Genomic DNA, 57,671 nt, shown 5'->3' with positions numbered 1-57,671 from the left:
ATCGCAGTCGATGGTAATTTGACGTTCACCCAACGCGGAGCGATCCACGCCCGCCCGCAATGCGCGACCAATGAGACGCTGAATTTCCTGTGTGCGGCCCGATTGTTTGCCAACCGCAGCCTCACGCCGCCCCCGCGTATGCGTGGCGCGTGGTAGCATCCCATATTCAGCGGTGACCCATCCCAAACCAGAATTTTTCAAAAAAGGCGGCACGCGCTCTTCGATTGTGGCGGAACACAGAACATGGGTATCGCCGCATTTGATCAAACACGACCCTTCCGCATGGCGCATCACGGCAGTTTCAATAGAAATTTTCCGCATTTCATCTAGGTTTCTGCCTGAAGGACGCATAAATATCTCCTTGTGATCCACTTCTGTGGGATAGTCGCAGTAAAGGGGCAGTTGCAAGCAGGATTGATCATCTGCGGTCCATGCGGGGAAATTAGGTGATGATTTGGGGCTGAAGAATGAGTGAAACATCACAAATTCTCGCTGAGTTGAACGAGAGATCGCGCGAAGTTTTTCGCCGCGTGGTCGAGGGCTATCTTTCCAGTGGTGAGCCCGTTGGATCACGCAGCCTGACCCGCAACATGACCGAACAGATTTCAGCCGCCACTATCCGAAATGTGATGCAGGACTTGGAATATCTCGGCCTGCTCGACAGCCCGCATATTTCGGCGGGGCGTGTTCCCACCCATTTGGGACTGCGCATGTTTGTGGATGGGTTGCTTGAGGTTACCGAACTCGGCGAAGACGATAAAACCCACCTTGATGCGACAGTTCAAAGCAAGTCCGACACGGTTTCAACGGCTTTGGATCGGATTGGCAAGGCATTGTCGGGCATCACCCATGGCGCCAGTTTGGTGCTTGCCCCGAAACACGAGGCGCCGATCAAACATGTTGAGTTTGTATCCCTCTCAAACGAAAAAGCCCTTGTTGTTTTGGTGTTCGCCGATGGCCATGTTGAAAATCGGCTATTCACCCCACCGCCTGGATTGACGCCAAGTGCGATGCGCGAGGCTGCGAATTTTGTGAACGCATGGGCAGAAGGGCGCACCGTTACAGATTTGCGCGCGGTGATGGAGCAAGAGGTCAAAACACGCCGCCGCGAGATTGATGAAATTGCAAAATCGCTAATTGAACAGGGCTTGGCGATTTGGGAAAATTCTGGTCATCGGGGCGAGCGCCTTATTGTTCGTGGGCGGGCAAATCTATTGGACAATGCGCCTGAAATTGCAGATCTCGAACAGATCAAATCCTTGTTTGATGATCTCGAACGCAAGCGGGACATCGCGGAATTTCTTGATTTGACCGATCGCGGCGATGGTGTGCGCATTTTTATTGGGTCTGAGAACAAGTTATTCTCACTTACGGGTTCCTCTTTGGTTGTCTCTCCCTATATGAACTCGGAACGGAAAATTATCGGCGCTGTGGGCGTGATTGGGCCAACGCGCATCAATTACGGTCGGATCGTGCCGATTGTGGATTACACGGCACAGTTGGTTGGGAAATTAATCTCTGATCGTGCATAAGAGGTGAAAGATGGCAGAGCCACAGGAAGAGCAATTCCTTGATGATATTGACGCGCCTGAGGAAGATATCGACCTTGCTGAAGGCATTGGCGAAGATGTTGATACCAGCCCCGAAGGCGTTATTACTGCGCTGACTGAGGAGCGGGATCAGCTGCGCGATCGTTTGTTGCGCGTCATGGCGGATTCCGAAAATCTGCGCAAACGTGCCGAGCGGGATCGCCGCGAAGCCGAGCATTATGGCGGCACCCGTCTCGCCCGCGATTTGTTGCCTGTTTATGACAACCTCAACCGCGCTTTATCGGCTGTTGGCGATGAGCAACGTGATGTTGCGGGCAGCGTGATCGAAGGTATTGAGCTGACCTTGCGCGAGCTTCTGAATGTTTTCTCAAAACATGGCGTGACAGTCGTGAAACCCGAAGAGGGCGACCAATTCGATCCGCAAATGCATCAGGCGATGTTTGAGGCCCCCGTTCCAGGCACGACAGCGGGCCAGATCATTCAGGTTATGACCGAAGGATTCCTGTTGCATGATCGCCTCTTGCGCCCTGCGCAGGTGGGTGTGTCATCAACACCGAAATCCTAATCTTTTATCAACGCCTTTAGGTCATAAATCAAATTGAGCGCCTCGCGCGCCGTCATCTCATCTGGATGCACGGCGTGCAGGCGATCCTCAAGCGGGGATGATTTGGGGGCCTGTGGCGCAGGCTGTGCGGTAAAGAGCGGCAAATCATCAATCAGCGATTTCTGCGCGCCGCCCTCACGATCATTCTTTTCCAGTTTCTTCAAAACTTCTTCGGCGCGATGGATCACCGCAGGCGGCAATCCTGCAAGTTTCGCAACCTGAACCCCATAGGATCGATCCGCGGCGCCTTCGCGTAATTCGTGAAGAAAGACGATCTCACCTTCAAATTCTTTGACCGCAACGGTTGCATTGCGCGCGCCTGATAGGGTGCCCGCAAGCGCGGTTAATTCGTGGTAATGGGTCGCAAAAAGTGCGCGGCACTTATTAACATCATGTAGAAATTCGAACGTGGCCCATGCGATCGACAGCCCGTCATAGGTGGCTGTCCCGCGCCCTATCTCATCAAGGATAACCAAGGCGCGATGATCGGCTTGGTTCAAAATCGCGGCTGTTTCCACCATCTCGACCATGAAGGTCGACCTGCCGCGCGCTAGATCATCAGAGGCCCCCACGCGACTGAAAACTTGGCTGACCAATCCCAGTTTTGCCGATCTTGCAGGCACAAAACCGCCCATTTGCGCCAAAATCACAATCAATGCGTTTTGCCGCAAATAGGTTGATTTACCCGCCATATTGGGGCCAGTCAGCAATTGTATGGCGGCGGCATCACTCTGCGGGGATAGCGCGCAGTCATTTGGAACAAAGCGATCTTTGCTGCCGTGAAGCGCGTCCTCAACCACAGGATGGCGACCTGCGACAATATCAAAATCGCGATCTTTTGTTATCTCTGGCCGCACCCAATCTTGTGCCCGCGCGATATGCGCCAAGGCTAGATAAAAATCTGCTGATGCGAGGGCAAATGCGGCGCGCATGACGGGATCAAACTGCGCTAAAATCTCTTGGCGCAGCGTCTCAAAGATTTGTTTCTCAATCTCAATCGCCCGCGCGCCAGAATTAAGGATCTTCGTTTCGAGTTCTGACAAGTCGACTGTGGTAAAGCGCACCGCATTGGCCGTGGTTTGGCGATGGATAAACAGCTCGGACAGGGGGGCAGATAGCATCTTTTCCGCGTGGGTGGCGGTCGTTTCTATGAAATAGCCAAGCACATTGTTGTGTTTGATCTTAAGGGATGGAATGCCTGCCGTGCTAATATAGTCGGCTTGCATTTTTGCGACAATTCCCCGCCCCTCATCCCGAAGGGCGCGCATCTCATCCAGCTCAGGGTGATAGCCTGACGCAACAAATCCCCCATCGCGGGCGAGTAAAGGCGGCTCCTCAATCAGGGCATCTGTCAGCAGCCCAATCAGGGGTTCATGATCGACCAGATCAGTCACTAAATTGTGCCATAACGAGGAAAGTTCGATCCCACCAAGCTGTGCTGCCACCTCCTGCGCTTGGCGCAGACCAGAACGGATTGCGGCCAAATCCCGTGGACTGGCCCGATCCAAGGACAGGCGTGACAGCGCGCGTTCCATGTCAGGAACTTTCCGTAAAATCTCGCGCAGCCTTTCTGAAATCCAAGAATTCGTCAGCGCAAAGGTCGCCGCATCATGTCGGGCTGTGATTTCGTCAAAATCTGTGGACGGGGCGGAAAGGCGCCGCTCCAACAAACGCCCACCTGCACTGGTCACAGTTTTGTCGATCACCGCCAAAAGACTGCCTTTGCGCCCGCCCGACAGCGATTGTGTAATTTCCAAATTTTTCCGCGTTGCGGCATCAATCAACATCACCCGCGTCAAAGATTGCCGCTGTGGCCGTTGCAAGCGGGGCAGATTGCCTTTCTGCGTGATGTCCAAATAATCGACCACCGCCCCCATGGCGGAGAGATTAGGACGTTCAAACTGGCCAAAGGCCTCTAGGCTGTTGACTTTGAACAAATCGGTGAGCCGTGTTTCTGCGGATCTGCTGTCAAAACTTGACGGTGCAAGGCGTGTCACGCTTGCGCCCGTTTCTTCGATTAAGGCAATGCGGCTAGGATCAAGGTTTTCCGAGATAAGAATTTCGCGCGGTGCGAGGCGTGCCAATTCTGGGCCAAGCCGTGCGGGGGTTACGGGCATCACCCAAAACCCCCCAGTCGACATATCGCACCATGCAAGTGCGGCTGATCCGTCCCGTGATTCAAAATAAGCCGTTAGATAATTGTGGCGCCGCGCGTCAAGCAGGCTGTCCTCGGTCAAAGTGCCCGGGGTGACAACCCGCACGACATCGCGCTTAACAACCGATTTTGATCCGCGCTTTTTCGCCTCGGCGGGGTCTTCGAGCTGTTCACAGACGGCAACGCGAAATCCTTTGCGGATCAATGTCAGCAAATAGTTCTCAGCGGCATGAACGGGCACACCGCACATAGGAATGTCTTCGCCCAGATGTTGACCGCGCTTTGTTAGGGCGATGTCCAATGCCTCGGCGGCGGCGACAGCATCATCAAAAAACAGTTCATAGAAATCGCCCATGCGGTAAAATAATAACGCATCCGCGTGGCGGGCCTTCACCTCAAGATATTGCGCCATCATTGGCGTGATTTGGCCTGTCATTCCTGCCCCCTTATTTGGGCTTACCCTACTGTCTCTGCGGCATTGTTTGAAGGGACAAAAGAGATGCGTTGTCGCCACGGTCAAGGGATTGTAAACCGAATGAAAGAGGAGGCGAATTTATGGCAAATAAACCAAAGGTCACGCGTGAAGAGGCTTTGGCCTATCACTTGGAACCCCGCCCTGGGAAAATTGACATTTCCGCGTCAACGGCCATGTCGACCCAACGGGATCTCAGCCTTGCCTATTCGCCAGGTGTGGCCGTTCCCTGCGAGGTGATCGCGCAAAAGCCCGAAACCGCTTATGATTATACGACCAAGGGCAATCTGGTTGCCGTGATCTCAAACGGGACAGCCGTTCTAGGTCTTGGAAATCTAGGCGCACTCGCCTCAAAGCCCGTGATGGAAGGTAAAGCGGTTTTGTTCAAACGCTTTGCCGATATCAACTCGATTGATATCGAGCTTGCCACGGAAGATGTCGATGAATTTGTGAACGCCGTGCGCCTGATGGGGCCCACCTTTGGCGGTATTAATCTTGAGGATATCAAGGCCCCCGAATGTTTCATGATTGAACAGCGTCTCAAGGAAGAAATGGATATTCCCGTCTTTCATGATGACCAACACGGAACAGCGGTGATCTGTGCGGCGGGTTTGATCAATGCGCTGCATTTGACGGGCAAAAAAATCGAAGATGTCCGTATCGTTTTGAACGGTGCAGGCGCGGCAGGGATCGCCTGCCTTGAGCTGCTGAAATCCATGGGGGCGCAGCATCAGAATTGTATTATTTGCGACACGAAAGGTGTGGTTTACCAAGGCCGCACGGAAGGGATGAACCAGTGGAAATCGGCCCATGCGGTGAAAACCGATTTACGCAGTCTTGAAGACGCGATGCGCGGCGCTGATGTTTTTCTTGGTGTTTCGGCAAAAGGGGCGGTCACGCAAGACATGGTCAAATCCATGGCCGAAAACCCTGTGATTTTCGCCATGGCAAATCCTGATCCAGAAATCACGCCAGAAGAAGCCCACGAGGTGCGCCCGGATGCGATCGTGGCCACGGGGCGCAGTGATTACCCCAATCAGGTGAATAACGTTCTTGGTTTCCCGTATTTGTTCCGCGGTGCGTTGGATATTCACGCCCGCGCCATCAATGATGAAATGAAAATCGCCTGCGCGCGCGCCTTGGCCGAACTTGCGCGCGAAGATGTGCCTGATGAGGTCGCAATGGCCTATGGTGAAAAGCTGTCTTTTGGCCGCGATTATATCATCCCCACACCTTTTGACCCGCGATTGATCTATACGATTCCAACCGCTGTTGCGCGCGCGGGTATGGATACGGGCGCAGCGCGGCGGCCAATCTTGGATCTCGATGCCTACGCCAATGATTTGCAGGCGCGGATGGATCCGATCTCCTCCATTATGCAGGGCATTTATGCCCGTGCCCGTAATGCGCAGGCGCGTATGATTTTTGCCGAAGGGGACGATATTCGCGTCTTGCGCGCCGCGGTGGCCTATCAGCGCAATGGTTTGGGCAAGGCATTGGTCGTTGGGCGTGAGGCTGATGTCGCGGAAAAACTTTCAGCGGCGGGTTTGGCGGATGCCGTGCGCGAGCTTGAGATCGTGAATGCCGCAAAAACGCGTCACTTAGATGCTTATAAAGATTTTCTTTACAACCGCCTGCAACGCAAAGGCTTTGATCGGCATGACATCCATCGTCTGGCCGCGCGAGATCGTCATGTGTTCTCGGCTTTGATGCTTGCACATGGGCATGGGGATGGTCTGGTCACAGGGGCCACGCGAAAATCCGCGCATGTTTTGGGCTTGATCAACCATGTTTTTGACGCCTCCGCCAAGGATGGCGCGGTTGGTATCACGGTGCTGATGCATAAGGGCCGTGTTGTTTTGGTGGGCGACACGCTTGTCCATGAATGGCCCGAAGCCGAGGATCTGGCCCTGATTGCCAAGCGCGGGGCAATTGTTGCGCGTATCTTGGGCCTTGAGCCGCGTGTCGCTTTTGTCAGTTTTTCAACATTCGGCTACCCTGTCTCTGAGCGCGCGGTGAAAATGGGGGATGCCCCTGTGATTTTGGCGCGCGAGGGGGTTGATTTCGAATTTGATGGTGAAATGGCGGTGGATGTTGCGCTTAATCGGGACGCGATGCAGCAATATCCATTCTGTAAACTCTCTGGCCCTGCCAATGTTTTGGTTGTTCCTGCGCGTCACTCCGCCTCGATTTCCGTGAAATTGATGCAAGAAATGGCGGGGGCTACAGTCATTGGCCCGATTTTGACAGGGCCAGATCGGCCTGTGCAGATTTGTTCAACTGTGTCGACCGCGAATGACATTTTGAATATGGCAGTCATGGCGGCTTGCGAAATCGGAAAATAACAAAAACCCCCGCAACAGCGGGGGTTTACATTAGTTTTTCAGATCATCGAAAAAGCTTTTGACCTTGTCGAAAAAGCCTGACGCGTGGGGGTTATTCCCCTTATTCAGGCTTTCCTCGAACTTTCGAAGCAGGTCTTTTTGCTCAGAATTCAAGTTCACAGGCGTCTCAAGCGCCAATTCGATATACATATCACCTGTGCCATTGCCGCGAAGTGCGGGCATACCTTTGCCGCGCAAACGCATTTGGCGACCAGATTGCGCGCCTTCGGCCACCTTCACGCGGCTGCGTCCGCCATCAATGCAAGGCACCTCGACATCCCCACCCAAGGCAGCGGTGACCATCGACACGGGCACGCGGCAGTAAAGATCAATGCCATCGCGTTTGAAAATTGGGTGTTCGGCGACTTCGATGAAAATATAGAGATCGCCCGCTGGCCCGCCGCGTAGACCTGCTTCGCCCTCGCCCGAGCGGCGAATGCGTGTTCCTGTTTCGACACCAGGGGGCACTTTGATGGAAAGATGACGATCTTTTTGTTCGCGACCCGCGCCCCCGCAGGATCGACAGGGGTTTTTCACAATTTGACCCACGCCTGAACAGGTGGGGCAAGTGCGTTCCACAGTGAAAAAGCCTTGTTGCGCGCGGACTTTGCCCATGCCCGAACAAGTGGGGCAAGTGACGGGTTCAGATCCGCCCTCTGACCCGCTGCCCGAGCAGCTTGAACAAGTTACGGCAGTAGGAACGGTAATCTCGCGGCTGAAACCCGCATAGGCTTCCTCCAAGGTGATCCGCATATTATAGCGCAGATCAGAGCCGCGCGTGCTGCGCTGACGCCCACCGCGCCCACCGCCACCGCCCATGAAATCGCCAAAAAGGTCTTCGAAGACATCCGAAAAGGCGCTGGCGAAATCACCGCCTGCGTGAGGGCCGCCTGCACGGGGCCCACCTGCCATACCGCCATCAAACGCCGCATGACCAAAACGATCATAAGCCGCTTTTTTATCGGCATCTTTCAGAACTTCGTAGGCTTCATTCGCTTCTTTGAACTGCGCTTCCGCATTCGGATTGTCAGAATTGCGGTCGGGGTGCAGTTCTTTCGCCTTTTGACGATAGGCTTTCTTGATTTCTTCAGGCGAAGCGCCACGCGCCACACCCAAAACATCGTAATAATCGCGCTTCGACATCGGTAGACACCCTTTTCTTAACGCATAGACCAGCCAAGGCGCACCCCAGCTGGTCTATCGGGATCAAATTTCCCGATTAGGAGCGCTTTCTGTCGTCCAGATCTTCGAAATCGGCATCTACGATGTCATCATCGACACCAGATGGCTCATCACTGCCTTCGCCATCCTCGGCTTGGGCTTTGTAAATGGCCTCACCAAGTTTCATTGCAGCTTCGGTCACGTTTTGGATGCCAGATTTGATCTTGCCCGCATCATCGGTCGCGATCTGTTCTTCCAAGTTTTTGATAGCCAACTCGATTGCTTCGACTGTGGTCGGATCAACCTTGTCAGAGTGTTCTTCCAAGGATTTCTGGGTCGAGTGGATCAGGCTTTCCGCTTGGTTCTTGGTTTCCACCAATTCCTTGCGCTGCTTATCGGCATCAGAGTTTTCCTCAGCCTCTTTGATCATGCGATCAATGTCCTCATCGCTGAGGCCGCCTGATGCTTGGATGGTGATCTTTTGCTCTTTGCCCGTGCCTTTGTCTTTCGCAGAAACCGAGACAATCCCGTTCGCGTCAATGTCAAAGGTCACTTCGATCTGTGGCATGCCGCGCGGTGCAGGTGGGATATTTTCTAGATTGAATTGGCCCAACATTTTGTTGTCAGCGGCCATTTCCCGCTCGCCTTGGAAGACGCGGATTGTCACCGCGTTTTGATTGTCCTCAGCGGTCGAGAAAATCTGGCTTTTCTTGGTTGGGATGGTCGTGTTGCGGTCGATCAGACGGGTAAAGACACCGCCCAAGGTTTCAATCCCAAGGCTTAGCGGGGTGACGTCCAAAAGAACAACATCCTTCACATCGCCCTGCAATACGCCCGCTTGAATGGCCGCGCCCATGGCCACAACCTCATCAGGGTTCACGCCTTTATGGGGTTCCTTGCCAAAGAAGTTAGACACTTCTTCGATTACCTTAGGCATACGGGTCATGCCGCCGACCAAAACCACCTCGTCAATATCACCTTTTGAGAGGCCCGCATCTTTCAACGCGGCCTGACATGGTTTCAGCGAGCGTTTGATCAGATCACCTACAAGGCTTTCCAATTTCGCGCGGGTCAGTTTCAGCACAAGGTGCAAGGGCTGGCCGTTTGACCCCATCGAGATGAACGGTTGGTTGATCTCGGTCTGGGTCGAAGAGGAAAGTTCAATCTTTGCTTTCTCCGCCGCTTCCTTGAGACGCTGAAGCGCCATTTTGTCTTGCGTCAGATCGACATTGTTTTCCTTTTTGAATTCCTGCGCGAGGTAATTCACAATCGCCATGTCGAAATCTTCACCGCCAAGGAACGTGTCCCCATTGGTGGATTTTACCTCAAACAGGCCATCGTCAATCTCAAGGATTGTGATGTCGAATGTGCCGCCGCCAAGGTCATAAACCGCGATGGTCTTGGTGTCTTTTTTGTCCAACCCATAGGCCAAAGCGGCCGCTGTTGGCTCGTTAATGATGCGCAGCACCTCAAGGCCTGCGATTTTACCCGCATCTTTGGTCGCCTGACGCTGTGCATCGTTGAAATAGGCAGGCACAGTGATCACGGCCTGTGTCACATCTTCGCCCAGATAATTCTCGGCAGTTTCCTTCATCTTGGTCAGAATTTGTGCAGAAATTTGGCTGGGGCTGAATTTCTCGCCCTTTACTTCGACCCATGCGTCACCATTGCCGCCGTCAATGATATTGTAGGGAACAAGGTTCTTGTCCTTTTCCACTTCGGCATCGGTCAAACGACGCCCGATCAGGCGCTTTACAGCAAAAATTGTGTTTTCAGGATTGGTAACAGCTTGGCGCTTTGCCGATTGACCCACCAGACGTTCGTCATCGGTGTAGCCAACAATCGATGGTGTGGTGCGTGCGCCTTCAGCGTTTTCAATCACGCGCGGCTGCGCGCCGTCCATAATCGCAACACAAGAGTTTGTGGTGCCGAGGTCAATGCCAATTACTTTAGCCATCTTTTCTGGTCCCTTTTCTTCAAGCGAACATGCGGCAACGGCCCGATCTCGGCTCCGTCACTGCTTATGTATAGGCTGCTTAGAACAGCCTGTTTCGGTGGCTATATAGGCAGGCACATCGCCCCCTGCAAGCAGCGCAACGCTAGGAATTTTGGAAAGATCACAAGGAATTCTGCGAAATTCTTGGCTAGCGCCCCATATCCCACGACATTGAGGCCCGCTTGGTTGTGAAAAACTCAGCCATCAGGCCAATAATCAACAGGCCACAGGCAACATAAAGCGGGTATTTCCAATTCGTATGATGCGGAAAGTAATTCACGAACACGGCGCCGCGCATTTGGTCGACAATGTGAAACAAAGGGTTCCAATCAAACATCGAAATGATGAATCCCGGCACTATATTGGCGACAAACATCTTGCCTGACGCGACCATATTGATTCGCATATAGGCCTGTTGCACAAATCGGGTCACTTCGGGGGACCATGGGCGCATCGCGCGAAACACAAGCCCCACGCCAAAAGGTAAATCATCAAAGCGGCTTTCCAGTTGTGGAAGGTCACCGTGCTGCTGAACGTGTGCAGCGCGAATAAAATCACCAAGAGCGAAATGGTTTGCACGTAAAATGCCGAGATCAGCGAGGATGCAATCGCCACAATTGGATTCATGGGCCCATGTTGCATCAGGGATGAGGTGCCGCCTTTTGCGGCAGAGACAGCAGCCACCGCGCGGATATGGCAGGGGTATAAATAAATCCCTGACAAGAGATACATCATGAAATCGCCGCGCAGTTTCGCCTCGCGCGCGCCGATGAAATAGAACATCAGATAAAATCCGCCGACAAACATGCCCGTTTGTAAAATGCTGGTCATGATGGCCCAAACGGCATTGCGGTGCGATGAACGCACCTTTTGAACCGAGGCGTGATAGGTCACCTCAAGCATGGAAAAGAGGCTACGCCTCATCGTATTCGTTTGTCGCGCTTCAAACATGGATGCTGGCCTTGATCCATAGATGTCGGTTTGTTTGGCAAGATATATATGATCTACTTGCCCCATCCAACGAGATTAGGATAACCGCAAAAGGCCATTTAAGGCAATCTGGTCAAGGAAATTGTTACAAAATGGATTTTGACAAGATCGAGCGCGTGTTTCGAAGTCTGGCCTTGGGGGCCGGCGAAAAAATCATGGAGGTTTATGCCTCAGATGATTTTGGTGTTGAAAGCAAATCAGATGACAGTCCCGTAACCCGCGCTGATCAGGCGGCGGATGCCTATATCTCTGCGGGTCTGCGCGCAGCCTTTCCCGATCTTGCGCTTGTGACCGAAGAACAGGCCGAAACCCACCGGCAATCCTTGCGGGATTTCATCATTGTTGACCCGCTTGATGGCACAAAGGAATTTGTGCAGCGCCGTGGGGATTTTACAGTCAACATTGCCCTTGTTTTGGATGGTCGCCCTCAGCGTGGTGTTGTTTATGCGCCCGCGAAGCAGCGATTATTTTACACTCGTGCGGATGGCAAATCGGTTGAGGAACTCACGCCCTTTAACCACGATGAAATTGGCCCGCAGAAATTGCTTTCTGTGGCAGAGGCCGACAATAGTGCCTTGCGCGTTGTCGCCTCGAAATCACATCGCGATGCCGCCACGGATGCCTATATCAGTGCCTATGAAATTTCAGATTTGCGCAGCGCAGGCTCATCCTTGAAATTCTGTTTGGTTGCTTCGGGTGAGGCGGATTTTTATCCGCGCCTTGGCCGCACAATGGAATGGGATACGGCTGCGGGCGATGCAGTGTTGCGCGGTGCGGGCGGCCAGATGGTGGAGTTTTCAACCCATCAGGAATTTACCTATGGCAAGGCAGGTTTTGAGAATAGCTTCTTCATCGCCTATGCCCCAACCGTGGAGTTGATCGAGCCATGAGCGTCATTTGTGTAATACCCGCGCGGTATCAATCCTCACGCTATCCGGGCAAACCCTTGGTGCAGTTGCGCGGGGTTTCGGGCAAATCTATGAGCCTGATTGAGCGCAGTTGGCGCGCCGCTTGTGCCGTAAGCGGTTTTGACGCGGTCTATGTGGCCACGGATGATGATCGTATTCGAGACGCGGCCCAAGGTTTTGGCGCGCAGGTTGTGATGACCTCGTCCGATTGTGTGAATGGGACGGAGCGCTGCGCAGAGGCCCTCAATCATCTTGGACAAAATGTTGAGATGGTGGTGAACCTTCAGGGGGATGCGCCGCTGACACCTGCATGGTTCTTGGAGGACTTGATCACAGGCCTGCGCGCTGATCCATCTGCGGACATTGCTACGCCCGTTTTGCGCTGTGATGGTGAAACCTTGGCCGCATTCAAAGCGGATCGTAAGGCAGGCCGCGTTGGCGGGACCACGGCCGTTTTTGGCAACGCGCACCAAGCACTTTATTTTTCAAAGGAAGTGATCCCCTACACCACGGGTATTTCTGAGGACGCCGAAGAAACCCCCGTCTTTCATCATGTGGGTGTTTACGCTTATCGCCCCGAGGCGCTATTGGCCTATCCGACATGGCCGACAGGGCCGCTAGAGACACTTGAGGGGTTAGAACAATTGCGCTTCCTCGAGTCTGGTCGCCGTGTGTTATGTGTCGAGGTCGAAGCAAAAGGGCGCAAATTCTGGGAATTGAACAACCCTGAAGATGTGTCACGGATCGAAGTCATGCTTGCGGAGATGGGCAAAGAATGAGCCAGCCGCGCGTCAGCGTGATCGTGGTCAGCCACGGACGCCCTCATTTTGCAACGGCGCGGCGCGTTTTAAGCAAAACCTACGGGCTTGTTTTGCCAAGTCAAAGTGGGGCGCAAGATTGGTCACTTGAGGCGCAGCGCGCAGGATTCTTGCAATTTCTAAAATTTCTACGGGGCAATCTGGCGGGGCAAACGGGCCTTCCTGTTGATCCTGCTTGGGCCAGCCAGACTGCAATTTTGCAAGGTATGGCGCAGGTGAAATTGCTTGATCTCTTGTTGCGGGCCGAAGAATTGCCAAATGCCCTTCCTGCTTTGGCGGGACAAGATCAGGCCTTCGTTCTGCCCAATCCCTGCGATCCAATTTCGCTTTCTGAGGTATACACGACCGAAATTGAGGATGTCTGCGCCGAGGCCTATCGGCGCGACTATGTCAGTTTTGGATTTGGGTCTTGGGCCTAGGCCGCTTGGCTTTCTGCGCCGCCTGTCAACAAGGTGTGCAGTGTCATTGGGTCAGAATTTGCCCGCAATTTTTCGCAAAGTTCCGCATCTCGCAATGTGCGCGACACGCGCGCCAGCGCCTTGAGGTGATCCACGCCCGTATCGGCAGGCGCAAATAGCGCAAAAACCAGATCAACAGGCTGTCTGTCTGCGGAATTAAAGTTGACGGGACGTTCGAGACGGAAAAATACGCCTGTGATTTTCGTGAGCGCCGACAAACGCGCATGGGGCAAGGCCACGCCATGCCCCACGCCTGTTGGCCCTAGGCTTTCACGCTCCTGCAGAGCTTCGAAAATTTCCGAGGCGCTGACGTCAAGCAAACCCTCAGCCACATCTGCAAGAGACTGCAGAAGCCGCTTTTTGCTTGTCACATCAGAAACAACCTTCACGCCTTGCGGCTCAAGGAGCATCGAAAGTTCCATTCGCGTGTATTCCTTACCCGTCAGGGTCTTTATTTCAGTCTAGCGGGGATCAATCCAGCCGATATTTCCGTCTTCGCGGCGATAGACGATGTTTACGCCTGCGCTCGCTTCGTTTCGGAATACCAAGACAGGGGCGCCCGCCAATTCCATCTGCATTACCGCCTCACCCACAGAGAGCGAAGGGATTTTAGTTTCGGTTTCTGCGATGATGATGGGCTGCAAGGTGTCATCCGCATCATCTTCGTCTTTGTCTGTTGACGCGAGGATATACGAGGCCGCAGCGAAATGTTCAACGGGTTCTGCGCGTTCGCGGTGATGATCTTTCAATCTGCGCTTGTATCTGCGCAGTTGCTTTTCCATTTTCTCACAGCACTTATCAAAGGCCGCGTAGATTTCTGTATCGCTGCCCTTGGCAGATGCGCTGAGTCCAGTGGAAAGGTGAACATTGGATTCGCATACGAACTCATGCCCACTTTTTGAGAAAACGACATGTGAATCCGTTGGTCTTTCAGCATATTTTGCAACTGCCCCGCCAAGCCCGTCTTTCACATATGTTTGGAGTGCTTCGCCAATATCGATTTGTTTCCCACTGATTTGATAGCGCATGTTACCTCCATTATGTAAAGATAGCGTTGGAGCGAGGCTGCAACGCTACACTATAAAAGAAGATGTCAGGGATACCGCCTGCCCAAATCTATTTCTGCCTGCGGTCGGCAGCGCGACAGGAAAGAAGAGGGTGTTGGCTCTGTCAAACATCACCCCTATTTGGCGACGAATCCCCGCCATCTGTCAACGTAAAGCAGAAGACGATCAGCCGATTTTGAAATTTTGGCCCAAATAGACTCGGCGCACATTCTCGTCTTGCACGACATCTTTGGAGGTGCCGCTCATTAAGATTTTGCCGTCATGCAGGATATAGGCGCGATCCACAATTTGCAGCGTCTCACGCACATTATGGTCGGTGATCAAAACGCCAATGCCGCGCGTTTTGAGATCGGCAACAAGGCTGCGGATATCGTTCACGGCAATCGGATCAACGCCCGCGAAGGGCTCATCCAGCAACACATAGCGCGGATTTGATGCTAAGCAGCGCGCGATCTCCACCCGCCGCCGTTCCCCACCTGACAAGGATAGGGCGGGCGCGCGGCGCAAATGTTCAATCGAGAAATCGCTCAGCAAATCTTCAAGCCGTTTGCGCCGTGTTACGGCGTCTTTCTCGGATATCTCCAAGATTGATAGAATGTTTGCCTCAACTGATAGGCCGCGGAAAATCGACATTTCCTGTGGCAAATATCCGATGCCCGCCCGTGCGCGGCGATACATTGGCAACCTCGTCACATCGTGGCCATCCAACATTACCCTGCCACCATCAGGCGTGACTAAGCCCGCGATCGCATAGAAACTGGTGGTTTTGCCCGACCCGTTTGGGCCAAGCAGGGCCACGACCTCGCCTCTGCGCAATTCCATGGAAACATCACGAATGACGGGTCTGCGGCGATAGCTTTTGCGGAGGTTTGAAACGATCAAACCCGCTGCGCCCTCTTCGACCTTTAATGTCACCCGCTTTGCCATGACTTACTAGTTTGCCCCCTGCAAAGTTGTGCGCACACGCCCATCCACCGTGCCCTGCCCCGTGGCAATATCCAGTAGCATCCGCTCACCCGCAATAACACCACTTTGTTGACTGACCAAAACATTGCCAATCATTTCCATTTCGTTGCGAGCTACGAAATAGGTGGCGGTTTCAGCCTCGGCTGCGTCCACACCGCGGGTAATCAAAACCCCACCCAGAGCTTGCACTTGGTCGATATCGTTTTGACCGCCGGTTTCGGCATTGGTTTGATAGAGGACGTGGATTTCAGCAGCCGAGATGCGCAAATCGCCCTGCACAGCGATCACATTGCCGCGAAATATTGCATTTCCGCTGGTGTCATCGACCTCAAGACTGTCGGAGACAACTTCGATTGGGGCGCTGCTGTCATGCGGGGTGCCGCCAAAGCCCACTTGCGTCTGCGACTGCGCAGGTTGGCCTATGGCCATCAAGAAAATAGCGATGAAGAATTGCCGCATATGCCCCCCTATTTCCCCTCGTATAGCAGCCGCACGCCACCCTGAAAATGCACAACCTGATGATCTGACGGGCCAGTGATTGCCATTTGCCCCGCTTCAAGGCGAATCCCGTCCGATGTGATCAAAACCGCCACGGGCGCGATAATGTCACCAGATGCGGCATTTATAGATAATTCCTCAGTATCTAGCCTATATCCTTCGGGTGATGTTGCAACAATATTTCCAGTTAAACGCGTGTCAGTGGTTTGGCTATTCCATAAGGCTTGATCGGCCGTGATTTGATCGCGCCCGCCCGCTAACCGCGTTATTTCTGCCGTTACATTGGTGGCAAGAATTTGATTGGCATCTCCATCACTTGGCTCTGCGGAAGATGCGATCAATTCCACCGCATCGCCAGATCCTGTAACCATCGCAAAGCGGGGGTTGGTCATCCCTTGCTGGCCCAATTGGCCATCGGCGCTTCGCGTGGCAAGAGGTAACGCTTGGTTCGGATCAGGGCGCCCCGAAAACAGAAACATCAGAGACAACACCACCAAAGCAGCAAGCGGAAGAACCAACTTGCTGAATGTTATGATCCGAGAATAGGTGGCACCTTGGGGCATTGGGTTGGATCAATGCGCAAAGATGTCAATCTCTGGCCATCCCGCCAAATCAAGCTTGGCACGGGTTGGCAGGAAATCAAAACACGACTGCGCCATCTCTTGGCGGTTCTCACGGGCGAGCATGGCGTCAAGTTTATCCTTGATCTGGTGCAGATACAGCACATCCGAGGCCGCGTAATCCTTTTGGGCATCGGTTAAATGGCTTGCCCCCCAATCAGAGGATTGTTGATATTTTGACATATCCACGCCAATCAATTCTTGAGCGAGGTTCTTCAGCCCGTGCCGATCTGTGAAGGTGCGCACCAGTTTTGAGGCGATCTTTGTGCAATAGACAGGGGCGGCCAAAGCACCAAAGCGATGAAACATTGCCGCGATATCGAAACGCCCGAAATGAAATAATTTCAGCGTGTTCGGATCCGTCAAAAGCGCGCAAAGATTTGGGGCTGCTGTTTGATCCTGGGTGATCTGCACCAGATGCGCGTTTCCATCCCCGTCAGACAATTGCACCAAACACAGGCGGTCACGATGTGGGTTTAACCCCATTGTCTCGCAATCAATCGCCACAATCGGCCCCAGTTTCAGACCGTCAGGAAGGTCGCCAAGATAAGTATGGATGGTCACGTGTCTAGCCTTTCACGGGCGGATATGGTGATGCCCTCTTGCGGCCATCTTTGCCCATTTCCCATCTGATTACGAATAAAAATTGGGTATAGGCGGTGCTCATTGGGGTCAAGACAATGATCTGTGAATTTATGCTCAGTGATGCAGAGGTTACAGGCTGAGCGATCGGATCAAAGCCCTATGTCCATTCCCGCCTCACACTCTGTATCTGATGGCTTGCCTCGTAAACGGCGTATCATTACCGCGAGGCGAAAGCGGTCTGGAGTTTTTAAGGGCAATCAAAACGGAAATGCCTGATCTAAAATGCATCATCGTTGATACAGTAGCCTCTATCCGCCGCGCCAGTTTGTCAGAAAAAACTATGAGGAGACAGAGGCTGAATTTGCTCCTATGCGGCGGCTAGCACACGATCTCGACCTCGCGCTCATGGTTGTTCACCACACACGCAAAGATAGCGGCAATCCGTCAACACCGATCGAACGCATAATGGGCTCGCAAGGGATTGGTGCCACGATTGAAACCGCTATTGTTTTAGAACAGCGGCCTGGGTCCAAAGATATAATCGCCCATGTTTTAGGCAAGGAAGTTGAAGGCGGTGAGTTTGCATACCGCTGGGACAGCCCTGGCTTCAGTTTCCAAGGCACTCCAGAGGTTGCAACGCTCGGGTCGTTTCAAGAGAAATGCTACGCCTTCATCAAGCAGCATCCAAGATGCATGCAAAAGGCAATCGTTGACGCCCTGGACACAGATAAAGGATCGGTCTCTCGGGTGGTCGCCAAGCTCATCGAACGAGGATTGGTGGAGAAAGATCAGCGTGACGCGTCGATGGCAACGTCTTGAAGATACCTGCCAACTATTGGTTGGCAGAGTTGGTAAGGTTGGCAGGGTGGGCGGTTTACAAACATAGTAACGTCGCCAACTAAATTTCACAACGTATGAACTGAAGTTATAAATTTGAATATTTGATCAAAACATAACCACAGTCCAATAGCCAAATTCACTCTCAATCGTCAAATCAACACGAGGCAACTCAACCGATGAGTTTTTCGGCCAAATGGAGGCCATCTCGTGAATTCACTTTTGATTGAACAAAATAATATCCGCACTGCACCGCTTTATGAATCCGGGCTCGTGCATATGCGTGACAGCTATCGCGCGGCATTTGGCGCAGAGATATCCTTTCGACCGCCGCGCTTGGTTTTAACCATGGCCGACGCCGACCAAATCACCTGTGCAGCGGGCATTCGCACCCATGACGAAGGGTTCTTTTCACAGCATTATCTTGACCAACCCATTCATGAACGCCTGAGCCTGCAAACGGGATGCAATGTTCAACCGCACGATGTCCTAGAGGTCGGGGGGCTTGCCTGTCGGTCACCTTTTGCCATTTATCCAACCTTGCGCACAGTGTTCCAATGGGGTCAGTCACAGCAGATTGGATGGGGTATATTCACGGCCACCCGCCAGATTAGGCGGCTTTTGTCGCGCGCTAAAATCACCCCAATCCTGCTCAGCAAAGCTGAAGCTACCTGCGTGCCGCATGCGTCCCAATGGGGCAGCTATTACGAGCAAGACCCTTGGGTCTGTGCGTTCCGTGATCCTGCCCAAGTCGCGGGTCACGACCTGACCACGGCGAGGGCTGTGTAATGGTCGCGTCCGTCTTTGCAGCCATCGCCACCACGGCCAGACAAAGGCCTGAGGCCATCGCACTTGGCCAAGGGGCGCGAACAATTACTTATGGCGCTTTGCAGGGTTTCCTTGCCGCCTGCCGCCCCTATTTGCAGGGGCCACAACAGGTGATTGGCATTGCCACATATGATCCAATAGAGGCTGCATTAGCAGATCTGGCGCTAACCGCGTGCGGTCACATCAGCGTGCATCTGCCCCCGTTTTTCTCCACCACGCAAAAAGCGCATATCATCCAAGCCGCAGGCCTGACCGCGGTTATTGGGCAAGACCAGCCTGACCTTCCGCAGGTTACCCTACCCGCGCCACCTGCCGCGCATGATTATCTGGAGGATTTTCAGCCAATCGAGGGCGCGAAGCGGATCATCTTCACCTCAGGCTCTTCAGGGACGCCTAAAGGTGTGGTTATCGGCGAAACACAAATGCAAACCGTGATCACAGGGCTACGCGATGCGATCGCGCCTGATGCGCGGGATGTGCATCTTTCACTTTTGCCAATGGCCCAGCTTTTGGAGCAAATCGCGGGTCTTTATTTGCCGCTCTTATGTGGCGCGCGCATTGAATTTTGCGCAGCGGCGCTCGGAGCCCTGTCGGGCGGCGATCCACAGCCCGTGATCACGGCGATGACAACCAGCAAACCCAGCACAACCATTCTCGTGCCTGCTCTGCTATCAGTCCTCGTGGCATATCTAAAATCCAAAGGCATCAAAGCGCCCGACAGCTTTCGCTTTGTCGCAGTCGGGGGCGCGCATACTGCCCCCACATTGCTCGAACAGGCTGCCGATCTCGGACTTCCCGTCTACGAAGGTTACGGCCTGTCGGAATGCGGCTCGGTCGTGGCGATGAACCGTGTGGGCGCTTTGCGTCACGGCACAGTTGGAAAAATCCTATCAGGTGTGAACGCTTGGATTGATAACGGTGAAATCGTTGTGTCTGGCCCAAGCGTGATGGAGGGCTATCTTGGCGCCCCTGCCCCTGAAACCCCATGGCGCACAGGCGATTTGGGGCGCATTGAAGATAGGCATCTTATCATCGAGGGCCGCAAGGACTGGCTGATCGTCACCCCGGCGGGCCGCAATATAAACCCCGAATGGGTCGAAGCCTGCCTTGCTGCAGATCCGCGCATTGTTGCAGCAGGTTTATGGCAGACCCCACAAGGCGAGTTGGAAATTCTTGCTGCTTTGCGCGGGGACATCACCCCAGAGCATATCGCAACCCATCTCGCAGCATTGCCAAGCTACGCCCGCCCAACTTCGGTGATCATAGTTCCTGCCAATCTACCAAATCTATTGAAAGCAGGCGGTGGCATTGCCCGTAATATGCTGTCGGACTTGTCGAAAACCGCCCCGAAATTTCCCCTCACCTACCCAGCAAAGGAATATGCTTAATGTCGTCCCATCCACCCTTAGCTGTCATCACAGGCGCAGGTTCTGGCATTGGCCGCGCACTTGCCCTCGAAGCGGGGCGAGCAGGCTACGATCTGGTTTTGGTTGGTCGCCGTCTTTATGCACTTGAGGAAACAGCGGCACAGATCCGAGGCGTTTCTGTGGCTGTGATCGATGCTGACATCACCCGCCCCGAAGATCGCCTTCGTCTCTGTGATGCAATCGGGGATGGGTTGGATCTACTGATCAACAATGCCGGTTGCCTGAGCGTAGGACGGATCACCGATCAACAAGATGAAGACATTATGCGCCTGATGAATACAAACCTAATCGCGCCCATCTTGCTCACGCGTGACCTGATCCCCACCTTGGCGCGCCGTAAAGGGCATATCGCCAATATTGGCTCAATGTTTGGGATGATCGCGTTTCCTTATTTTACCAGCTATTCCGCGAGCAAATTTGCCTTGCGCGGCCTGTCCGATGCACTTCGCCGCGAATTAGAGGAATATTCCATCACCGTCAGCTATATCGCGCCGCGCGCCACACGGACACCGGCACAATCGCAATTTGACCACCTCATCGCACCCTTTGAGATGAAATTAGATAGTCCCGAACACGTCGCGCGCAAAGCATGGCGCGGCATCACCAAACGGCGCAGCACTGTTTACCCAGGCATGGCTGAACGGATTTTTGCAGGGCTCAATGCGCTCATTCCCGCGGTGGTGGATAACGCCCTCATCAAGCAGTCCAAACGGATCCCCACGCATCCCTTGCCCTATGTGCCGTCAGAAAACGAAAAGGTCTGATCCATGAGCTATAATATCATCCGCCCCACAGCCGAGGCGCAAACCCTCACCGACCCAGCTGTTCTGACACAGCTGCGCGAAGACCTCACCCGTGACGGGTGGGTCATTCTCCGCGGGTTTGACGCTGATATGTCCAAATTCAGTGCCCTCACGACCGCCTTGTGCAAGAAGATCACGTTTGACCCCGCCCGCGAATATGGCGACAAAAACACGCAAAAGGTTGATGCAGGCACGGGGCCTATCGGTCTGCATACGGAAAACGGCAACACACCTGTTTGCCCTGATATTGTTGCCTTCTACAGCCCAATCGCCGCCTTTGAAGGCTCGCAAACAACAATTTGTGACGGGCGTGCCGTGTTTGAAGACATGACCGAGGATCAAAAAGCCCGTTGGCAACAACCGATGGTGGTTGAACGCTATTTGCCTGAGGCTCTTTGGAAACGCTATCTTGCTAACGAGCATCCCGCAATTTCTAGCCCTGACGAAGTGACCGAACGTCATATTGAGGAATTCCGCGCCTTTATTCCAAACCAAGATTTTGACCTCTTGAAAGATGGCGGTATGAATTACCGCCTGACCGTATCGCCCGTGCGCCCCTCAAACCTGTCCGGGGGTCAGGGATTTGCCAATGCAGTGCTTGGCCCATCTCATAACTATGCCCCCCCACGCTACTACTTCGCAGCAGATGACGTGGTCAGCGCAGAGGAAATTGGCCAATTGGCTGAGCTGGCTGAGACGCATACCCACGAGATTAACTGGCAAGATGGCGATATTGCCATCTTGGACAACACCCGCGTGATGCATGGGCGGCGCGCGATCGTGGATACAAACCGCCAACTCTTTATTGGAATGGGTAGCGTTTGACACGCGCAGAGCTCGACCTTTAGCCTTAGGAGACTTCCCAACATGAAATACCTTAAACACGCGACAATGATCTTTCTTTTGGCCACAGGTGTGGCCGCCGCTGACCCGATCGAAGGGCTATGGCGCACCGCTCCCGATGATCATGGGGATGTTGGCTATATCAGAATTAGTGCCTGCGATGCGGCCTATTGCGGCAGGTTGGAGCGGGCCGAAAACAGCGCAGGCCAAGCCATTACGCCCGACACGATCGGCACGATGATAGTATGGGATCTAACCCCTGCGGCCAATGGCACCTATGAGGGACGCATCTACGCACCTGATCGCGGTAAAGAATATAAATCGCGGCTTGTATTGGCGACGAACCAGATCACTGTAAACGGCTGCGTCCTTGGTGGCTTGATCTGCCGTAATGGCGGAGAATGGGAGCGGGTCGAGTAGCTAAATGTGCAAGAAAAGAGGCTACTTTCTTGGACTTACGCCAACCTCAATAAACTCGTCTACGAAAAGTGATAAAAGCTCAACCCGTGACTTTACACCCGCCTTACCCATCAAGGAGTGGGTCTGTGACTTGATAGTCCCCAATTTCACACCGCGGGCTTCAGCAATCTCGTCATTATTCATACCACGCACTATCAAGAGACCGATATCAGCCTCTGTTTTAGAAAGGCCCCAATTATCAAATTTCTGGCGGATTAACGCATCAAAATCTTCACGCAAATGGTGAAGGGAATTAGCTTGGTCACGGTTTATGCGCTGCAAGCTTCGAAGATGCATTGCCATTTGGACTAACCCAAGCACAAGTGCCAAAACGGCTGTGAGCTCAAATATTAGATGCACTAACTCAGCGTCAGAGTAAGGCAAGTTGGCACCTAAACGCGAATTAAAATCTTCTACCACATCGGTAATGAAAAATATGCTGCTAATCGCCATCAAAGCACCAGAGGCCAGGATCAGGATTTTGTTATTTTTCATATTCATTACCTTTACTTGCATTCTCGCGCCGATTGCTAAGGCTCATAGCTCAATCAAACTCTAGTTAGACGCCATTAAACTAAAGTTTAATGACAAAATTCAATGTGGGTTCTAACTCAATACCTATCAATTTGCCGCGAGGCACGTAATTTACGAGGTATCAAAATGATCAGACGCACAGCTTTACAACTTCTCTTGGGCGGCGCGGCAGCCTTGCCTATAACAGCAATGTTGGCAGGCCAAGCCCGCGCAAGTTCCGATGGCGGCGGCAGTTCTGGTGGAACTGACAGCAGCTCGTCAGGCAGCTTTGGTGGCAATGATGATGGCACCTCTGGTAGTTTCTCAAGTGACAGTAGCAATGGAACCTCTGGTAGCTTTGGCGGCTCTGCACCTAATAGCCCCTCTGGCCCTGATGACACGCTTAGCGGCAGTTCGTCCAATGACGATCTTTTGCGCCTTCGACAAACACAAAATATTGACCAGTCCCTGAATGATGACGGGCTTGAACCTGTTTCGATGGATAATCTGGCCAATGTCTTAGCGGATTTCCAATGAGGGCGGCTGTCCTGATCCTAAGCGTGGCGCTTTTGTCGGCATGTGTCGCAACGACATTTAATCGCAGCGCCACGCCCAACCTCTACACCGCATTGGACAGCCAACTTGATGGCTATAGCGGGGCCCTCGCATCAGGCGCGGGCCGCTTTGAAATTGTGTCTACGCGAACAGATGGGCGCCGCCTCTGCCGTGTTGTCAATGTCGAAACGGAAGGTCGTTTTCACACAGAAAGTTTCTGCAAGATCCGCGGCGGCGAGTGGAGATAATCTGCCGTGACACTAGACTGGGGCACTATAAGGACAGCGAAGATCAAAGGCGGGGATTTTTGCCTTTACTTGCGCTGCCCTGCCCCCTTCTTACAGTTAATTGAAACCTGCCTTACGGGTTGGCAGATCGTGGAGGCAACAAACCCACCACGATTGGACATCATTGTGACCAAGAGTGATGCGGTGCTTAAGATTTCTGGTCGCACCCAGACGATTATCAATCACCGCTCAGACCCGATTGATGCGCTGAATTATCTTTGTTTGGATCTTGCCTATTGTTGTGCCGCACAATCCCCAAATGCCACGCTTTTGCATTGCGCCGCATTTGGGACAAAGGGGGCAACACAAATCGCATTCGGCAAAAAGGGCGTTGGTAAATCCACCCTATCCTTTCACCACGCCTATTGCGGGGATCGCATATTCGCGGATGACCTCCTGCTCTGGGATCGCAGCAAAAATCGCTTCATTTGTCTTGGTCTGCCGCTCAGGATGCGCCGCCCCCTGCCCAAACTTGACACTAATCTTGGGCGGCGCTTCATCGCCGGCAAATCCATCGCCTATTCGCGGCGGGATGCTTTTGACATCGCGCCTGCAGGCTTCGCCTTTTTCCCCGATGAAATTGTCGAGCTGACCCCGACCCCTGCGCCAGTTCCTTTGACGCAACTCTTGGCCCGGATCAAAGCCTTTTCAGTCTCGAAATCGCTGACGAATTTTCACTCTGAAACCCTAGAGGGGTAAATCCAATGCGCGTTTTTCGCTTCATTCGAACTATACATAGTTGGCTTGGGTTGCTGATTTTGCCTTGGATCATCTTGTTTGGGTTTTCGGGGTTTTATTTCAATCACCAACAAGCGGTGTTAACTCTGCTGCCCTCAGGCGCATATGACGAGACCGCCCTGTCCGAAGCTATGCTTGACGCACCGATGTCAGCGGCGCAGGCGCTGGCCGTGGTGGAAGATCACTTTCCCGATCTTGTTATCACAGATGCCAACCAAACCACCTATCATGGCTTTCGTGCCTATCAGTTTTTGGGTGAACGGGCACAGTTGATTGTCGCCGCTGATACAGGGCATTTCTACCACAAAACCCGTCTCACCCGCACAACCTTTGCGCCTGATGGCACCCGATTGCATCGCAAAATCTATTGGGGCCGATTTTTATCAACCTTCCACAGTCTGGGTTGGGTCGATACACGCTTTGGCACAATCTTAGCGGATATAACCGCTTGGGCCCTGATTATTTTTGGATTTTCAGGTTTGTTTATCTGGGGCTTCCCACGGCACAAACGCTACTTGCGCGCTTTGGGTGGCCTTTGGCCAAAATAAGCCCCGCATGAAACTAACCTACTGCACACAAACGGGAGCGGCGCGCACGCGCGCGGGACGCGCAACAAAAAAGGTGGATAAAAGGGTGGATGTATGGAGTTAATAAAACTATAAAAAATTGATTTTATTATATTTTCAATCGTTTTTTGGTGCCCAGGAGAGGCATCTAGCCAACTATCATAAGCCTTATAAATAGGGGCATTATGAGCCTACTATCCAAGCGTTGTGTAGCAATTTGCAAAACGTTGCGTAGCAAAAATCTTGACATCAGAGACTAGACGCTGCGCCAAACAGTTTGTCGTGCAGAGGCTTCACAACTGTGCATACCGCAATCTGACTTACCATGTTCAATGGGAGAGTATTGGTTCCAGACATGGCGCGTGGCTCGTGTATCCCGACGATACAAAGCTAATTGAGCGAGGATTGATCGAGAAAGATCAGCGTGACGCGTTGATGGCAACGTCCTGAAGATACCTGCCAACCCTGCTAACTGTGTCAACTACTATGGTTGGCGGGGTTGGCAGAGTTAGCAGTTTAATAATTGCATTAAGCAAACACAAAGAGCTGTACGGCCATAATATTATCTCAAGATCGCAAAACACCATCTAGGGCAGGATCAAAGTGGCTCTCGAACCTGTTCTGAGCAAGACCGAACCAATCACGCAAAACTGTATGATACATGGTCCGATAGTCGAGGGTAAATTCCATGTCCCCTTCTGTGAGATTGCCCAGGTCTGGGTGGGCACCCCAAATCCCGCCGTTCAATCCCCCGCTCATCAAGAAATGTGGCGCAGCTGTGCCGTGATCTGTCCCCATTGACTCATTCTCAACTGCACGACGCCCAAATTCGCTGTAGGTCATGACGAGCGTATCCTGCCAGCGACCTGACTGAATGAGAGCTTGACGCAAGCCCGAAAGCCCGCGGCCCAAGTCGCGCAGCAGGTCCCGGTGACGCCACGGCTGGGCCTCGTGTGTGTCGAACCCGTCTAACTTTATTTTCAAGACTGGCGCGTCGATGCCGGCGTCAATGAGCTGCGCGGCCATGGCAGCCTGCCGGCCAAAGTCGCCCGCATCAATCCGGAAAGATGAGCTTCGCGGCAAGCGCTCAATCTTTGCTGAAATTCTTGTCATCGCCGTATCTAGACTGTGGCCACGGTCCAAGAGCATTGCCAGCGCCGGGTTGTCTCCGCCATACACGGCGGGTGCCTGCTCACGCTGGCCGGCCAGTGTCGCAAATTGGTTCAGGGAGGTCATCGACAGCCACAGCCCAGACGACGCGGCGAATACCCCCATCCCACCGTCTAGGCTAATCCCGTGAGCATCAACCTCGGCCGCGTCGCGCATGCCCATGATATCCTCGGTGAGCCAGCCGTTTACGCCACTCTGGGAGCCGTCTCCTCCAGTCTCCCAAATGGCGATAGACTTGAAGTGGGATCTGTTTTGGCCGGGGTAACCCAGGCCCTGAATAATGGCGAGGTCTCCCGCTTCCCAGGCATCGCCGAGGGGAGTGAGCGACGAGTGCAGCGCCAGGTCGGAGTTGAGCGTGAACCGCTCATCCTCTCGCAGGGATATGTTGGGACGTATTTCACGATACCGCTCGTCTCGATATGGAACCACCGTGTTAAGGCCGTCATTGGCGCCAGACAATTCCACAAGAATTAATCGCCGTCCGCTCGATTGGGCCGCCTTCGCCAAGTTGACGGGCGCTAATGGGATTGCGAGGCCCGCCAAGAGAGATTGAAGAATTTGACGCCTATTCACTGCTCCGCCCTCACTTGAGTTGATACATTGGGTGTTGGAAGACTTCTGCCGGCTGGCTCACTTGGGGCATCTCGGAGCCCCCGGCTGAAGTCAAAAAATATTGCCCAAAAAGCTCGGGCTCAGATAAGTCTTCGACGTAGTCGCGCGCCTCACCGGCGGGCATGCCAGCGATGAGCTCTGGTGCCCCGTTCGCTGATCCTGACATCATAGACATCATCATCGACATGGAGTTTGAGTCCGCGTGAGCCCCGCTAAGGGCCCAGCCGTCAGTGGCGGCGTGTTGCGCGTAGCGGCTGCGCGGCAGGGCCTCCTCCATGCGCCTGAGCCACTCAGACCAAGTCTCATATTTTCTTTGTGCGTCACGCTCACGCCAATTCCGTCCTTGCATGGACTGCCGCAGCAGCTCGGGCATGGCAATCCAGAGCGACGACACGAACGCGCGCTGCTCGTCCGTGAGCGCATTCCACTGGCGCCGTTCGTCATCCCACTCACGCCCAATTAAGACGAAGTTCATCTCGCGGTGACCGGTGTCGCGGTTGACGTAGGCCGCAGACGGCATCGCAGCCCCCAGACAATTGGGATAACACTCGCGTTCCTCGATTTTGAGGAGCAGACGGTGGCCTGCGTTGCCTGTATTGTTGTGGACAAGCTCGATCCTCATCGCCTCAGCGCCTACAGACCCCAGGCGTGGGGCTAGGAGGCCGAGACTGAATGAAACCCAGTCGTCTTCTCCGCGTATTTCTTCGGCCCACTCGAAGGCGACACGATCAATTAGCAACTGGTCGCTTCTACGAACAAAAGTCGGCCCCGTCTCCTCTGTCACATATTCGGTAAGTGTCACGTGACCCCTGCAATACAGGTAGCCGGATCGTCGGTCTGCATCAGGCGATGAACAGCTTGTTCGTTGTTCACCTGAGGAACCTGGGTAGAGACGATTATTATATGACAACCAGTCTAAATAAAAATTGCGATCTCCTCCATCAGAGCCACCAACTCCACAACAATGGTCATTTAAGAATGAGATTTTAAACCCATCAGGGTTAATTTCTATTGGAACGGGAATTTCTACTTCACGCCAAGGAAGGTCTGCCGCAACTACTCTGCCATAGCGTTCTGTATCAATGCCACCTTCGGCAACTATGATTTGGCTATCCCACTCGCTACGAATGAAGCCCGAGTCATTCTCTCTCATAGCAGATACTTGGAAGTGTGGTGGGCCTTGAAAATTCTCGGCGGCATATCGGACGCGTATGGATCCCCACGCCATCGTCTCTTCGTCACCCGAAATAGACGGTTCCGCAGAGGCCGCAACCATAATTTGAGCATCCGGCTCTGATTGCTCTGCGAGAGAGTTCTCAACGTAATCACTTAGTCGGCCGACCATGTCGTTACGCAGGAGAATTCGGGACGGCGTCAGCCAGTCACCGGCACCAGGCCAACCTGCTACATTAGGCGGTTCGAATAAGTTTTGGCCAAGGGCGGCCAGCTGATTGGGCAGCGACACCACCCCACCCAAGGCCAAGCCGTGGGAGCGCACAGTTCCCACCAAGAGGTCGACCGGGCTCTTCACGATCGTCCCTCGATTTTCTGCTGCCCAGAAGGCGGGCGAAGCTAGAAGATGGCGCAAGAGGGTCTTCACATCATAGTCGGCATCTCGGAACGCGCTCGCGACAGAAGCGAGCTGCTCTTCGTCATAATTAAACTCCGAAACGTAGGCTGTCCAAAATTTGCGCGCCACAAACTCAGCGGCCTCAGGCTGATCCAACAAGATGTTTGCCACGTCCTCAGCGCGCCAGCGCCCCGTGCGCCCGAGGATGGTCTTTCGCCCGCCATCATGATCCCAAGGACTAAATTGAAATTCCAAACGCCCCATCCGGGTATAGCCATATCCGGTGAGGGCGCGCGCGACCTCCTTCACAGTCTCCTCGTCATAATTCCCTTCACCCAGGACGAATAACTCCATCAGCTCTCTCGCGAGGTTTTCGTTAGGCCGCTCCTCGCGGCTGCGGTCATTGTCGAGGTAGTTGAGCATTGCCGGGTCGTGAAGAATTGCCGTCACGAGGTCGCGAAAGTTTTGGTGGCCAAGTCGCCGAAAGAGCTGGTGCTGGAGATACATGGCGTGGCTCTCCTCCTGAATGGCGGAGTAAGCGGTCACGAAGTGATTGTGCCAGAATAGGATGAGGCGCTCGGCTTGCGGTCGGTCAGTGGCTACAAGCTCGTCGACCCACCAGGCGCGTAGTTGGTTCATCTCCCGATCGCGCGCCATGCGGAAGCGCGACCTGTCCTCCTCCTCATAGTCCCAGCGCAGCCAATAATTCGGGAAGTCTCCGCCCTCTGCCCAGGCAGGCTGTGGTAGAAGAGGGGCCCGGGCGTCAAGCCCTGAAATGATCTGACTTATTGCTTCACTCCTAGTGAGGCCAACCAACTCGTTGATCTCTGCTGGGTGAGCCCCAATGCCAGTGCGCTCAAGTAAGTGGCGAGCGTCATCCACATTTATCACCACCTGCAAATGGGGAATATCAGCCTCAAGGGCCTCATTGTGCATGTTGAATGCTGCAACTAAGTTATCAAATACGATCCCTGATAGGTCCTCTGGGCCATCAATCGTTATGCCAATGTTAAAGTCTGCTATGAAATCAGACAACGCCGACGCCGTTAATCCACCCCAGTAGCCATCCAGTGGACCAGGGTCATATCCAGCAATGGCCAAACTGCGCTGAGCTCGTAAAACATCTTGGTCTTGCGCGTACACGGGAAAGCCCATTGAAATCACTGTTAGGATTACGATCCACTTCAGTGATTTGATTTGATCCACAACGTCGCTTAACAACACCATTCGGCACACAAATAAAAACTGTTATGATAGTAAATTGAACAACCAGAAAATCAAGTTTGCCAACAACGCAGTCAGTGCGATTGTAGCATTCATTGAACTGACTGGATGGGAATACATTAATCGCCTACCGCACTAGTTCAAAATAAGCTTCCAGCAACAAGGCAGTCAGCTATAATGGTGGTGCGCATGACGATACAATCTCGTCACTCCGCGTTGGTTTGGGACATCGCTTTGGCAATGGCGCTGTAATCTGAGCAGAATCCTCCACAATCGGCTGCGGCACACCGATCGTAGCTATGGATCCTGTCTTGGTATAACTACGCGGTTCTGAGCGGTCATGCGGCACATCGAATTAAAACTACATTTTTACGTTACAAAGACCAAACGGCGACGCGCGGGCGGGAGCAAGCACGCAGCCACACGCGCGTGGAACGCTAATCAAAAAAGGTGGATAAAAGGGTGGTTAAGAGAGGGCGATAAAACTATAAAATATTGATTTTATTTGTTTTTAATCGTTTCTTGGTGCCCAGGAGAGGACGTCGTACTTCGCAGATTATCGTTGCTTTGTAGGGGGTTATTCTCAGAGTAAAACGCAGAAGTGATCCCAAAAGCGGTCCCAAAACTGGTCTCACGCAAACCTCAACGGTTTGTTTTTGTTATATTTATTCGAGTTATGAGGGAGACTTTGGTGCCCAGGAGAGGCATCTAGCCAACTATCATAAGCCTTATAAATAAGGGCATTATTAGCCTACTATCCAAGCGTTGTGTAGCAAAACATATAACGTTGTGTAGCAAAAAGCTTGACATCAGAGACTATTTCTGATATAACTATACGCACAAACCATTCCCCTAAATCGCTATAACTAAGGAGGTTCGCAGATGCGTGCTTTATCAGTCGATTCCTTTGCTGAGGCACTGGCAGTCAGACGCCTTTTCCCAAACTGGTATTACACGAATAGGTATCAGCAGATTATCGTTGATGCGGCTAAATCAAACCCTGATTTCTTCGAAGCTGACACCTATGAGGGAGCGAGCTTTGCTCGCGTCACCGACAGTTCAACCATACCCACAACTTCGGAGGCCGTATGAATCTAGTAGCTGCAATCATTCAGGCTCAGGATAGAGCCGCTCTGAAACCTGCCTTCGCAGAGAAGGTCGAAATCGTGACCTGCCTTTTGCGTGCCAAGCAGGTTTTGCCTTTTCGGAGATCAATCCAGAATGGTCATAGGCATCACGAACTGGCTGGCGCAATAGCCCTAGCTCACGAGTTGAACACCACCCTTGATATTCGACATCGTTCTGCGGCCCTGTATCATGCAGATGGTCAGAGTACGATGATCCCCAAGTGGCTAACACGATGCTTGGAGACTGGGATTCTTGAAGCCGACAATGCGAACAACGTGCCGCATGGGAAACTCCGTGTTACTAATCTCGTCAGCAGGTTTGTAGCCTGACACGGCTATCATTCATTTAGCTTCAGTAGACATGGCCCTGAGTAGCGCTATTCATCTGTTAGCTAAAGTGGCTACGAATAATACCTAAATAACCATACATTATCAGTAGTATTTAGCTACTGTCCTCGTACCCCCTGCATTTGCAGGTTCGGTGCAACCAATCCTCTCCCACTAAATAACAATAAGGAGCCGCACTCATGACAGGCTTTATGAGCAAACCAACAGGCAATCAAACCATCCTTGAAGACTTGCGTAACCGTCTGGCTACGAATGTTTCTAGAGATGCAGAAACACTTTTGGCTTCCATGCCAGAGGCACAACAGAACGCTATTCTTATGATGGCTAAAGAGGCTGACCGTGCCATGCGGTTTAGCCGCATATCAGCAGCACAAGCGATCACTAGGCTGTATCCTAATGCTGACATTGATAAACGCAAAGTCATTCTGGCGTTACTGAATGCTGAAGAAGATCGCCCCGACTTCGCAGCCCAAGATGCGGCTATGGATAGAGCCTATGCACAGTGGGAACGGCTAAAGCCCTTAGAAGAACTACTGGCTGAAACACCATCCTTCCGTTCCTCACGCAGTAGCGCAAGCAGCCAGACAGAAGCGTTAATATCTAGGCCACAGCGTCCAACGCCTACCTATACTAGTAACGATAACACTGCCGATGCTTCCAGTTTCATGGCGGCACTCACAGCCAGTGAGTCAGGCGGTAGGGCTGATGCTGAGTACACAACTCGTGATGGGAGGAGACATGTAGGGCTTCTGCAATTCTCAGAGGCCAGACTCCAAGACTTTCGTAACGCTACAGGAGAGACATTCACGCAGGACGAGTTTGCGCAGGATGTAGAGCTACAAAGTCGAGTTGGTGACTGGCATGTAGCGTCCATTGACGCAGCCATAGATGATCTTGGTGAGGCTGCTGCTGGATTAGATCGTGATGGCCTTCGTGCTGTGGCACATCTGGGCGGTGAGGCAGGTATGCGCAGGTTTGTCAGAACCAATGGCGGCTACAACCCCAGTGATGAACTTGGAACGTCATTGTCTGATTACTACGCAAGATTCAGCAGTGGGGCTTCCTGATGAAACACGAAGCAATGTAAATAGAATTTGGATATACCACGTTTCACATGCTAGCGTGTGGCCATAATCAGGCCGGAGTTAATCTATGAGAAACAAGTTATTTCTACCTTTAATCCTGTGCATTCTAGCAGCGTGCAACGATGAAGCTGAATACAGTGGGAGGGTAGGAACCCAACAAGATCTCGCAGACTGTCTGAAGGCTGGCATGTACGCATCCATAGATTATGAAAAGAGGGAAGGTACGCTACCTGAAGGCATTGAAGACCAGCTACTGGCCTTAGATGATGATTGGTACCTACAAATGGCCGAACTGAATATTAGCCTTATCATGATGGATCCGGAACAATCTGAGAGAGCAGCCAAGGCACAACTTTATGAATATGCTAATGGAGCGTGGGCCGCAGAAGCATGGGAAGCCACATGTCATCTAGCTTACCTAACAGGACAAGAAGTAGATTGGCCCGACTATTAATCAGTGTTGGCGGCAGATATCGCAACCTCTCGTATCACTTGGACTGGCACTCAATAGGCTTGGTTCACGGAGCGTGGTTAATCAAACCTGACAGTGGTGGGCCTACCCCCAAGCTGTAATGGCCTCGTAGAGACTCTCAGAGGCATCTATACACGGTAATAGAGGATTTCAGGTAGGGTGACCGCCCAGAGCGTGTAAATGTACCCAGAATGGCATTATATTCAGTGGCGATACTGGGCAGTCAGTTTCTTCTGCCTTTGGCTATCTTGGCGAGCAAACCAAGAACAATACCACCAACAATGTATAATGCTCCACGATCAACCGCTTCGCCAGAAGGGCTACCTAAATAGCGCATGGAATAGAACAGCCATTCTGTTGGGGCATCAAAGGCGAAACCCACCCAAAGCCCCATCGCAACTTGGTAAAGTCCTATTGCAATCAGGACTGCGGCTATGACGTTTGCAACTTCTACCATGCTTGGATGTTAGAGCTTAGCTCAGGCCCCAGCAAGACGTTATCATCGACAAGATTCATCTCGCAATAATGTAGCTGCTCAATGCTTGACCCGTGCCTAAACTACGCTCAAGCTGTGGTGAAACAGGAGCCACGCCATGAAGCACCTCGTAGCCACAGCGCTTACCGCTACACTTCTAGCCGCAACATCAGCTACGGCACAGGAAGTTGATCCTCGTATTCAGGCGATGGTCTCAGAACTTCATGCTGAAGGTTATACGGAGTTTACGCTCAATGACTCCATCTTCACGCCACCGACTTTGGTAGCTGAACAAGCGGCTATCCTTCTTCGGCTAAGGCTTGATCCTGATACTCTTGCACCAACAGAAGCTACTATGGCGTTAGACACAGACGGTGACGGCATACTCTCTGCACGAGAGCGGCGTAAGCGGATTGAGCTAGTGGATGCATCTGGTCAAGCAATCTTGGCGTTGAGCGCAATAAACGAAGTAACTGACCGTATTGAACAACATATGCAGCAGGCTTCGGTACTTGTTCAATCTCTAGGGGGTGCTGGTGGTGGCGGTGCTGGAGGCCATGGGGCGCTTTTTAATCGTTATTTTCCCGCTGGCGCTTGTGATATTGATCCAAATGAAGACTGTCACTATGATCCAATATGTGGGTGCGAAGCTCCATATGCAGACCTGTCACCTGTTGGTAAAGCATTGGCTGATGGCAAAATCGGTTTTGGACAAAATAGAGATGCTGTTAGAGATGCCGCAAGAGATGCCGTAGCGCCTGTCATCAATGATCGTGCTAACGATGCCAGAGATGCCGCCAGAGACACCGCAAGAGATGCCATCAGTGATCGTGCAAGCGATAGACGATAGGGCCACACAATGAAGCGCATCATCTTAGCCACAACCATTGCAGCCAGCACTTTTGCAGGGCCAGCTTTTGCTGAGCAGTGTGTGCAGTGGCGTTGACGTGACAGCAGGTTGATCTCCACCAACCAACCTGAACGGACTTGCAGCAACACGCTCACGTTTAGTCACGCCAACGCAGGATTAGCTAGGCTGGTTTTGCCCAAAGTAAATCTTGCAGGTGCAACTAATGTGTTTAGCAAGGGTGCTGGCGTAACAAAGGGTCATTCCCTGCTAGGAAGCGGGAGGGGGACTACACCACCACGCAGCTTCGGTGTCACACCAGCCTGACAACCATAAGGCGAATATCGCCATGTGTAAACTTCGGTAACTGATCAGATAGAACGTTGAACAGATACGACTGTTCTTGCTTCAGGCAGTATGTTCAGTACAGCCATCGAAGCTGCAGTTGAGTCACGAGCAAAGATTAGCTGACCGTCAATCTTTTGGCCTTGAGCATCTAGATAATCCACGAGGTATGGCTTTAGTTTGTCTTTGTTCATTGCCGTATCTCCCATGTTGCTCTGTTACAGATACGGCTGATTGGCTGAGATGGATCACTTTATGGCTGCTGAATACGCCAAGCCTTGTAGCTCTCTAAAGGCAAAACCCTCGTGCGTGTGTGGCTGACTAGCAGGGCAGAATGTCGTGTGGTGTGAAGTTCAAAGGCGGACGGTATCGCAATCTGACTTACCATATGAATTGGGATAGTATTGGCCTTCGCCACGGTTCTTGGCTGGTAAATCCTGACGACCCAAAGGTCAGCCTGTAGCAAGGCCGTAGAGGCGCTGAGAGCGTGGCAGGGTGGGGTCGCGGAATTGGCCTTTGTGCTGATCCAAGTTCTATGAGGCCGCCAAAGCATCTGAATTGGCGCAATGGCAGGCGAAGTTCACCGAAATCGAAGAGGGTTTGGCGCGCGCCGAGGCGCTTTGGGTCGCAGCACAGGCGCGGCTTGACGCGGCTTTGCAGGAATAGCCCCCGCCCCCCGATTTCATTTGACCTTTGCCCCCTCAAAGGTCAGGGATAGGGTATGGAATTTGCAACCCTCATCCCCGTTTTTGTGGCGCTTTTTGTCATTATTGATCCTATCGGTTTGGCGCCGCTCTTTGTCGCGCTGACCCGCGGCATGGGCGTGGCCGAAAGGCGGAAGATTGCGCTGCGGGCGACCCTGATCGCCTTTGCCTTGTTGACGCTTTTTGGTGTGGCGGGTGAGGCCGTTTTGAACTTCCTTGGTATTTCCATGCCTGCCTTTCGCATCGCGGGCGGGATTTTATTGTTTTTGACCGCGCTTGATATGCTGTTTGAGCGGCGCAGCGCCCGCCGACAGGGACAGGCGGATCAACCCCATAAGGACGACCCAAGCGTCTTTCCACTCGCCACCCCCCTGATCGCAGGCCCTGGTGCCTTGGCAACCATGATCCTTCTGACGGGCCAGATGGACGGCGATATCACATGGGTTTTGGCGGTGCATGGCGTGATGGCGGCGGTTTTGATCTGTGTCTTTTCGCTCTTTTTGCTCTCCACCCCGTTGGAGCGCGCCTTGGGGCCAACGGGGATCAACGTGGTCACACGATTGTTGGGCATGCTTTTGGCCGCGCTTTCCGTGCAATTCGTGATTGATGGGATGCGCGATTTACAGGTGTTATGAGGGGCAAGATGGGGGCTTTTGATCTGCAAGATATCCCGCAGCTTGTCTACCTTGGCGCTATTTTTGTCGCGGTTCTGGGCTATGCGATTGCAGCACATCGGCGGAATTTGGGCCGACTTCTGCGCCACCGCAACAAGACGCTTCTGACCGCCACGACCTCATGGAATCAGTGCGCCTAAAGTGAAGAATCAGGGTCGATACATTCTCTAAATGCTGAGCCCTCCTGTGTGAAAAGCCACATATAAGAATAACGGAGTGGGTGGCACTGGACGCTGCCCGCCCCCCTTCAGGCCTCACGTTAATGCTTCCCTAGTGGTCAAGCCTTCAGGGTCACAGCATTCAGGTGTAGCTCCTCCAATGTCCAATGAAACAAGGGGGTTAAGCCTATCTGACTGGTTCTAACGCTAGTAGAAATAGCCCTGCCTCCTAGACGTGTTGGTTTAACCTATACCCACAAGCCATTGAACAGACTCAATATTATTTGAGTGAACATGTTGATAATGAAGTATAATCAGACTAAAATAGTTTAGGTTATATCAATAGCAATAATCCCAATTAGTCTCACTCTTTCTAATCAAAGCCCAATAATACAAAGCTATATAGCAGGTATATCCTATACCATATATCCGTGTCTCAAGGGTACACTCTCACGGTATACGACACAAAAAGGCTTGAAATGTTTCTTATAGGTGGTCATTTATTGGTTATCGGCACAAAACGAGCCGTTCCAACTTGACCCATAGGGTCTAATGAAACAGTAATATGGAGTACACAATGAAGACTAAGACAACACATAAGATTTCTGAGACAGTTATACGACACAGTGTAACTGTAAATGCATGGGAGGTCGGCACATGAGCGTATGGCTTGCTTACAACACTGACTTCCTTGGATTCCACGAAATCCTAAGAGATGGCCACATCAAATCTGCGGATCGTGAAACCCTCATTTGGTTGAATGAAATCCACGAGCATGAAGAGGAACGTCAAACCCCTGAGCAGTTAGAGTTCGATTTCGGTGAACCCTATAACTCTGATCGTAAAGCCTACGACCCAACTCAGCTAGATTACGGTGTCTGGTTCAACGCAGACCAGATCAAGGCGGAACGTTGGATTGATATGCCTGAACAACTGGAGTTGGATTTACGGCCAGTACAAGGGCGGTTCGATGACCCTGTGCCAATGCTGGACACAGATTATCTAGATGACCCTGAAGTCTGCTGGGATTGCAAAACTGACTACGTGGCAAACTGGTGGGTCACCAGAGAACCATTAAGTCTTGAGTGCGCTTCTGGCTTCATCTTGCCTAAAGGCACTTCAGACGAAGAATTTGACTATATCTGTAAGGCCGCAGGCGCAATGATCATGGGTCGTCCAATGGGGGGATTGAAGTGATGCGAATTGGTTACCGAAGAATATCAAGCGACACGCAGAACATGGATCGACAAGAATTGCCTGACTGTGATCGTGTATTCGAAGAAACAATGTCTGGGGCCGTGCGTGAGCGGCCTCAACTAAACGCACTGCTGGATCACATACGTGAAGGTGACGAGGTGGTCGTGCATGAGTTAAGCCGCCTTGCTCGTTCCCTGATCGACTTACAGGGCATTGTTCAAACCATTGTGGACAAGGGGTGTAGCATCACATTCTTGGCTGAGCGTTTGACGTTTAGCGCAGATAATGATGACCCAATGGCCAAGCTTCAGTTGCACGTGATGGGAGCATTCGCAGAGTTTGAGCGCTCTCTTATTCGTAAGCGTCAAGCTGAAGGTATCGCCAAGGCAAAAGCGGCTGGTAAGTTCAAAGGACGCCAGCCTACTATTGAAACCGAAAAGGTGATTCAGATGCACAAAGCCAACATCTCACCCACAGAGATTGCTCAATATCTGAAGATTTCTAGAAGCTCCGTTTACCGTGCGCTCAAAGAACACCAAGCGACAACAACTGAGGAGCGACTTTAGTCGCGGAACTGATAGCTGAACCACGGACGAACAATGAAGAAGCCGTATCCTACACGCTTTACTGACCCTGTGGCCCGCTTCCTTGAGTGGATGTTTATCCGTGCACATTTCTTTGATTTCGATGATAGCGCAATGCGTAAGGCATACCCAAAGACCGCAGGAGACCTAAAGTCTTGGAAAAGAGCATTCTCTGCCGTTCCTGATGATCACCCAGCCAGATTTCTTTTGATGGAGTTTTGCCTGTCAGCCGATGGCACGCCGAGCCAAAGCCTTAATGAAACCACCGATGACATCGTAAATAGCTTCCACTATCAGATGGCAGTTCAAATGCCTTGGACTGCTGCTGAAGGCCAAGCATGGACGCACTACAAGAACTTGGAAAAGCTGGACGGATGGTGGGCTAAGGGTGAGGCATCCATGCTGCCCAAAGCCGTAGTCGAGTGGCAAGCGACTAATAACAATTCTAGCGGCAAAAAGGTTGGCACTCTATTCTCGAAGATGACAGGCCCACGAAAAGAAATCGCTCAAAAGGCGATAGAGCAAATAGCTGATAACACGTGGGAGCTACCGTCTTCGAAGAAGTCTTTTGCACCTGCCATCACCGAAGCCGATGACACTGCTGAAGTGACCCAAGTTGCCACCACTCGCAAATCGGCAAAGGCTCCTGTCTCCAAAAGTAAACAGCGTCAGGAGGCATCTGTTGAACAGCAAGCACCCAGCGCAAAAGCGTTCACCGTTGAGCAAGCACTTCTAAACCCAAAAGCTTCCAAGGATCGTAGCAAATACAAAAGCGCCTATTTCCTTTGGGGCCAGATTAAGTCTCACCGCAATGTCGGAGAGCGCTTCAAGCTAACTGAATCACAAGCTTCAACATGGGCAGGCGTAGCCAAGGGTCAGCACACAAAGGATGTTATCAAAGTTTTGGTGGATGTTCGTGCTATTGAACGGATCAAACGTACGCTGGATTATAGGAGACTGGTGTAATGCTTGTCTGTCTTAATCCTTATCGGTTCCCTAATAGTATAGCTATAGGTGAGACTATGATAGTAGGGGCGGCCCCCAAAGGGCCGACCTCCCTCTATGTGTGAGTCTAGATGCGACACGTGCCTTTCCAAATCTTATGGGTATTAGCTCGTAATGTTTACTGATCTTGTCTCAGATATTGTGTCTCAGATCGAAGCGTCTGAAGATCGTAATCGTGCGAGGGATGCCTCTACTCAAATCCGCTTCAACCATTCCGTGGCTTATTTGGTCTTGGATATGTGGAAGGCGATCCAATCTATTCCGCCACGTGATTGCCTGATCCATAAGAAGAAGGCGTACTATTCTCGACAGCGTTACAGCGACACCAATGTTTCCCATCGTACCATGATGGATGCATTCGATGGCTTGAAGCGTCTGAACCTGATCACCGATAAGACAGGGCGTAAAGACCTCAGTACTGGCAAAGGCATTCTCACCAAGTATTGGCCCACCGCCCCAATGGTGGACATGCTGAATGCGTTGGATGGTCATCCTGCAATCAATGGCGTTCAGGTCCAAACACCTGAGCCTATTATCCTGCGGAAGATTACGAAGACATGGAATCCTGAAACAAGCGCTACGATCCGTAGCATCGAAGAATTGCCTTATGTCGACACGGACAAGACCAATCTATTTCGCTCTAACCTAGCCACGATAAACGATTGCTTGCTTCGGCATTGGCCAGACCTCGAACTGAATACAGCTGACATTCCTAAACTCGCAGAAGATATGAAACGAAGTGAGGATAAGGCCCCAATAGATTTCTCACAGCGTACCCTCGTGCGGATATTCACGGTTGGAGATGATACAGCCGCTGACCGCTTCACACTGGGCGGTAGGTTCTATCGTGCATGGTGGCAGAATGTGCCGAAGAACTATCGAATGTTGATCACGATTGACGGTGAGCGCACATCTGAAGCCGACTATTCCCAGCTCCACCCCCAACTGTTGTATCACATGGCTGGCAAGGAGATGGGGAACACGGATGCTTATGGCCGCATTCTAGATGGACAGCATCGTGAGCTTGTTAAACAAGCCTTCAATTCGATGCTCCAAATGGCACGTTTCAACAATGATGGCCCACAAGATGATAAGTTCAAAGCTGCCGCGCGAGCGGCAGGCATAACTTGGGCTACGCTACGTGACAGCATTCTCGAAGCCCATTCTCCCGTAGCAGACCTGTTCTTCAAAGGCATAGGCAACAGCCTTCAATTCACTGATAGCTGTATTGCTGAAAAGGTGATGCTGGAGTTCGCCCAACGCGACATTCCAGTCCTGCCTGTCCATGACAGCTTCATAGTTAATCGGCATGTCGAAGGTAGTGGCGATTTAGAAGAGGTGATGCGCAAGGCCTACTTCGAGGTCACAGGCCACCGCATCGGCAAGATTGATACGACCCTTCTGTCTTGGTCTCGTGGCAAACAACCAACAAGCATGAAGGGCTACCTATTCAAGCAATTCAAATCCATAGGCCTAAGCTTATCCACCGATGCTGAGAAGTCTGGATGGGCGATGCGGCAACGGCTTTTCAAGGAACGGCTTTAGTCTCGCTACTGAATAGTCGAACCTATTGGCCCTGCATTTGATCTATCCTGCTTTGCAACGCTGCGTTCATGTCCGCATCGCCCCACGACTTGGCAGCGTGAGCCTTCTTTAATCCATCAATGAGCGCTTCAGGTGGTATGCCGTGCTTCACATATTCGGACTGCTTGCCGACCAACCCTGTCAGTTTCCATCCACTGATATAACCTGCGAATTGGGTGTTCTGCCCAGCCGCTAAATACTTGTGTTGCAGCGTGTGGCGGAAGCTGTGGAAGGTTAGCTTTTGGTCACCATCACGAAGATGATGAATGTGTTTCTGATTAATGAGATTGCTCACGGCATCTGAACCTTTTTGGCCCCTTCCATATCGTGGGAATAGGGCCGCATTAAGGATGTCACTATCATGTGCGCGAAGCGCACTGATCCGCTTGTCGTGATATTCAACCAGCCTATCAAGAACATCACCAAACAAAGGCACACGGCGTTGAACGCCATCTTTTGTAAGCTTCCTAATAGTGTTGTCACGGAAGAAGATAAACGGAATGGGGTGCTCATTCGTTGGATGAAGATAAAGATCGTTCATCTTCAAACCAGCCGCATCGCCAATACGACAGCCAGAATGATTACCAATAAGCGCTATTAGCTGAGCTTCTTCGTTCATGCGTGGCAGGTGTTCAAACATGAATATCTCAAGCTCACGTGGTGAGAATGGTCTACGATCCTTGTCAGGTACGAGCCCAACCTTCTTTTTGTCATCGTGCTCTTTGTTCAGCTTTGACCGCTTTTTTGCAAAAGGGTTGTTAGTCTTTACGTCAGTGGGCCAATCTTCTTTGCGTTCCTCATATGCCATGTTCCAGATCGAACTCATGGTTTGTAATTCACGTCCAACGGCTGACGGTGATTTGGGTATGTCAGAGCCATTCTCTCTAATAGCCAGACGGGCTAGGAACTGTTTCACATCGCCACTGCGTATGGATGCTATAGAACGCTGTAACCCAGCTTTTGGATCACCGTTGCCCAACACAAAAGCAAGGTGGCCAACTATCCGTTCCACTCTTCTAGATTCATCTTCTTTGGCGTCAGGGCTTTTGGCTTTCTTTGCGATGAACTGAAGGTATTCTTCTTTGGCGACACCCAACGTTGGCACACTTATTTGAATGCCAACGTCTTTAGTTTTGCCCAATGCAATGTTCAGCTTGTAAACCGCATCGTCCAACTTTTGTTTGGTAACGGGATCGCCTGAGTGATCATATTCCATCGCAAGTTCATGGACGTCATCATACAAACCGCCTTCGAACTGGCCGTGTTCGTCATCTATCTGAATCCATGATCCGTATGCAAAGGCTTGCCTATCACGTAGAAACTTGCGGATTACCTCTGGTGGACTGTCGATACTTGGTACTTGCGAATGGTGAAGGCCAGCTTCTCTGAGCCGATACTCGAAGTACTGGAAGTTTCGTATTCTTGTTTCATCAAGGCTCTCACTGGCAGCAAGCTCTTCTTCTTTGAGATTAAGCTTGTCCTCGAAAAGCCTATCTTCAAACTTGGATCGCCTCTTTGCCTCAGCTTCGTCCTTCGTTTTGAGTGCGAGAATATGTTCTGTCTGGCGACCACCATTATCACGCCACACGCCCTGTAAATGCTTCGGGATTCGCCTGCGGTAATACCACCAGCCGTTTGCTCTTTGCGTGGGATTCTCGTGACTTTTCGGCATAGTGAAACATTTACCACGAACAACGTTGTGTAGCAATTCTCAAAAAGTTGTGTAGCAATCCGAAAGCCGAATAAGCTTGCTTCCTCAACTATTCTTGATATACTGGGAAAAGCTGCACTGTTAGTGGTGCCCAGGAGAGGACTCGAACCTCCACGTCCATACAGACACTAGCACCTGAAGCTAGCGCGTCTACCAATTCCGCCACCTGGGCCAGTGTCGTGAGGCTGTCTGTTATATATCGGCATGGGTGCTGTCAACGGCTGTTGCATGGCTGTGGCGTATTTGGATGGGGTGATGTGGATTGCGCGCATGTGACGCTTGCGCGTGATATAATTGCGCCTTGTTTCGCTTGGGTTTGCCGCGTATCAATCGCGCAAATCCAGACCAGACGACCGAAAGGCAGAACGATGTCCAAGCTTGTGACAATTTTTGGCGGCTCAGGTTTTGTGGGGCGCTACATCGCAAGACGTATGGCTAAGGAAGGTTGGCGCGTGCGTGTTGCCGTGCGCCGCCCTAATGAAGCAGGTTTTGTGCGCCCTTACGGTGTGGTTGGTCAGGTCCAGCCTGTCTTGGCCAATATCCGTGATGATGCTTCGGTGCGTGCCGCGATCAAAGGGGCCGATGCGGTTGTGAATTGCGTGGGTATTCTCGTTGAATCAGGGAAAAACAAGTTTGATGCCGTTCAGGCCGAAGGGGCTGCACGCATTGCGCGGATTGCGAAAGAGGAGCGCGCCGCGCGGCTTGTCCATGTGTCCGCTATCGGTGCGGATGCAGACAGCGATAGCCTTTACGCACAATCCAAAGCCCAAGGTGAAGCAGGCGTTAAGGCGGCTTTCCCAAAGGCGGTGATCTTGCGGCCTTCGATTGTGTTCGGACCTGAAGATCAGTTTTTTAACCGCTTTGCTGCGATGGCGCGGCTGTCGCCTTTCGTGCCTTTGATGGGGGCGGGCAGCAAATTTCAACCTGTCTATGTTGATGATTTGGCCCAAGCGGCTGTTACCGCCATTCTTGATGATCGGTTTAGCGGAATTTATGAATTGGGCGGGCCAGAGAAGCTGAGCTTCCACGCGTTGATTGAAAAGATGCTCAAGGTGATTGGCCGCCGCCGTGTGATTTTGAGCATCCCAAGCCTTGCTGCGGCGCCTTTGGCCTTTGGCCTTGATATGGCGCAGGCGGTGACATTTGGCCTTTTCACCAATGGTGTCCTCACCCGTGATCAGCTGCGTCAGCTCAAGCGGGATAATGTCGTGTCGCCAAATGCAAAAACCTTGGCAGATTTCGGTATTACACCGACTGCACTTGATACGGTTTTGCCAGAATATTTGTGGCCTTATCGCGATGGCGGCCAATATGCAGCAATCCGCGATAGCGCATCTAAGCTGCGATAAGCCCTAGCTATACGCGATCACCAACAGCACCACGCCCATGATCACCCGATAGATCACATAGGGCGTGTAGCTGATGGTTTTCAAAAGGCGCATCATCACAGACAGGGCCAAGAGCGCCGCGACAAAGGCGAACCCTGCGGCGATAGCACCATCGCGTGCGGCGGCCAGGTCAGCTGTGCCAATGACCTCGAGCCCCAATAGTGCGCCTGAGGCGATGATCACTGGAATTGACATGAGCATCGACAACCGCGCCGCATCTTCGCGCCCGTAGCCTAGTTTTCGTGCGGTAGTGATGGTGATGCCCGAGCGCGATGTGCCGGGGATTAGTGCAAGAATTTGCGCACACCCCATAACCAGCGCGTCTTTTAGCGTCCATGCTGTGGCAGGCTTCGTTTCTGTGCCTGTGCGGTCTGCCCAATAAAGCACAATTCCGAATCCGAGCATCGTCCACCCGATGACCGCAGTTGAGCGCAGCAGGTCAGAGAGGCCTGTAAGGTTGAACACCAATCCTGCCACAACCACGGGTACTGTGGATATGATTAGGCACAGCGCGAGAAATGCGCCGCGTGTGTCAATCTGGCCGCGCAGGAGGCGGAAAAATCCAAACAGCGCCTCTTTTACATCGGCCCAGAAATACAAGATCACGGCGCCCAAGGTGCCGACATGCACGGCGACATCAATCACCTGACCTTGGTCGTCATGACTCATCAGCGCGGGCAATAGAATCAGGTGACCAGAGGAGGATATCGGCAGAAATTCCGTGATCCCTTGGATGGTAGCGAGAATAAAAAGATAAAACAGGCTCATGAGTTCTATGTCCCAATAAAAACAAGTCTCATCTAAAAACTTGAATTAATGTGATATTTTTTCAAATAGGTAATGGTGCGATACCTATTTTCGTAAATCAAAGTTGCAAATTGGCCGCCAGAAATGAAAACAGCATTATATAGGTCAGCATTGCTGTCTTTTATGTGGTGCGCTTTCGGAATATGAGAAGCGCGTTGAAGATGGGAGTAGTTCCGTGGCTAAGCAACCGATGTTAAAATTTGTCTCCGTGGCTAAAGAAACGCCCGAGAAGAGATCCGCCGAAGAACGCCGTGCGGATTTTCGCGAGATCTATGCCGAGTATGCCGAGCAAAAAGCCGCGGAGCAAGCAGGCCGTTGCAGTCAATGTGGCGTGCCCTATTGCCAGTCGCATTGCCCGCTTCACAACAATATTCCCGACTGGCTCCGCCTGACTGCCGAAGGGCGCTTACGCGAGGCCTATGAGATCAGCCAAGCCACAAACACATTCCCTGAAATCTGTGGGCGTATCTGCCCGCAAGATCGCCTGTGCGAAGGCAATTGTGTGATCGAACAATCTGGGCATGGCACGGTCACCATCGGCTCGGTCGAGAAATACATCACCGATACCGCATGGGATGAAGGTTGGGTGATGCCCATCTCCCCCACAACCGAGCAGGTAGAATCCGTGGGCATCATTGGCGCAGGGCCAGGCGGTTTGGCTGCCGCAGATCGTTTGCGCCGCGCGGGGCTTCAGGTGACAGTCTATGATCGTTATGACCGCGCAGGCGGGCTTTTGACCTACGGGATTCCAGGGTTCAAATTGGAAAAGCCCGTGGTGATGCGCCGCAATGAGCTTTTGGAAAAAGGCGGGGTCAAGTTCGAGTTGAACACCGATATTGGCCGCGACATCACCTTTGAGGCGCTGCGCGAAAAGCACGACTTCATCGTGATCGCGACAGGCGTCTATAAATCGCGCGACTTGGACGTTGCAGGGCATGAGGCTTCGGGGATCGTCAAGGCGTTGGATTATCTCACCGCGTCCAACCGCAAAAGCTTTGGCGATGCTGTGCCTGATTTTGACACTGGCGCATTGAATGCCGAAGGCAAAAAAGTTGTCGTGATCGGCGGTGGTGATACTGCGATGGACTGTGTGCGCAGTGCGATTCGTCAGGGTGCGACCTCTGTGAAATGCCTGTATCGCCGTGACCGCGCGAATATGCCCGGCAGTCAACGCGAAGTTCAGAACGCCGAAGAAGAGGGTGTGGAATTTGTCTGGCTGTCCGCGCCAAAAGGTTTTGTTGGCAATCCAGTAACAGGTGTCGAGGTTCAGAAAATGCGCCTTGGCGCGCCTGATGCGACAGGCCGTCAAAGCCCCGAGGTGATTGAGGGTGCCGATTATGTTGAGGACGCGGATCTGGTGATCATGGCCTTGGGCTTTGAGCCAGAAGATCTGCCCACGCTTTGGAATTGCGCGGATTTGCCTGTCACCCGTTGGGGGACAGTAAAGACCGACTTCCGCAGCCATGAAACGGCATTGGAAAACGTCTATGCCGTTGGTGATATTGCGCGCGGGGCGAGCCTTGTTGTTTGGGCGATCCGTGATGGCCGTGAAGCAGCGGACGCGATCCTCGCAAAAGTTGCAGGCCACGGCGTGATTGCGGCTGAGTGATCCGATATGGCCCGTCTTGCGCACAGCATCGCACGTCACTTGACCCTTCTCGCATGGGCGGGCGGGGTCATTGGGGTTGCGGCGATGGCGCAAGCGGCGCAAATCACACCGCCCGCGGGGTGCGAAGCCTTCCTCACGGTTCAAACCCGCGGATGCATGGTCTCGCATTACTGGACCTGTGAAGGTGATGCTGCAGGCGAGCATTGGCGCCTCAGCCTAGATGTCGATGGGCCAATGTCATTATCCCATACGGATCCAGAATTTCGGTGGCTTGAATCCCTTGATCTTCGCTCGGGCCTTCGGTCGCGCTTGGTCCAACCTGAAATTGACCCTGCAAGCCTCAGCGAATTGCTTGAGACAGGGCGGGATAGTTTCACCTTTTCGCTGTCTGTCTCAGAAGGTGACGCGCCCTTTACCCGCGATTACAGCGGTTTTGACGCCTTGACGGGTGACACAGTTGAGATTGACGGTGAGGTTCTGGCACGCACGGAATTTGCCTACACCGAAACCACGCCAGACGGTGCACGCAGCACTGTGGGCAACCAATATGTCAGCCCCTCTTTGCGGGTGTTCTTTGGCGGCACCGAGACGCTGACCCTGCCAAGCGGGGAAGAAATCTCCTATGACGCAAGCCCCGTTGATTTTGCCCGTCCCAATGAGGCGGGATTTCTGAATGCACTGCCGCTTTATGATTGCGGTGATGTTTTATCCTAGGGCTTTGGCCCGTTTCGCGCATCCCGATGATGCCCCTTCCGAAAGAAAGGTATGAGTGATGACCAAGTTTGATGCCGAATGGGTGGCCGCAGAAGAGGCCAAGCGCGCGTTTATGGCCGAGCATGGTATGTATTCCCTTGAGGAGGAACATTCCTCTTGTGGCGTAGGCTTAGTCGTTGCTGTCGATGGCAAACCTTCACGCCGCGTGGTGGAAAACGGGATCAACGCGCTTAAGGCCGTTTGGCATCGCGGTGCTGTGGACGCCGATGGAAAGACAGGCGATGGCGCAGGCATCCATGTGCAAATCCCTGTGCAGTTTTTCTACGATCAAATTCGCCGCACTGGCCATGAGCCTGCTGCTGACAAATTGATTGCAGTCGGTCAGGTGTTCTTGCCGCGTTCGGATTTTGGTGCGCAAGAGCGTTGCCGCACAATTGTCGAAACCGAAGTTTTGCGGATGGGGCACTATATTTACGGCTGGCGCCATGTGCCTGTTGATACCGCTTGCCTTGGTGAAAAGGCCAATGCAACGCGGCCAGAGATTGAGCAAATCTTGATCCGGAACGAAAAGGGCATCGATCACGAACAATTCGAGCGCGAGCTTTATGTCATCCGCCGCCGTATTGAAAAAGCTGCTGCGGCCGCAGGCGTGGGGCAACTTTATCTGTGCTCTCTCTCCTGCCGATCCATCATCTACAAAGGTATGATGTTGGCAGAACAGGTGTCGGAATTCTATCCCGACCTTCAGGATGAGCGGTTTGAATCCGCCTTCGCGATTTACCACCAGCGGTATTCAACCAACACATTCCCACAATGGTGGTTGGCGCAGCCATTCCGCATGTTGGCCCATAATGGCGAAATCAATACGCTCAAGGGTAATGTGAACTGGATGAAGAGCCATGAGATTCGCATGGCATCCACCTATTTCGGGGATATGGCCGAAGATATTAAGCCGATTATCCCGCAAGGGTCGTCTGACTCTGCCGCTTTGGACGCTGTGTTTGAGGTTTTGGTGCGCGCAGGTCGCAACGCGCCAATGGCAAAAACCATGCTCGTTCCCGAGGCTTGGAGCCAAACCGCCAGCGAATTGCCGCAGGCATGGCAGGATATGTATTCCTATTGCAATTCGGTGATGGAGCCATGGGATGGCCCCGCCGCCCTTGCAATGACCGATGGTCGTTGGGTTTGTGCGGGTCTTGACCGAAACGGTCTGCGTCCAATGCGCTATGTGGTGACGGGCGATGGGATGCTGATTGCGGGCTCCGAGGCAGGCATGGTGCCTGTTGACGAGGCGCGCGTGATCGAAAAAGGCGCGCTTGGGCCTGGTCAGATGATTGCGGTCGATATGGAAACGCAAAAGCTATTCCACGATACCGAGATCAAGGATGCCTTGGCTGCGGCGCGCCCGTTTGGCGACTGGGTCGGCAAGATCACAGATTTGGCCAAGGAAACCGAAGGCCTTACGGAAACAGCGATTTTCTCAGGCGAAGATCTGCGCCGCCGTCAGGTGGCCGCGGGCTATACGATTGAGGAATTGGAACATATCCTTGCACCAATGGCCGAAGATGGCAAAGAGGCCTTGGCCTCTATGGGCGATGATACGCCAAGCGCGGTTTTGTCGAAGAAATATCGCCCTTTGAGCCACTTCTTCCGCCAGAATTTCAGTCAGGTGACGAACCCCCCGATTGACAGTTTGCGCGAATATCGGGTGATGAGCCTTAAGACGCGCTTCGGCAACCTAAAGAATGTGTTGGACGAAGATAGCAGCCAAACCGAGATTTTGGTTCTCGACAGTCCTTTCGTGGGCAATGCGCAATTTGACGCGATGGTAAAGCATTTTGGCGATGCCGTGGTGACGATTGAAGCGACCTTTGCTGCGGGTGCGGATAAAAATGGCTTGCGTGATGGGCTGGAGCGCATTCGCCAAGAGGCCGAGGATGCAGTGCGTTCGGGTGCTGCGCATATCGTGTTGACCGACCGTTTCCAAAGCGCAGAAAAAGTCGCGATGCCAATGATCTTGGCGACAAGCGCGGTGCATTCGTGGCTGACGCGCAAGGGTTTGCGCACATTCTGCTCGCTCAACATCCGATCAGCGGAATGCATTGACCCGCATTATTTTGCGGTTCTGGTGGGCTGTGGTGCAACTACAGTGAACGCCTATTTGGCAGAGGATTCGCTGGCGGATCGCATTGAGCGCGGTCTGTTGGAGGGCACTTTGACCGAAGCGGTCGCACGCTATCGCAACGCGATTGACCAAGGCTTGTTGAAAATCATGGCCAAAATGGGGATTTCAGTGATTTCCTCATATCGTGGTGGTTTGAACTTCGAGGCTGTGGGTCTGAGCCGCGCCATGGTTGCGGAATATTTCCCCGGTATGACGAGCCGCATTTCAGGCATTGGCGTTTCGGGCCTTCAGAAAAAATGTGAAGAAGTCCACGCGCTTGGTTGGTTGCAGGGCGATGGAATCCTTCCAATTGGCGGTTTCTATAAATCCCGCCGTTCGGGGGAAACCCACGCTTGGGAAGCGCAGTCGATGCATATGATGCAGATGGCCTGCAACAAAGCCTCGTTTGAATTGTGGAAACAATATTCCGCCAAGATGCGCGCCAACCCGCCCATTCATCTGCGCGACTTGTTGGACATTAAGCCTTTGGGTCAGCCCATAGCGATAGAGGAGGTGGAATCCATCACCTCAATCCGCAAGCGCTTTGTCACGCCGGGCATGAGCCTTGGGGCGCTTAGCCCCGAGGCCCATAAGACGCTCAACGTGGCGATGAATCGTATTGGCGCGAAATCCGATAGTGGTGAAGGCGGTGAAGATCCCGCACATTTCACACCAGAGCCCAATGGCGACAACCCAAGCGCCAAGATCAAACAGGTCGCATCGGGCCGCTTTGGCGTTACTGCGGAATATCTGAACCATTGCGAGGAGTTGGAGATCAAGGTCGCACAAGGCGCCAAGCCGGGTGAAGGTGGTCAGTTGCCTGGTATGAAGGTGACAGATTTGATTGCGCGCCTTCGTCACTCGACCAAAGGCGTGACGCTGATCTCACCGCCGCCGCATCACGATATCTATTCCATCGAAGATTTGGCGCAGTTGATCTATGACCTCAAGCAGATCAACCCCCGCGCGAAAGTCACCGTGAAATTGGTGGCCTCATCGGGCGTTGGCACGATTGCGGCGGGTGTCGCCAAGGCAAAGGCGGATGTCATCCTAATCTCAGGCCACAATGGTGGCACGGGTGCAAGTCCCGCGACCTCGATCAAATATGCGGGTCTGCCATGGGAGATGGGTTTGACCGAGGCGCATCAGGTCTTGTCGATGAACAACCTGCGCGACCGAATCACCTTGCGCACCGATGGTGGCCTGCGCACAGGTCGTGACATTGTCATGGCAGCCATGATGGGGGCTGAGGAATATGGTATCGGCACGGCTGCGTTGATTGCCATGGGATGTATCATGGTGCGCCAGTGCCAGTCGAACACCTGCCCCGTGGGCGTTTGCACGCAAGACGAAAGCCTGCGCGCAAAATTCACAGGCAACGCAGATAAGGTTGTCAATCTGATCACCTTCTACGCGCAAGAAGTGCGCGAGATTCTGGCAGAGATTGGCGCGCGCAGTCTTGATGACGTCATTGGCCGCGCCGATTTGTTGACGCAGGTCAGCCGTGGTTCGGCGCATCTTGATGATCTTGATCTTAACCCCATGCTGATCACAGTCGATGGGGCGGATAAGATTGTTTATGACCGCAATAAGCCGCGCAACTCTGTGCCTGACACGTTGGACGCACAGATCGTGGCGGATGCAGCGCGCTTTTTGCAAGATGGCGAAAAGATGCAATTGTCTTACGCTGTGCAGAACACGCTACGCACCATTGGCACGCGGGCATCTAGCCACATCGTGCAGAAATTCGGGATGCGCAACAGCCTTCAACCAAATCACCTGACGGTGAAATTGGAGGGTTCGGCAGGGCAGTCCTTAGGGGCCTTTGCAGCGCCTGGATTGAAGCTTGAGGTGTCCGGTGATGCCAATGACTATGTGGGTAAGGGCCTGTCGGGTGGCACGATTGTCGTGAAACCCGCTCAAGTCAGCCCTCTGAAGGCCTCTGAAAACGTCATCATCGGCAACACTGTTCTTTATGGTGCCACCGATGGCTATCTCTTCGCAGCGGGTCGCGCGGGTGAGCGCTTTGCGGTGCGTAACTCAGGCGCCAAAGTCGTGGTTGAGGGCTGTGGCTCGAACGGGTGTGAATATATGACGGGCGGCGTTGCCGTGATCCTTGGGTCAATTGGGGCCAATTTCGGCGCGGGTATGACGGGCGGTATGGCCTATCTCTATGACCCAAGCGGCGAGGCTTTGATAAATATGAACCTTGAGACATTGGTGACTTGCCCTGTCACAGTCGCACATTGGGAAGAGCAGTTGCTTGATCTGATCACCCGCCATCATGCGGAAACGGCCTCGCAGAAAGCGGATATGATCCTTAAGAATTGGGAGAGTGAGAAGGCAAACTTCTTGCAGGTTTGCCCCAAGGAAATGCTCAATAAGCTGGCCCATCCGATCAGCCTTGAAGCGGCGGCTGTGCCTGCTGAATAAACCAAAAAACCGCGCGCAAAGAGATTTGCGCGCGGTTTTACTTTAGGCCTTGATAAAATCTGTTGCGGCGTAGCCTTGCATGTAAAGAAGCGCCGTTAGACCGCCGTGATTGATCCGATGCTTGGCTTGCGCTTGCACTGTAGGTTTCGCGTGTAATGCGACCCCCGCCCCTGCAAGTTGCAGCATCCCTAAATCATTTGCGCCATCGCCGACCGCCAAGACATCGGCAGGGGTAATCCCAAGCCGTGCTGTAATGTCATTCAAGGCCTCCACTTTGGCCTCACGTCCCAAGATTGGGTCAGTTACCTTGCCTGTAAGCTGACCGCCTTCGGCGCAAAGCGTGTTTGCGCGGTGTTCGTCAAACCCAAGCCTATCTGCAATGGCCGCCGTGAAGGCCGTAAACCCTCCAGATACAAGCGCGGCATAGGCGCCATTTGCCTTCATAGTAGCCAAAAGAACGGGGCCGCCCGGCATAAGGTGAATGCGCTTTTCCAAAACATGGTTGATCACCGCGACATCGAGGCCCTTGAGCAGGCTCACACGTTCGCGAAGCGCGCCTTCGAAATCCAATTCGCCATTCATCGCGCGGGCGGTAATCTGGGCCACGCGCGGGCCAACACCCGCCTCGGCGGCCAATTCATCAATGCATTCTTGGCGGATCATGGTCGAATCCATATCCGCCAGCAGCATTTTCTTGCGCCGCCCTTCTTGGGGTTGCAAAACCATATCCACACCTTCGGCCTGAAGGCTGGCCCAGATGTCTTCGAAATTGGTGGGCGCTTGCGAAATAGTGAATTCTGCCGCCGTGTTTGGGTTCAGCCACACCGCATCACCGCCGCCCAATGCATTGCGGAGGCTTGCCACCAATTCTGGTTCCAAATGGATTGCGGGATTGGTGATTAATGTGACAACAAACATGGCTTTGTCCCTTTGGGGATATGGCGAAAGTCCATTGACCCTATAGGAAATGTCCTTGGTCTTGGCCAGTCAACAATCACTTTGGGTGCGCAAGCGGCAATTTTGCGTTAGCTTGGGCCAAAGATTGGCTTGGTAAGGGGCAGACTTGGCATGATCCGCGCTGTGATTGGCCTGATACTGGGCGCGCTTCTCGCATTGAGCGCCGTGATCGTCCTCGAGCGGGATCGCGCAGATATCGTGCTGCAGCAGATGCTATGGGGTGACACCTCAGTGACTTGGATGCAGCGCCCTGCATCCACCGGGCCGGTCATTATAATTGCGCATGGTTTTGCAGGGTCACGCCAACTGATGCAGGCCTACCAAATATCTTTGGCCAAAGCGGGTTACGTGACCTTTAGCTTTGATTTTGAGGGGCATGGCCGCAATCGCCAACCGATGCGCGGCGATGTCACCGCGATAGATGGCACAACCCGTTATTTGATGGAGGAACTGGCCCGCGTCACGGATCGCGCCATTGACGCGGTCGGGCAGGCAAACGGGCTGGCCTATTTGGGCCATTCGATGGCCAGTGATATCATCATCCGCCAAGCGATAGAGGATCCGCGTGTTGCGACCACCGCTGCATTATCGGTCTTTTCCTTGGCGATTACGCCTGACGAGCCGCGCTCGCTCCTGATGATCAATGGCCAATGGGAGGCAGGATTGCGCGCGGCGGTGCAATCGGTAATGCAACAAATCGGCGCAAGCGAAGGTGATCGCATTCGCGATGTGACAGGTTTTGCCCGCGCGGCCCTTGTTGCGCCGATGACCGAGCATGTCGGCATTCTCTATTCCCGCGCGGCCATTGCCGAGGTGATTGCGTGGTATGATGCAGAATTTGGCATCACCCGCGCAAGCCCGCCCTCTATCGCGCCCTATGGTGCAATAATTTTGGGCGGGTTTGCGGGGATTGTGATGGCCCTCGGTGGGCTTGCGACATTGGGATTTAGCGGAAAACCAAGGCGGGTTTTGCCAATTGCGCCGCGCGCCTTTTGGTTGGCGGCGCTTCTGCCCGCCTTCATAACGCCTGTGGTTTTACGGGGGACATCTCTGCCATTTTTGCCTGTCATTCTTGCCGATTACCTTGCGCTGCACCTTGCCCTTTATGGGGGGCTTGCGATTGCGATTTTGTTGATCACAGGTCATGGTTCGGTGATTTGTCCAACCCCGCGCCGGGTTTTGCGCAGCCTGTGGACTGGGATCGGGTTTGGCGCTGTCACACTTGGTCTTATGGGTCTTTACCTGGATCGCTATGTCGGCAGTTTTTGGGCAGGGGGCGCACGCCTGCTGCCATTTGTGATGATTTTAATCGGCGCACTGCCCGCGATGATTGCGGATGCGGCGCTGATTTCCGCCGCCCGCGCGCCGATATGGAAACGGATTTTGGTGCGTTTTGCCTTTTTGGCATCGCTTGGCCTTGCGGTCGCATTGGATTTTGATCGGATGTTGTTTTTGATCCTGATCTTGCCTGTGATCCTATTGTTTTATGCCAGTTTTGGCTTTGTCTATGGCCGATTGGGGCGGGGACAGGCGGCAGTTCTTGGCATGGGTTTGGCGCTTGGGCTGTCTTTGGCTTGGGCGCTGGCAGCCAGCTTCCCGCTGTTTCTGGCGGGTTAATACCCCGTCATCTCCAGATATCCGCGCCCAAGATGGCTGCCTGTGCTAAAAATCGGCCCTTCCCAATAGGGGATTGTTCCGCCCATCCATGCATCGGGATTGAGCGCGTTCGTGCGGATATCTAGACCCTGTTCTGGCAGGGTGATGTGCCACCCGACAGGCAAAACCCGCCCTGCCACCTCATGTGTCACAATAGGCGTCATGCGGAGTGCGCCATCACCATAAGCGGTGGGTTGGCCATTTGCCGAGATCCATGTGGCCGAGGTAAATCGGGTCTCATCGCGGCTGCGCAATGAGAAACCCATGAGCTTTTCACCCGTTTCAAAATGAAGCGACACCCAATCCCATCCCGCTTGATCCGCTGCCAATGGTTGCGATGACCATTCGCGATCAAGCCATGCTTGTCCTGACACTTGCCGTGCCCCATCGGGCAAGGTGATGGTTCCGCTGACCTCGTAAAACGGTTGGGAGTAGTAATAGCTTGCCTGGCCTTCATTCGATTTCACCGAAAACCCATTCACCCCGTGGCGCACGAGCGGGCCATGAGCCGTGAGGGTGAGGTCATATGCGAATGTATCGCCGCGCGCGCTGACAATGATCTGGTCAAGTGCATCTGTCTCTGATGGGGTGTTTAGAGACTGTAACCCCCAATCATCAATCCAGACCTCAAGCAGATCCTCGGTCAGTATGGCCCCGGCTTGGCCTGTACCGCCCCGGGCATAGCGTTCGCTGTGGTAATGCTGATCAGGCAGGGTGACAGCGGTATGGCCGAGCCAGATTTGCCCGTCTTCCCACGCATTGCTTTGGCCATCAGCGGGGCGGGTTGCATTGCGAAACACAGTCCATTGCGCCCCAAGCGGGTTTCCTGCGGCATCGTTCAGATTGGCGGTCAGATACCACCACTCAATACGATAATCGGTGTGGGCCGTGTGATCCTGTGGAAACGTGATCGGTCGGTTCGGATCGACCGCCGCATATCCTTCGGCGCTGAGGCCAAGCCCCGCGAAACCCTGAGCATGGGCGACAGGGGCAATCCATATAAAAACCAATGCAAGTAGCGACCTAGCGTTCATGGGCGAATAGTCCAAGCAACCGATGGGGTGAGAGACGCGCCAATTGCCATGCGGGCCATAGGGCGGCAATCGCGGCAGCCGCTGCCGCCAAAGCGCATAGTTTGATCAGATCCGCAGGAAAGATTTGCAGTGGCAGGCGCCATCCAAAGGCCTCAACATTGATGATGGCCAAAAGGTAATGTGCCAAAGCAAGACCCAAAGGCAGCGCGAAAATGGCGCAGAAACTGGCAAAGGCGATAACCCGCAAAAATTCGGCCCAGGCAAGGTTCCGCCGCCGTTGTCCTGCAGCCCAGATCGGTGCTATTTGCGCAAGACGCATTTCAGACAGGGTCAATAGGCTTGTGAACATGGCGAACCCTGCCACCCCAAGGGTCAGCGCATTCAGCGCATAGGTCACTTGAAAAGTTTGTTCGAACACCCGTAGCGAGATGTCTTTCACCGCCGCTTGATTGATCATGGATTGCGGAGAGAGGCCTGTAGCCTCTGTGATGTCAGCCGCTAAATCTGTGACCGTTGCAGGATCAGTGCGCAGCGCAAAGCGCAAAGGCGGGGATTCGGGGAAGAACGTCTTAAACAGATCAAGTCCAATGATTGCCTGCCCCTCGGGGTTTCCATAATCTGAATAAATCCCAAGGATTGGCAGGGTGAGGCTTGGGGTTACATCAAAATCTTGACCCAGTTCCAACCTTTCTCGGCGGGCGAGTTGTTCGTTGATCACAACAGCTTGGCCTTCGGCCATCTGTGACCACGCGTCAGGCAGGGCCTCGAGAAATGGCCAGTGATCCCGATATGTGGCGTGATCCACCAGCCCATGCAATTCGGCGGGCAATCCTCCAAATCGCGTAGCTACTAGGGCGAAGGGCAAAATCGCGTCAACACGCGGTGTAAGATAGTCGGTGACACGCGCCGCTTGTTCGGGTGAAGCGGTGGTCAAATACATCTCGGACGCAAGCCGTTGATCCAACCAGCCTGTAAAGGTTGCTCGAAACGAGCCAACCATGGTGGATACGCCAATATTCGTTGAAAGCGCCAATAAAAGCGCCATCAAAGATAGGGATAAGGCAGGCAAAGACAGACGCATATCAGCTAAGGCCCAGTGCAAAAACGGGGCCCTGACCCGTGTTGCGATGCCCGCCAAAAGCACCGATAGGCCAAAGGGCAAAACCAATGCGCCTCCCAATAAGAGCGCAGCCAAACCGATAAAACCCATCATCAGGCCGCTGCCAAAGATCACAACAAGGCCAGATAGGGCTAAAAGGCCTAGGCCTAAAAGGGCTTGGATAAGGCGTAAGGCGGCACTGGTTTGTGCCCATGAATTCGGTGTCGCTGATCGCAAGATCGGCAAGCGCGCCACCCGCCAAAGCGCAGATGCCCCCGCAATCGCGGCCCCGATCACGGACATGGCTAGGGCAGCAACGGCCCACATCGGATCAAATTGCAGCACTGCGCCGATATCGGCGCCGTATAGCCCCCGAAGGCTTGCGGAAACCTCTGGCAAAAGAGTTGCGGCCAAACCATACCCTAAACCAAGACCAAGGATGCCTGACCCAAGTGCGAAAACCCCAAGTTCCGCAGCCAAAAGCACAATCAACCCACCCAATGGCACGCCAAGCGCGCGCAAGGCTTGCAGGCTTGTGCGGCGTTGCTCAAAGGCCAGACCAATGGTGGCGTGGGTGATGAACAAACCCACAGCAAAGGCAAGAAAGCCAAAGGCCGTTAGGTTGAGATGAAAACTATCTGTCAGCCGTGCCAGATCATTGCTGGTTTCGGCCTGCTGAAGGATTAAGTCACCGCGTAAGGCAAGCCAAGTGTCAATCGGCACAAGGCCAAAAGGCTGGGGTGCTGAGACAATCAACGCGGTTGGCCCCATCTCACCCACAAGCTGTGCGATTGTTGCGATGTCGCCGATGACCAAGGCCGTTGCGAGCGTATCATCATAGCTGGCATTGCCCAAGATTGTGCGCGCGTGTTCGGTCAAATCAGGGGGCAGGCCGCGGGATGCCGTGTCTGATGTCATCAACACCTGACCGCCCAGAAGAATATCCGTCACGGGGATGCTGCCAGATTGCAGGCGTTCGGGAAGTGCTGCTACTGGCAAGGTTAGAGGGTCAATCCCAAGCACACGTAAGGCATTCGGGCCAGAGCCAAGCCGTGCCTCAAGAAGCGGTGAAACAAGATAGCCTGCGCGGCGCAATTCGGAAAAGATCGCTTGATCCATAGCGCGGCCATCTTGGCGCAAGATGCGGTCAAATTGATCTTGTCCCAATAAATTCGCGGCGCGGGCATAGCTTGCGCGCGCTTCAGCGTTGAGGGCCTGAACCCCCGACCACAGTGCCGTTGCCAGTGCAAGCCCCGCAATCAGCGCAAAAACCTGCAAAGGATGTCTGCGCCAATGGCCCAAAAGCGCGGATAGGGTGGTCAGGATCAAGGCGCGGTTCATGGATCGAATGCCTGCAACTGCCCGCGTGAGAGATGTCGGCGCGTCTCGCAGGCGGCGGCAATCCGTGCTGAATGGGTGACCATCAAAAGACCCGCCCCGCTTTCTGCGATCAGTCGTAAAAAAAGTGATAGCACCGCTTGGCCATTTTCTTCGTCAAGGTTTCCCGTGGGCTCATCCGCAAGGATAAGGTCAGGGCGCAGTGCCAAGGCACGGCCAACGGCAACACGCTGTTGTTGCCCGCCTGAAATCTCCTCTGGATAGCGCGTCAAAAGCGTCTCTAAGCCTAGGTTTTGTGACAGATGCGCGATCCAATCGCGATCATATCGACCCGCGAGCCGCGCTTGAAAGGAAAGGTTGTCACCAATGGTCAAAGCGGGGATCAGGTTGAACTGTTGAAAGACCAGACCAATCGACTGACGCCGAATGGCGGCCAAGCCCCCATCATCCAATTTCGTAATATCTTGGCCCTTGATCAGAATTTCGCCGTGA

The 57,671-nt window shown here is 53.1% G+C and carries 54 protein-coding genes and 1 tRNA gene (2 of these 55 only partly in view); 31 read left to right on the top strand and 24 right to left on the bottom strand.

Annotation, left to right across the window (positions count from 1 at the left end; all coding sequences use genetic code 11):
• Window positions 1-351, bottom strand: the start of a protein-coding gene (gene rph, locus AAC622_RS11260) for a ribonuclease PH (protein WP_340262597.1). Its footprint begins 363 nt before the window's first position; only the first 351 of its 714 coding nucleotides appear in the window; the start codon lies at window positions 349-351; the stop codon falls past the left edge of the window.
• A gap of 116 nt (window positions 352-467) precedes the next feature.
• On the opposite strand from rph, the gene hrcA reads away from it, so the two are divergent.
• Window positions 468-1,532 carry a heat-inducible transcriptional repressor HrcA gene (gene hrcA, locus AAC622_RS11255; protein WP_340262595.1) on the top strand — a complete coding sequence of 355 codons (1,065 nt, stop codon included), beginning with the start codon at window positions 468-470 and terminating at the stop codon, window positions 1,530-1,532.
• Window positions 1,533-1,542: 10 nt separating this feature from the next.
• Window positions 1,543-2,115 (top strand): nucleotide exchange factor GrpE, encoded by a 573-nt coding sequence (locus AAC622_RS11250; protein ID WP_340262593.1) that lies wholly within the window; start codon window positions 1,543-1,545, stop codon window positions 2,113-2,115.
• Here the strand turns inward: AAC622_RS11250 and mutS are convergent.
• Window positions 2,112-4,745, bottom strand: a complete 2,634-nt coding sequence (gene mutS, locus AAC622_RS11245) for a DNA mismatch repair protein MutS (protein ID WP_340262591.1) — start codon at window positions 4,743-4,745, stop codon at window positions 2,112-2,114. The genes AAC622_RS11250 and mutS overlap by 4 nt on opposite strands.
• 119 nt (window positions 4,746-4,864) lie before the next feature.
• Here mutS and AAC622_RS11240 point away from each other — a divergent pair, with 119 nt between their 5' ends.
• The gene (locus tag AAC622_RS11240; protein ID WP_340262589.1) at window positions 4,865-7,126 is read left to right on the top strand and encodes an NADP-dependent malic enzyme; all 2,262 of its coding nucleotides are present in this window, start codon (window positions 4,865-4,867) and stop codon (window positions 7,124-7,126) included.
• A gap of 30 nt (window positions 7,127-7,156) precedes the next feature.
• On the opposite strand, the gene dnaJ is transcribed toward AAC622_RS11240, so the two are convergent.
• From dnaJ to AAC622_RS11220, 4 genes are all read right to left on the bottom strand, one after another.
• On the bottom strand, window positions 7,157-8,308 hold the full coding sequence (gene dnaJ, locus AAC622_RS11235; protein WP_340243995.1) for a molecular chaperone DnaJ: 1,152 nt from the start codon (window positions 8,306-8,308) through the stop codon (window positions 7,157-7,159).
• A 76-nt stretch (window positions 8,309-8,384) separates the two neighbouring features.
• Entirely contained in the window at window positions 8,385-10,283 is a 1,899-nt protein-coding gene (gene dnaK, locus AAC622_RS11230; protein ID WP_340262587.1) for a molecular chaperone DnaK, read from the bottom strand.
• 187 nt (window positions 10,284-10,470) lie between these two features.
• Window positions 10,471-10,755 (bottom strand): hypothetical protein, encoded by a 285-nt coding sequence (locus tag AAC622_RS11225; RefSeq protein WP_340262584.1) that lies wholly within the window; start codon window positions 10,753-10,755, stop codon window positions 10,471-10,473.
• Window positions 10,752-11,273, bottom strand: coding sequence for a hypothetical protein (locus AAC622_RS11220; protein WP_340262582.1), 522 nt, complete (start codon window positions 11,271-11,273; stop codon window positions 10,752-10,754). The genes AAC622_RS11225 and AAC622_RS11220 overlap by 4 nt, the downstream gene beginning before the upstream one ends.
• Window positions 11,274-11,404: 131 nt before the next feature.
• On the opposite strand from AAC622_RS11220, the gene cysQ reads away from it, so the two are divergent.
• Genes cysQ through AAC622_RS11205 form a run of 3 tightly spaced genes read left to right on the top strand, consistent with a single transcriptional unit; the run spans window position 11,405 to window position 13,457 of the window.
• A complete protein-coding gene (gene cysQ / locus AAC622_RS11215) occupies window positions 11,405-12,202 on the top strand; it encodes a 3'(2'),5'-bisphosphate nucleotidase CysQ (RefSeq protein WP_340262580.1) in 798 nt (265 codons plus the stop codon).
• Window positions 12,199-12,999 (top strand): 3-deoxy-manno-octulosonate cytidylyltransferase, encoded by an 801-nt coding sequence (locus AAC622_RS11210; RefSeq protein ID WP_340262577.1) that lies wholly within the window; start codon window positions 12,199-12,201, stop codon window positions 12,997-12,999. Before cysQ ends, AAC622_RS11210 begins: the two co-directional genes overlap by 4 nt.
• A complete protein-coding gene (locus AAC622_RS11205) occupies window positions 12,996-13,457 on the top strand; it encodes a hypothetical protein (protein WP_340262575.1) in 462 nt (153 codons plus the stop codon). The genes AAC622_RS11210 and AAC622_RS11205 overlap by 4 nt, the downstream gene beginning before the upstream one ends.
• Here AAC622_RS11205 and AAC622_RS11200 read toward each other — a convergent pair.
• From AAC622_RS11200 to AAC622_RS11175, 6 genes are all read right to left on the bottom strand, one after another.
• Entirely contained in the window at window positions 13,454-13,918 is a 465-nt protein-coding gene (locus tag AAC622_RS11200; RefSeq protein ID WP_340262573.1) for a PTS sugar transporter subunit IIA, read from the bottom strand. The genes AAC622_RS11205 and AAC622_RS11200 overlap by 4 nt on opposite strands.
• A gap of 39 nt (window positions 13,919-13,957) precedes the next feature.
• Window positions 13,958-14,524: a ribosome hibernation-promoting factor, HPF/YfiA family gene (hpf, locus tag AAC622_RS11195; protein ID WP_340262571.1), complete on the bottom strand. Its 567-nt coding sequence runs from the start codon at window positions 14,522-14,524 to the stop codon at window positions 13,958-13,960.
• Window positions 14,525-14,728: 204 nt separating this feature from the next.
• Window positions 14,729-15,490, bottom strand: a complete 762-nt coding sequence (gene lptB / locus AAC622_RS11190; RefSeq protein ID WP_340262567.1) for an LPS export ABC transporter ATP-binding protein — start codon at window positions 15,488-15,490, stop codon at window positions 14,729-14,731.
• Between the two features lie 6 nt (window positions 15,491-15,496).
• Window positions 15,497-15,988: an LptA/OstA family protein gene (locus AAC622_RS11185; RefSeq protein ID WP_340262564.1), complete on the bottom strand. Its 492-nt coding sequence runs from the start codon at window positions 15,986-15,988 to the stop codon at window positions 15,497-15,499.
• Between the two features lie 8 nt (window positions 15,989-15,996).
• Window positions 15,997-16,590: an LPS export ABC transporter periplasmic protein LptC gene (lptC, locus tag AAC622_RS11180; RefSeq protein ID WP_340262562.1), complete on the bottom strand. Its 594-nt coding sequence runs from the start codon at window positions 16,588-16,590 to the stop codon at window positions 15,997-15,999.
• A gap of 9 nt (window positions 16,591-16,599) precedes the next feature.
• Window positions 16,600-17,211, bottom strand: a complete 612-nt coding sequence (locus AAC622_RS11175) for a ribonuclease D (RefSeq protein ID WP_340262560.1) — start codon at window positions 17,209-17,211, stop codon at window positions 16,600-16,602.
• Between the two features lie 390 nt (window positions 17,212-17,601).
• Here AAC622_RS11175 and AAC622_RS11170 point away from each other — a divergent pair, with 390 nt between their 5' ends.
• The 6 genes from AAC622_RS11170 to AAC622_RS11145 all read left to right on the top strand — a co-directional run bounded on the left by AAC622_RS11170 (window position 17,602) and on the right by AAC622_RS11145 (window position 22,390).
• Complete coding sequence (locus tag AAC622_RS11170) at window positions 17,602-18,051, top strand: MarR family transcriptional regulator (RefSeq protein ID WP_340262558.1); 450 nt, start codon at window positions 17,602-17,604, stop codon at window positions 18,049-18,051.
• Window positions 18,052-18,279: 228 nt separating this feature from the next.
• A complete protein-coding gene (locus tag AAC622_RS11165; RefSeq protein ID WP_340262556.1) occupies window positions 18,280-18,858 on the top strand; it encodes a thermostable hemolysin in 579 nt (192 codons plus the stop codon).
• Entirely contained in the window at window positions 18,858-20,285 is a 1,428-nt protein-coding gene (locus tag AAC622_RS11160) for an AMP-binding protein (protein WP_340262553.1), read from the top strand. The genes AAC622_RS11165 and AAC622_RS11160 overlap by 1 nt, the downstream gene beginning before the upstream one ends.
• Window positions 20,285-21,088 (top strand): SDR family NAD(P)-dependent oxidoreductase, encoded by an 804-nt coding sequence (locus AAC622_RS11155; protein ID WP_340262551.1) that lies wholly within the window; start codon window positions 20,285-20,287, stop codon window positions 21,086-21,088. The genes AAC622_RS11160 and AAC622_RS11155 overlap by 1 nt, the downstream gene beginning before the upstream one ends.
• Before the next feature lie 3 nt (window positions 21,089-21,091).
• On the top strand, window positions 21,092-21,952 hold the full coding sequence (locus AAC622_RS11150) for a TauD/TfdA family dioxygenase (RefSeq protein ID WP_340262549.1): 861 nt from the start codon (window positions 21,092-21,094) through the stop codon (window positions 21,950-21,952).
• A 42-nt stretch (window positions 21,953-21,994) separates the two neighbouring features.
• A complete protein-coding gene (locus AAC622_RS11145) occupies window positions 21,995-22,390 on the top strand; it encodes a DUF2147 domain-containing protein (RefSeq protein ID WP_340262547.1) in 396 nt (131 codons plus the stop codon).
• A 21-nt stretch (window positions 22,391-22,411) separates the two neighbouring features.
• Here the strand turns inward: AAC622_RS11145 and AAC622_RS11140 are convergent, their stop codons facing one another.
• On the bottom strand, window positions 22,412-22,924 hold the full coding sequence (locus AAC622_RS11140; RefSeq protein WP_340262544.1) for a helix-turn-helix transcriptional regulator: 513 nt from the start codon (window positions 22,922-22,924) through the stop codon (window positions 22,412-22,414).
• Between the two features lie 165 nt (window positions 22,925-23,089).
• On the opposite strand from AAC622_RS11140, the gene AAC622_RS11135 reads away from it, so the two are divergent.
• The 4 genes from AAC622_RS11135 to AAC622_RS11120 are packed head-to-tail and all read left to right on the top strand — an operon-like array spanning window position 23,090 to window position 25,070.
• Window positions 23,090-23,479, top strand: a complete 390-nt coding sequence (locus tag AAC622_RS11135) for a hypothetical protein (protein ID WP_340262541.1) — start codon at window positions 23,090-23,092, stop codon at window positions 23,477-23,479.
• Window positions 23,476-23,745: a hypothetical protein gene (locus AAC622_RS11130; RefSeq protein ID WP_340262539.1), complete on the top strand. Its 270-nt coding sequence runs from the start codon at window positions 23,476-23,478 to the stop codon at window positions 23,743-23,745. The genes AAC622_RS11135 and AAC622_RS11130 overlap by 4 nt, the downstream gene beginning before the upstream one ends.
• Before the next feature lie 6 nt (window positions 23,746-23,751).
• Entirely contained in the window at window positions 23,752-24,483 is a 732-nt protein-coding gene (locus tag AAC622_RS11125; protein ID WP_340262537.1) for a hypothetical protein, read from the top strand.
• 5 nt (window positions 24,484-24,488) lie between these two features.
• Entirely contained in the window at window positions 24,489-25,070 is a 582-nt protein-coding gene (locus AAC622_RS11120; RefSeq protein ID WP_340262535.1) for a PepSY domain-containing protein, read from the top strand.
• A gap of 585 nt (window positions 25,071-25,655) precedes the next feature.
• Here the strand turns inward: AAC622_RS11120 and AAC622_RS11115 are convergent.
• Window positions 25,656-26,765, bottom strand: coding sequence for a DUF1501 domain-containing protein (locus AAC622_RS11115; protein ID WP_340262533.1), 1,110 nt, complete (start codon window positions 26,763-26,765; stop codon window positions 25,656-25,658).
• Window positions 26,766-26,841: 76 nt separating this feature from the next.
• Window positions 26,842-29,646 carry a DUF1800 family protein gene (locus AAC622_RS11110; protein WP_340262530.1) on the bottom strand — a complete coding sequence of 935 codons (2,805 nt, stop codon included), beginning with the start codon at window positions 29,644-29,646 and terminating at the stop codon, window positions 26,842-26,844.
• Window positions 29,647-30,546: 900 nt separating this feature from the next.
• Here AAC622_RS11110 and AAC622_RS11105 point away from each other — a divergent pair.
• The 3 genes from AAC622_RS11105 (at window position 30,547) to AAC622_RS11095 (ending at window position 32,678) form a co-directional block, all read left to right on the top strand.
• Window positions 30,547-30,756 carry a hypothetical protein gene (locus AAC622_RS11105; RefSeq protein WP_340262528.1) on the top strand — a complete coding sequence of 70 codons (210 nt, stop codon included), beginning with the start codon at window positions 30,547-30,549 and terminating at the stop codon, window positions 30,754-30,756.
• 562 nt (window positions 30,757-31,318) lie between these two features.
• A complete protein-coding gene (locus AAC622_RS11100; protein ID WP_340262526.1) occupies window positions 31,319-32,206 on the top strand; it encodes a hypothetical protein in 888 nt (295 codons plus the stop codon).
• An 85-nt stretch (window positions 32,207-32,291) separates the two neighbouring features.
• Window positions 32,292-32,678 carry a hypothetical protein gene (locus AAC622_RS11095; RefSeq protein ID WP_340262524.1) on the top strand — a complete coding sequence of 129 codons (387 nt, stop codon included), beginning with the start codon at window positions 32,292-32,294 and terminating at the stop codon, window positions 32,676-32,678.
• A 241-nt stretch (window positions 32,679-32,919) separates the two neighbouring features.
• Here the strand turns inward: AAC622_RS11095 and AAC622_RS11090 are convergent, their stop codons facing one another.
• Window positions 32,920-33,153: a hypothetical protein gene (locus tag AAC622_RS11090; protein ID WP_340262521.1), complete on the bottom strand. Its 234-nt coding sequence runs from the start codon at window positions 33,151-33,153 to the stop codon at window positions 32,920-32,922.
• Window positions 33,154-33,289: 136 nt separating this feature from the next.
• On the opposite strand from AAC622_RS11090, the gene AAC622_RS11085 reads away from it, so the two are divergent.
• A complete protein-coding gene (locus AAC622_RS11085; protein WP_340262518.1) occupies window positions 33,290-34,021 on the top strand; it encodes a hypothetical protein in 732 nt (243 codons plus the stop codon).
• 368 nt (window positions 34,022-34,389) lie between these two features.
• Here AAC622_RS11085 and AAC622_RS11080 read toward each other — a convergent pair whose 3' ends face one another.
• Entirely contained in the window at window positions 34,390-34,557 is a 168-nt protein-coding gene (locus tag AAC622_RS11080; RefSeq protein ID WP_340262516.1) for a hypothetical protein, read from the bottom strand.
• A 527-nt stretch (window positions 34,558-35,084) separates the two neighbouring features.
• Here AAC622_RS11080 and AAC622_RS11075 point away from each other — a divergent pair.
• The 6 genes from AAC622_RS11075 to AAC622_RS11050 all read left to right on the top strand — a co-directional run bounded on the left by AAC622_RS11075 (window position 35,085) and on the right by AAC622_RS11050 (window position 40,230).
• Window positions 35,085-35,702 (top strand): MarC family protein, encoded by a 618-nt coding sequence (locus AAC622_RS11075; RefSeq protein WP_340253368.1) that lies wholly within the window; start codon window positions 35,085-35,087, stop codon window positions 35,700-35,702.
• 8 nt (window positions 35,703-35,710) lie between these two features.
• Complete coding sequence (locus AAC622_RS11070) at window positions 35,711-35,881, top strand: hypothetical protein (protein WP_340253365.1); 171 nt, start codon at window positions 35,711-35,713, stop codon at window positions 35,879-35,881.
• Between the two features lie 675 nt (window positions 35,882-36,556).
• The gene (locus tag AAC622_RS11065; RefSeq protein WP_340262514.1) at window positions 36,557-37,096 is read left to right on the top strand and encodes a hypothetical protein; all 540 of its coding nucleotides are present in this window, start codon (window positions 36,557-36,559) and stop codon (window positions 37,094-37,096) included.
• Complete coding sequence (locus AAC622_RS11060) at window positions 37,096-37,662, top strand: recombinase family protein (protein WP_340262511.1); 567 nt, start codon at window positions 37,096-37,098, stop codon at window positions 37,660-37,662. The genes AAC622_RS11065 and AAC622_RS11060 overlap by 1 nt, the downstream gene beginning before the upstream one ends.
• Before the next feature lie 33 nt (window positions 37,663-37,695).
• Entirely contained in the window at window positions 37,696-38,646 is a 951-nt protein-coding gene (locus AAC622_RS11055; RefSeq protein ID WP_340262508.1) for a hypothetical protein, read from the top strand.
• A gap of 153 nt (window positions 38,647-38,799) precedes the next feature.
• Window positions 38,800-40,230 (top strand): hypothetical protein, encoded by a 1,431-nt coding sequence (locus AAC622_RS11050; protein WP_340262506.1) that lies wholly within the window; start codon window positions 38,800-38,802, stop codon window positions 40,228-40,230.
• 22 nt (window positions 40,231-40,252) lie between these two features.
• On the opposite strand, the gene AAC622_RS11045 is transcribed toward AAC622_RS11050, so the two are convergent.
• The gene (locus AAC622_RS11045; RefSeq protein WP_340262504.1) at window positions 40,253-41,941 is read right to left on the bottom strand and encodes a DUF6538 domain-containing protein; all 1,689 of its coding nucleotides are present in this window, start codon (window positions 41,939-41,941) and stop codon (window positions 40,253-40,255) included.
• A gap of 124 nt (window positions 41,942-42,065) precedes the next feature.
• Window positions 42,066-42,152: transfer RNA gene (locus AAC622_RS11040), tRNA-Leu, on the bottom strand.
• 196 nt (window positions 42,153-42,348) lie between these two features.
• On the opposite strand from AAC622_RS11040, the gene AAC622_RS11035 reads away from it, so the two are divergent.
• Window positions 42,349-43,329, top strand: coding sequence for a complex I NDUFA9 subunit family protein (locus tag AAC622_RS11035; protein ID WP_340262502.1), 981 nt, complete (start codon window positions 42,349-42,351; stop codon window positions 43,327-43,329).
• 3 nt (window positions 43,330-43,332) lie between these two features.
• Here AAC622_RS11035 and AAC622_RS11030 read toward each other — a convergent pair whose 3' ends face one another.
• On the bottom strand, window positions 43,333-44,136 hold the full coding sequence (locus tag AAC622_RS11030) for an undecaprenyl-diphosphate phosphatase (RefSeq protein WP_340262499.1): 804 nt from the start codon (window positions 44,134-44,136) through the stop codon (window positions 43,333-43,335).
• A gap of 214 nt (window positions 44,137-44,350) precedes the next feature.
• Between AAC622_RS11030 and AAC622_RS11025 the strand changes: the two genes are divergently transcribed.
• Genes AAC622_RS11025 through gltB form a run of 3 tightly spaced genes read left to right on the top strand, consistent with a single transcriptional unit; the run spans window position 44,351 to window position 51,095 of the window.
• Window positions 44,351-45,784, top strand: a complete 1,434-nt coding sequence (locus tag AAC622_RS11025) for an NAD(P)-dependent oxidoreductase (protein ID WP_340262497.1) — start codon at window positions 44,351-44,353, stop codon at window positions 45,782-45,784.
• Between the two features lie 6 nt (window positions 45,785-45,790).
• The gene (locus AAC622_RS11020; protein ID WP_340262495.1) at window positions 45,791-46,498 is read left to right on the top strand and encodes a hypothetical protein; all 708 of its coding nucleotides are present in this window, start codon (window positions 45,791-45,793) and stop codon (window positions 46,496-46,498) included.
• Between the two features lie 58 nt (window positions 46,499-46,556).
• The gene (gltB, locus tag AAC622_RS11015) at window positions 46,557-51,095 is read left to right on the top strand and encodes a glutamate synthase large subunit (protein WP_340262493.1); all 4,539 of its coding nucleotides are present in this window, start codon (window positions 46,557-46,559) and stop codon (window positions 51,093-51,095) included.
• A 42-nt stretch (window positions 51,096-51,137) separates the two neighbouring features.
• Here the strand turns inward: gltB and serB are convergent, their stop codons facing one another.
• Window positions 51,138-52,013 (bottom strand): phosphoserine phosphatase SerB, encoded by an 876-nt coding sequence (gene serB, locus AAC622_RS11010; protein ID WP_340262491.1) that lies wholly within the window; start codon window positions 52,011-52,013, stop codon window positions 51,138-51,140.
• Between the two features lie 150 nt (window positions 52,014-52,163).
• Here serB and AAC622_RS11005 point away from each other — a divergent pair, with 150 nt between their 5' ends.
• Window positions 52,164-53,669: an alpha/beta fold hydrolase gene (locus AAC622_RS11005; protein ID WP_340262489.1), complete on the top strand. Its 1,506-nt coding sequence runs from the start codon at window positions 52,164-52,166 to the stop codon at window positions 53,667-53,669.
• Here AAC622_RS11005 and AAC622_RS11000 read toward each other — a convergent pair.
• The 3 genes in view from AAC622_RS11000 to AAC622_RS10990 are tightly spaced (each overlapping or abutting the next) and all read right to left on the bottom strand, a layout consistent with a single transcriptional unit that may run on beyond the window.
• Entirely contained in the window at window positions 53,666-54,742 is a 1,077-nt protein-coding gene (locus AAC622_RS11000) for a lipocalin-like domain-containing protein (RefSeq protein WP_340262487.1), read from the bottom strand. The genes AAC622_RS11005 and AAC622_RS11000 overlap by 4 nt on opposite strands.
• A complete protein-coding gene (locus AAC622_RS10995; RefSeq protein WP_340262485.1) occupies window positions 54,732-57,182 on the bottom strand; it encodes an FtsX-like permease family protein in 2,451 nt (816 codons plus the stop codon). The genes AAC622_RS11000 and AAC622_RS10995 overlap by 11 nt, the downstream gene beginning before the upstream one ends.
• Window positions 57,179-57,671, bottom strand: the 3' portion of a protein-coding gene (locus tag AAC622_RS10990; RefSeq protein WP_340262483.1) for an ABC transporter ATP-binding protein. The gene runs 176 nt beyond the window's last position; the window shows 493 of its 669 coding nt (coding positions 177-669); its start codon lies beyond the right edge, outside the window; it ends in the stop codon at window positions 57,179-57,181. The genes AAC622_RS10995 and AAC622_RS10990 overlap by 4 nt, the downstream gene beginning before the upstream one ends.

The organism is Roseobacter sp. HKCCA0882, assembly GCF_037805225.1.
GTDB lineage: Bacteria > Pseudomonadota > Alphaproteobacteria > Rhodobacterales > Rhodobacteraceae > M30B80.
Note: the sequence above shows the minus strand (reverse complement) of the source record. Positions and strands in the feature narration are given on the sequence as shown.

Coding starts and splice junctions, on each gene's coding strand:
- hrcA (WP_340262595.1), top strand. CDS start 468: ATGAGTGAAACATCACAAATTCTCGCTGAGTTGAACGAGAGATCGCGC.
- AAC622_RS11250 (WP_340262593.1), top strand. CDS start 1,543: ATGGCAGAGCCACAGGAAGAGCAATTCCTTGATGATATTGACGCGCCT.
- mutS (WP_340262591.1), bottom strand. CDS start 4,745: ATGACAGGCCAAATCACGCCAATGATGGCGCAATATCTTGAGGTGAAG.
- AAC622_RS11240 (WP_340262589.1), top strand. CDS start 4,865: ATGGCAAATAAACCAAAGGTCACGCGTGAAGAGGCTTTGGCCTATCAC.
- dnaJ (WP_340243995.1), bottom strand. CDS start 8,308: ATGTCGAAGCGCGATTATTACGATGTTTTGGGTGTGGCGCGTGGCGCT.
- dnaK (WP_340262587.1), bottom strand. CDS start 10,283: ATGGCTAAAGTAATTGGCATTGACCTCGGCACCACAAACTCTTGTGTT.
- AAC622_RS11220 (WP_340262582.1), bottom strand. CDS start 11,273: ATGTTTGAAGCGCGACAAACGAATACGATGAGGCGTAGCCTCTTTTCC.
- cysQ (WP_340262580.1), top strand. CDS start 11,405: ATGGATTTTGACAAGATCGAGCGCGTGTTTCGAAGTCTGGCCTTGGGG.
- AAC622_RS11210 (WP_340262577.1), top strand. CDS start 12,199: ATGAGCGTCATTTGTGTAATACCCGCGCGGTATCAATCCTCACGCTAT.
- AAC622_RS11205 (WP_340262575.1), top strand. CDS start 12,996: ATGAGCCAGCCGCGCGTCAGCGTGATCGTGGTCAGCCACGGACGCCCT.
- AAC622_RS11200 (WP_340262573.1), bottom strand. CDS start 13,918: ATGGAACTTTCGATGCTCCTTGAGCCGCAAGGCGTGAAGGTTGTTTCT.
- hpf (WP_340262571.1), bottom strand. CDS start 14,524: ATGCGCTATCAAATCAGTGGGAAACAAATCGATATTGGCGAAGCACTC.
- lptB (WP_340262567.1), bottom strand. CDS start 15,490: ATGGCAAAGCGGGTGACATTAAAGGTCGAAGAGGGCGCAGCGGGTTTG.
- AAC622_RS11185 (WP_340262564.1), bottom strand. CDS start 15,988: ATGCGGCAATTCTTCATCGCTATTTTCTTGATGGCCATAGGCCAACCT.
- lptC (WP_340262562.1), bottom strand. CDS start 16,590: ATGCCCCAAGGTGCCACCTATTCTCGGATCATAACATTCAGCAAGTTG.
- AAC622_RS11170 (WP_340262558.1), top strand. CDS start 17,602: ATGCGGCGGCTAGCACACGATCTCGACCTCGCGCTCATGGTTGTTCAC.
- AAC622_RS11160 (WP_340262553.1), top strand. CDS start 18,858: ATGGTCGCGTCCGTCTTTGCAGCCATCGCCACCACGGCCAGACAAAGG.
- AAC622_RS11155 (WP_340262551.1), top strand. CDS start 20,285: ATGTCGTCCCATCCACCCTTAGCTGTCATCACAGGCGCAGGTTCTGGC.
- AAC622_RS11150 (WP_340262549.1), top strand. CDS start 21,092: ATGAGCTATAATATCATCCGCCCCACAGCCGAGGCGCAAACCCTCACC.
- AAC622_RS11145 (WP_340262547.1), top strand. CDS start 21,995: ATGAAATACCTTAAACACGCGACAATGATCTTTCTTTTGGCCACAGGT.
- AAC622_RS11140 (WP_340262544.1), bottom strand. CDS start 22,924: ATGAAAAATAACAAAATCCTGATCCTGGCCTCTGGTGCTTTGATGGCG.
- AAC622_RS11135 (WP_340262541.1), top strand. CDS start 23,090: ATGATCAGACGCACAGCTTTACAACTTCTCTTGGGCGGCGCGGCAGCC.
- AAC622_RS11130 (WP_340262539.1), top strand. CDS start 23,476: ATGAGGGCGGCTGTCCTGATCCTAAGCGTGGCGCTTTTGTCGGCATGT.
- AAC622_RS11120 (WP_340262535.1), top strand. CDS start 24,489: ATGCGCGTTTTTCGCTTCATTCGAACTATACATAGTTGGCTTGGGTTG.
- AAC622_RS11105 (WP_340262528.1), top strand. CDS start 30,547: ATGCGTGCTTTATCAGTCGATTCCTTTGCTGAGGCACTGGCAGTCAGA.
- AAC622_RS11100 (WP_340262526.1), top strand. CDS start 31,319: ATGACAGGCTTTATGAGCAAACCAACAGGCAATCAAACCATCCTTGAA.
- AAC622_RS11095 (WP_340262524.1), top strand. CDS start 32,292: ATGAGAAACAAGTTATTTCTACCTTTAATCCTGTGCATTCTAGCAGCG.
- AAC622_RS11090 (WP_340262521.1), bottom strand. CDS start 33,153: ATGGTAGAAGTTGCAAACGTCATAGCCGCAGTCCTGATTGCAATAGGA.
- AAC622_RS11085 (WP_340262518.1), top strand. CDS start 33,290: ATGAAGCACCTCGTAGCCACAGCGCTTACCGCTACACTTCTAGCCGCA.
- AAC622_RS11080 (WP_340262516.1), bottom strand. CDS start 34,557: ATGAACAAAGACAAACTAAAGCCATACCTCGTGGATTATCTAGATGCT.
- AAC622_RS11075 (WP_340253368.1), top strand. CDS start 35,085: ATGGAATTTGCAACCCTCATCCCCGTTTTTGTGGCGCTTTTTGTCATT.
- AAC622_RS11070 (WP_340253365.1), top strand. CDS start 35,711: ATGGGGGCTTTTGATCTGCAAGATATCCCGCAGCTTGTCTACCTTGGC.
- AAC622_RS11065 (WP_340262514.1), top strand. CDS start 36,557: ATGAGCGTATGGCTTGCTTACAACACTGACTTCCTTGGATTCCACGAA.
- AAC622_RS11060 (WP_340262511.1), top strand. CDS start 37,096: ATGCGAATTGGTTACCGAAGAATATCAAGCGACACGCAGAACATGGAT.
- AAC622_RS11055 (WP_340262508.1), top strand. CDS start 37,696: ATGAAGAAGCCGTATCCTACACGCTTTACTGACCCTGTGGCCCGCTTC.
- AAC622_RS11050 (WP_340262506.1), top strand. CDS start 38,800: ATGTTTACTGATCTTGTCTCAGATATTGTGTCTCAGATCGAAGCGTCT.
- AAC622_RS11045 (WP_340262504.1), bottom strand. CDS start 41,941: ATGCCGAAAAGTCACGAGAATCCCACGCAAAGAGCAAACGGCTGGTGG.
- AAC622_RS11035 (WP_340262502.1), top strand. CDS start 42,349: ATGTCCAAGCTTGTGACAATTTTTGGCGGCTCAGGTTTTGTGGGGCGC.
- AAC622_RS11030 (WP_340262499.1), bottom strand. CDS start 44,136: ATGAGCCTGTTTTATCTTTTTATTCTCGCTACCATCCAAGGGATCACG.
- AAC622_RS11020 (WP_340262495.1), top strand. CDS start 45,791: ATGGCCCGTCTTGCGCACAGCATCGCACGTCACTTGACCCTTCTCGCA.
- gltB (WP_340262493.1), top strand. CDS start 46,557: ATGACCAAGTTTGATGCCGAATGGGTGGCCGCAGAAGAGGCCAAGCGC.
- serB (WP_340262491.1), bottom strand. CDS start 52,013: ATGTTTGTTGTCACATTAATCACCAATCCCGCAATCCATTTGGAACCA.
- AAC622_RS11005 (WP_340262489.1), top strand. CDS start 52,164: ATGATCCGCGCTGTGATTGGCCTGATACTGGGCGCGCTTCTCGCATTG.
- AAC622_RS11000 (WP_340262487.1), bottom strand. CDS start 54,742: ATGAACGCTAGGTCGCTACTTGCATTGGTTTTTATATGGATTGCCCCT.
- AAC622_RS10995 (WP_340262485.1), bottom strand. CDS start 57,182: ATGAACCGCGCCTTGATCCTGACCACCCTATCCGCGCTTTTGGGCCAT.